The sequence below is a fragment of the Streptomyces sp. NPDC020362 genome (assembly GCF_040642095.1).
Lineage (GTDB): Bacteria > Actinomycetota > Actinomycetes > Streptomycetales > Streptomycetaceae > Streptomyces.
In genome coordinates this window covers 1-57671 of sequence record NZ_JBFAET010000035.1, presented here as the reverse complement: position 1 = coordinate 57671, position 57671 = coordinate 1, and the positions used below count along the sequence as shown (strand labels likewise).

Annotated in this window: 41 protein-coding genes (1 of these 41 running past the window's edge); 8 read left to right on the top strand and 33 right to left on the bottom strand. The window is 72.1% G+C overall.

Features of this window, described 5'->3' with window-relative positions:
• From rpsE to AB0H32_RS16090, 25 genes are all read right to left on the bottom strand, one after another.
• Positions 1–44: the start of a 30S ribosomal protein S5 gene (rpsE, locus tag AB0H32_RS16210; protein WP_361119948.1), read on the bottom strand. Its footprint begins 562 nt before the window's first position; only the first 44 of its 606 coding nucleotides appear in the window; the start codon lies at positions 42–44; the stop codon falls past the left edge of the window.
• Between the two features lie 39 nt (positions 45–83).
• A complete protein-coding gene (rplR, locus tag AB0H32_RS16205; protein WP_361119945.1) occupies positions 84–467 on the bottom strand; it encodes a 50S ribosomal protein L18 in 384 nt (127 codons plus the stop codon).
• Positions 468–470: 3 nt separating this feature from the next.
• Entirely contained in the window at positions 471–1010 is a 540-nt protein-coding gene (gene rplF / locus AB0H32_RS16200) for a 50S ribosomal protein L6 (protein ID WP_067299853.1), read from the bottom strand.
• 24 nt (positions 1011–1034) lie between these two features.
• On the bottom strand, positions 1035–1433 hold the full coding sequence (gene rpsH / locus AB0H32_RS16195; RefSeq protein ID WP_007384075.1) for a 30S ribosomal protein S8: 399 nt from the start codon (positions 1431–1433) through the stop codon (positions 1035–1037).
• Positions 1434–1646: 213 nt separating this feature from the next.
• Positions 1647–1832 (bottom strand): type Z 30S ribosomal protein S14, encoded by a 186-nt coding sequence (locus AB0H32_RS16190; protein WP_003948630.1) that lies wholly within the window; start codon positions 1830–1832, stop codon positions 1647–1649.
• Between the two features lie 5 nt (positions 1833–1837).
• Positions 1838–2395 carry a 50S ribosomal protein L5 gene (gene rplE / locus AB0H32_RS16185; RefSeq protein WP_097252926.1) on the bottom strand — a complete coding sequence of 186 codons (558 nt, stop codon included), beginning with the start codon at positions 2393–2395 and terminating at the stop codon, positions 1838–1840.
• Positions 2395–2718, bottom strand: a complete 324-nt coding sequence (gene rplX / locus AB0H32_RS16180; protein WP_033272457.1) for a 50S ribosomal protein L24 — start codon at positions 2716–2718, stop codon at positions 2395–2397. Before rplX ends, rplE begins: the two co-directional genes overlap by 1 nt.
• A gap of 2 nt (positions 2719–2720) precedes the next feature.
• Entirely contained in the window at positions 2721–3089 is a 369-nt protein-coding gene (gene rplN / locus AB0H32_RS16175) for a 50S ribosomal protein L14 (protein ID WP_003998823.1), read from the bottom strand.
• Positions 3090–3184: 95 nt separating this feature from the next.
• The gene (gene rpsQ / locus AB0H32_RS16170; RefSeq protein ID WP_018543912.1) at positions 3185–3469 is read right to left on the bottom strand and encodes a 30S ribosomal protein S17; all 285 of its coding nucleotides are present in this window, start codon (positions 3467–3469) and stop codon (positions 3185–3187) included.
• Positions 3469–3693: a 50S ribosomal protein L29 gene (gene rpmC, locus AB0H32_RS16165; protein WP_007494763.1), complete on the bottom strand. Its 225-nt coding sequence runs from the start codon at positions 3691–3693 to the stop codon at positions 3469–3471. The genes rpsQ and rpmC overlap by 1 nt, the downstream gene beginning before the upstream one ends.
• The gene (rplP, locus tag AB0H32_RS16160; RefSeq protein WP_030967307.1) at positions 3693–4112 is read right to left on the bottom strand and encodes a 50S ribosomal protein L16; all 420 of its coding nucleotides are present in this window, start codon (positions 4110–4112) and stop codon (positions 3693–3695) included. Before rplP ends, rpmC begins: the two co-directional genes overlap by 1 nt.
• Before the next feature lie 5 nt (positions 4113–4117).
• Positions 4118–4936 carry a 30S ribosomal protein S3 gene (gene rpsC, locus AB0H32_RS16155; protein WP_055706471.1) on the bottom strand — a complete coding sequence of 273 codons (819 nt, stop codon included), beginning with the start codon at positions 4934–4936 and terminating at the stop codon, positions 4118–4120.
• The gene (gene rplV, locus AB0H32_RS16150) at positions 4936–5283 is read right to left on the bottom strand and encodes a 50S ribosomal protein L22 (RefSeq protein ID WP_003974262.1); all 348 of its coding nucleotides are present in this window, start codon (positions 5281–5283) and stop codon (positions 4936–4938) included. The genes rpsC and rplV overlap by 1 nt, the downstream gene beginning before the upstream one ends.
• Before the next feature lie 44 nt (positions 5284–5327).
• Complete coding sequence (gene rpsS, locus AB0H32_RS16145; RefSeq protein ID WP_003992359.1) at positions 5328–5609, bottom strand: 30S ribosomal protein S19; 282 nt, start codon at positions 5607–5609, stop codon at positions 5328–5330.
• A 12-nt stretch (positions 5610–5621) separates the two neighbouring features.
• Positions 5622–6458, bottom strand: a complete 837-nt coding sequence (gene rplB, locus AB0H32_RS16140; protein WP_353600330.1) for a 50S ribosomal protein L2 — start codon at positions 6456–6458, stop codon at positions 5622–5624.
• 40 nt (positions 6459–6498) lie between these two features.
• Complete coding sequence (gene rplW / locus AB0H32_RS16135; protein ID WP_071373347.1) at positions 6499–6918, bottom strand: 50S ribosomal protein L23; 420 nt, start codon at positions 6916–6918, stop codon at positions 6499–6501.
• Positions 6918–7574: a 50S ribosomal protein L4 gene (gene rplD / locus AB0H32_RS16130; protein WP_361119935.1), complete on the bottom strand. Its 657-nt coding sequence runs from the start codon at positions 7572–7574 to the stop codon at positions 6918–6920. The genes rplW and rplD overlap by 1 nt, the downstream gene beginning before the upstream one ends.
• Before the next feature lie 8 nt (positions 7575–7582).
• A complete protein-coding gene (gene rplC / locus AB0H32_RS16125) occupies positions 7583–8227 on the bottom strand; it encodes a 50S ribosomal protein L3 (RefSeq protein WP_020135811.1) in 645 nt (214 codons plus the stop codon).
• Positions 8228–8244: 17 nt separating this feature from the next.
• Positions 8245–8553, bottom strand: coding sequence for a 30S ribosomal protein S10 (gene rpsJ, locus AB0H32_RS16120; protein WP_003948644.1), 309 nt, complete (start codon positions 8551–8553; stop codon positions 8245–8247).
• Positions 8554–8959: 406 nt separating this feature from the next.
• A complete protein-coding gene (locus AB0H32_RS16115) occupies positions 8960–9733 on the bottom strand; it encodes an alpha/beta fold hydrolase (RefSeq protein WP_361119932.1) in 774 nt (257 codons plus the stop codon).
• Positions 9734–9747: 14 nt separating this feature from the next.
• On the bottom strand, positions 9748–14154 hold the full coding sequence (locus AB0H32_RS16110) for an amino acid adenylation domain-containing protein (protein WP_361119929.1): 4407 nt from the start codon (positions 14152–14154) through the stop codon (positions 9748–9750).
• Between the two features lie 6 nt (positions 14155–14160).
• A complete protein-coding gene (locus AB0H32_RS16105; protein ID WP_361119926.1) occupies positions 14161–15345 on the bottom strand; it encodes an acyl-CoA dehydrogenase family protein in 1185 nt (394 codons plus the stop codon).
• Positions 15345–16460, bottom strand: coding sequence for an acyl-CoA dehydrogenase (locus AB0H32_RS16100; protein ID WP_361119923.1), 1116 nt, complete (start codon positions 16458–16460; stop codon positions 15345–15347). The genes AB0H32_RS16105 and AB0H32_RS16100 overlap by 1 nt, the downstream gene beginning before the upstream one ends.
• 17 nt (positions 16461–16477) lie before the next feature.
• Positions 16478–16756, bottom strand: a complete 279-nt coding sequence (locus tag AB0H32_RS16095; protein WP_361119920.1) for a phosphopantetheine-binding protein — start codon at positions 16754–16756, stop codon at positions 16478–16480.
• Complete coding sequence (locus tag AB0H32_RS16090; RefSeq protein WP_361119918.1) at positions 16753–18279, bottom strand: amino acid adenylation domain-containing protein; 1527 nt, start codon at positions 18277–18279, stop codon at positions 16753–16755. Before AB0H32_RS16090 ends, AB0H32_RS16095 begins: the two co-directional genes overlap by 4 nt.
• A gap of 443 nt (positions 18280–18722) precedes the next feature.
• Between AB0H32_RS16090 and AB0H32_RS16085 the strand changes: the two genes are divergently transcribed.
• From AB0H32_RS16085 to AB0H32_RS16070, 4 genes are read left to right on the top strand one after another with little or no spacing between them, the layout of a single operon-like run.
• Positions 18723–20126: a cation:proton antiporter gene (locus AB0H32_RS16085; protein ID WP_361119915.1), complete on the top strand. Its 1404-nt coding sequence runs from the start codon at positions 18723–18725 to the stop codon at positions 20124–20126.
• On the top strand, positions 20123–21553 hold the full coding sequence (locus AB0H32_RS16080; RefSeq protein ID WP_361119912.1) for an FAD-dependent monooxygenase: 1431 nt from the start codon (positions 20123–20125) through the stop codon (positions 21551–21553). The genes AB0H32_RS16085 and AB0H32_RS16080 overlap by 4 nt, the downstream gene beginning before the upstream one ends.
• Positions 21550–23196: a tryptophan 7-halogenase gene (locus tag AB0H32_RS16075; protein ID WP_361119910.1), complete on the top strand. Its 1647-nt coding sequence runs from the start codon at positions 21550–21552 to the stop codon at positions 23194–23196. Before AB0H32_RS16080 ends, AB0H32_RS16075 begins: the two co-directional genes overlap by 4 nt.
• Before the next feature lie 9 nt (positions 23197–23205).
• Positions 23206–23712: a flavin reductase family protein gene (locus AB0H32_RS16070; protein WP_361119907.1), complete on the top strand. Its 507-nt coding sequence runs from the start codon at positions 23206–23208 to the stop codon at positions 23710–23712.
• 109 nt (positions 23713–23821) lie between these two features.
• Here AB0H32_RS16070 and AB0H32_RS16065 read toward each other — a convergent pair whose 3' ends face one another.
• The 8 genes from AB0H32_RS16065 to AB0H32_RS16030 all read right to left on the bottom strand — a co-directional run bounded on the left by AB0H32_RS16065 (position 23822) and on the right by AB0H32_RS16030 (position 53703).
• Entirely contained in the window at positions 23822–25132 is a 1311-nt protein-coding gene (locus AB0H32_RS16065) for a PLP-dependent aminotransferase family protein (RefSeq protein WP_361119904.1), read from the bottom strand.
• Positions 25129–26196, bottom strand: coding sequence for a 4-hydroxyphenylpyruvate dioxygenase (gene hppD / locus AB0H32_RS16060; RefSeq protein ID WP_361119901.1), 1068 nt, complete (start codon positions 26194–26196; stop codon positions 25129–25131). The genes AB0H32_RS16065 and hppD overlap by 4 nt, the downstream gene beginning before the upstream one ends.
• A 94-nt stretch (positions 26197–26290) precedes the next feature.
• Positions 26291–27304: a methyltransferase gene (locus AB0H32_RS16055; RefSeq protein ID WP_361119897.1), complete on the bottom strand. Its 1014-nt coding sequence runs from the start codon at positions 27302–27304 to the stop codon at positions 26291–26293.
• Complete coding sequence (locus AB0H32_RS16050) at positions 27297–27515, bottom strand: MbtH family protein (RefSeq protein ID WP_361119894.1); 219 nt, start codon at positions 27513–27515, stop codon at positions 27297–27299. Before AB0H32_RS16050 ends, AB0H32_RS16055 begins: the two co-directional genes overlap by 8 nt.
• Positions 27512–31495: an amino acid adenylation domain-containing protein gene (locus AB0H32_RS16045; protein ID WP_361119891.1), complete on the bottom strand. Its 3984-nt coding sequence runs from the start codon at positions 31493–31495 to the stop codon at positions 27512–27514. Before AB0H32_RS16045 ends, AB0H32_RS16050 begins: the two co-directional genes overlap by 4 nt.
• A 1-nt stretch (position 31496) precedes the next feature.
• Positions 31497–43523 (bottom strand): amino acid adenylation domain-containing protein, encoded by a 12027-nt coding sequence (locus tag AB0H32_RS16040; RefSeq protein WP_361119888.1) that lies wholly within the window; start codon positions 43521–43523, stop codon positions 31497–31499.
• Positions 43520–49819: an amino acid adenylation domain-containing protein gene (locus AB0H32_RS16035; RefSeq protein WP_361119886.1), complete on the bottom strand. Its 6300-nt coding sequence runs from the start codon at positions 49817–49819 to the stop codon at positions 43520–43522. The genes AB0H32_RS16040 and AB0H32_RS16035 overlap by 4 nt, the downstream gene beginning before the upstream one ends.
• Positions 49816–53703, bottom strand: coding sequence for an amino acid adenylation domain-containing protein (locus tag AB0H32_RS16030; protein ID WP_361119883.1), 3888 nt, complete (start codon positions 53701–53703; stop codon positions 49816–49818). The genes AB0H32_RS16035 and AB0H32_RS16030 overlap by 4 nt, the downstream gene beginning before the upstream one ends.
• Positions 53704–53994: 291 nt before the next feature.
• Between AB0H32_RS16030 and AB0H32_RS16025 the strand changes: the two genes are divergently transcribed.
• From AB0H32_RS16025 to AB0H32_RS16010, 4 genes are read left to right on the top strand one after another with little or no spacing between them, the layout of a single operon-like run.
• The gene (locus tag AB0H32_RS16025) at positions 53995–55191 is read left to right on the top strand and encodes a cytochrome P450 (RefSeq protein WP_361119880.1); all 1197 of its coding nucleotides are present in this window, start codon (positions 53995–53997) and stop codon (positions 55189–55191) included.
• On the top strand, positions 55188–56135 hold the full coding sequence (locus AB0H32_RS16020) for a beta-ketoacyl-ACP synthase III (protein WP_361119877.1): 948 nt from the start codon (positions 55188–55190) through the stop codon (positions 56133–56135). The genes AB0H32_RS16025 and AB0H32_RS16020 overlap by 4 nt, the downstream gene beginning before the upstream one ends.
• A gap of 23 nt (positions 56136–56158) precedes the next feature.
• Entirely contained in the window at positions 56159–56401 is a 243-nt protein-coding gene (locus tag AB0H32_RS16015) for a phosphopantetheine-binding protein (RefSeq protein ID WP_361119874.1), read from the top strand.
• The gene (locus AB0H32_RS16010; RefSeq protein ID WP_361119871.1) at positions 56398–57480 is read left to right on the top strand and encodes an alpha-hydroxy acid oxidase; all 1083 of its coding nucleotides are present in this window, start codon (positions 56398–56400) and stop codon (positions 57478–57480) included. Before AB0H32_RS16015 ends, AB0H32_RS16010 begins: the two co-directional genes overlap by 4 nt.
• Positions 57481–57671: the final 191 nt, after the last annotated feature.

Here is a 57671-nt window from a genome sequence, read left to right as displayed (position 1 = left end):
TCGCCGCCACCGGCACCGCCACCGCGGCGCTGGGGTCCAGCCATTGGAATTACCTCTCTCTGTTTCCGCTAGCTACGGCAGGCTCAGAACTTGAGCCCGGCTTCGCGGGCGGCGTCCGCCAGGGCGGCGATGCGCCCGGCGTACTGGTTGCCACCACGGTCGAACACGACAGCCTCGACACCGGCGGCCTTGGCACGCTCGGCGACCAGGGCGCCGACCTGCTTGGCCTGCGAGGACTTGTCGCCCTCGCCACCGCGGACGGACGCGTCCAGGGTGGACGCGGACGCCAGGGTGTGGCCCTTGAGGTCGTCGATCACCTGCGCCACGATGTGGCGGTTGGAGCGGGTCACGACCAGACGGGGACGCTCCGCCGTACCGGAAATGTTCTTGCGGATCCGGATGTGACGGCGCTTGATCGCGGCGCGCTTGTAGGCGTCGCCCTTGAGGATCTTCTGCCCGTATGCCATGGCTTACTTACCCGCCTTTCCGACCTTGCGGCGGATGACTTCGCCCTCGTACTTGACGCCCTTGGCCTTGTACGGGTCGGGCTTGCGCAGCTTGCGGATGTTGGCCGCAACCTCGCCGACCTTCTGCTTGTCGATGCCCTCGACCTGGAAGCGGGTCGGGGTCTCCACCTTGAAGGTGATGCCCTCGGGCGCCTCGACGACGATCGGGTGGCTGTAGCCGAGCGCGAACTCGAGGTTCGAGCCCTTGGCCGTGACGCGGTAACCGACACCGCTGATCTCGAGCTTCTTCACGTAACCCTGGGTCACGCCGGTGATCATGTTCGCCACCAGCGTGCGGGACAGGCCGTGCAGGGCCTTGTTCTGACGCTCGTCGTTCGGACGGGTGACGTTCAGAACGCCGTCCTCACCCTTGACGATGTCGATCGGCGCGACGACGGTGTGGGTCAGCGTGCCCTTGGGGCCCTTGACCGAGACCGTACGGCCGTCGATGGTGACGTCCACGCCGGCGGGAACCGTGATGGGGAGCTTGCCAATACGCGACATAGCTGTTTCCTCCGTTCCCTTCCGCTACCAGACGTAGGCGAGGACTTCCCCACCCACGCCCTTCTTGCCGGCCTGCTTGTCGGTGAGGAGCCCGTGCGACGTGGAGATGATCGCCACGCCGAGGCCGCCGAGCACCTTCGGCAGGTTGGTGGACTTCGCGTACACCCGGAGACCGGGCTTGGAGATCCGCTTGATGCCCGCGATGGAGCGCTCACGGTTCGGGCCGAACTTCAGCTCGAGGACGAGGTTCTTGCCGACCTCGGCGTCCTCGACCTTCCAGCCCGTGATGAAGCCCTCCTGCTGGAGGATCTCCGCGATGTGCGACTTGATCTTCGATGCCGGCATCGTCACGGAGTCGTGGTATGCCGAGTTCGCGTTCCGCAGACGCGTAAGCATGTCTGCGATCGGATCAGTCATGGTCATGAATTGGCCTTCGGCCTCTCTCGCCGGGGTTTCCTGGTGCGCCATCCCTCTCCCCGATCCGAGACGGGACGGGTGCGGCGCGGTGGACCTACGGCGTAGTAAGTCGTACGGGCGCGGCAGACGCCCAACCCCACAAGCCTACGGCATGCGGAGAAGGGCCCCTGCCGACCCAGATGCTTACCGAGAGCTTCAGGAATCCCTAAAAAGCGGGGATTACCAGGAGCTCTTGGTCACGCCCGGCAGCTCGCCACGGTGAGCCATCTCACGAAGGCACACGCGGCACAGGCCGAACTTGCGGTACACGGAGTGCGGACGGCCGCAGCGCTGGCAGCGGGTGTAGCCACGCACACCGAACTTGGGCTTGCGAGCAGCCTTAGCGATCAGAGCCTTCTTCGCCATCTCGCTCACGCCTCCTTGAACGGGAAGCCGAGGTGACGAAGGAGCGCGCGGCCCTCAGCGTCGTTGGTCGCCGTGGTGACCACGGTGATGTCCATACCCCGGACACGGTCGATCTTGTCCTGGTCGATCTCGTGGAACATGACCTGCTCCGTGAGACCGAAGGTGTAGTTGCCACGGCCGTCGAACTGCTTGGGGGACAGACCACGGAAGTCGCGGATGCGCGGGAGCGCGAGCGACAGGGTGCGGTCCAGGAACTCCCACATGCGGTCGCCACGGAGCGTGACGTGGGCACCGATCGGCTGACCCTCACGCAGCTTGAACTGCGCGATGGACTTGCGGGCCTTGGTGACCTGCGGCTTCTGACCGGTGATCGTGGTGAGGTCGCGGATGGCGCCCTCGATCAGCTTGGAGTCGCGGGCGGCGTCGCCCACACCCATGTTGACCACGATCTTGACGAGACCGGGGATCTGCATGACGTTCTCGTACTTGAACTCGTCACGCAGCTTGCCCGCGATCTCCTCGCGGTACTTCTGCTTCAGACGCGGAGTGGTGGTGGTAGCCATCAGATGTCCTCACCCGTCCGCTTGGCAACGCGGATCTTGTTGCCCTCGTCGTCGAAGCGGTAACCGACACGCGTCACGACCTTGTTGCCGTCCTTCTCAACGACCAGCTGGACGTTGGAGACGTGGATCGGCGCCTCGGTCGTGACGATGCCGCCCGCCTGCGAACCGCTGGCGGTCGGGCCGGCCTTGGTGTGCTTCTTGACCCGGTTGACACCCTCGACCAGGACACGGTCCTCGCGGGGGAAGGCCGCGATGACCTTGCCCTGCTTGCCCTTGTCCTTACCGGTGATGACCTGGACCAGGTCGCCCTTCTTGATCTTCATGCTTACAGCACCTCCGGCGCGAGCGAGATGATCTTCATGAACTTCTTCTCGCGCAGCTCACGGCCGACCGGGCCGAAGATACGGGTGCCGCGAGGGTCGCCGTCGTTCTTCAGAATGACGGCGGCGTTCTCGTCGAAGCGGATGTACGAGCCGTCCGGACGGCGGCGCTCCTTGACGGTGCGAACGATGACGGCCTTGACGACGTCACCCTTCTTCACGTTGCCGCCGGGGATCGCGTCCTTGACGGTGGCGACGATGACGTCACCGATGCCCGCGTAGCGGCGACCGGAGCCACCGAGCACACGGATGCAAAGGATCTCCTTCGCACCAGTGTTGTCGGCGACGCGCAGTCGCGACTCCTGCTGGATCACGTCTATCTCCTGTTTGTCTGCCGGTTCCCCGGGAGCCGCTCAGTGAGCGGCTCCCGGAGCCTGGCGGAACTGTCCTGCGGGAATGCCCGCAGGAATTACTTGGCCTTCTCGAGGATCTCGACGACGCGCCAGCGCTTCGTCGCGGACAGCGGCCGGGTCTCCATGAGGAGGACGCGGTCGCCGACACCCGCGGCGTTCTGCTCGTCGTGCGCCTTGAGCTTGTTCGTACGGCGGATGACCTTGCCGTACAGCGCGTGCTTGACGCGGTCCTCGACGGCGACGACGACGGTCTTGTCCATCTTGTCGCTGACGACGAGACCCTCACGGGTCTTGCGGAAACCGCGCGCCTCTGCGTTCTCAGTCACGTTCTTCTCGCTCATCAGGCGTTCTCCACCGTTTCGATGCCCAGCTCACGCTCGCGCATCAGGGTGTAGATCCGCGCGATGTCCTTGCGGACCGCCTTCAGACGGCCATGGTTCTCGAGCTGGCCCGTCGCCGCCTGGAAGCGGAGGTTGAACAGCTCTTCCTTGGCCTCGCGGAGCTTCGCCAGAAGCTCCTCGTTGCCCAGCTCGCGCAGCTCGGACGCCTTGGTACCGGCCGACATCACGCTTCACCTGCCTCGCGCTTGACGATCCGGCACTTCATCGGCAGCTTGTGAGCCGCACGAGTCAGAGCCTCACGCGCAATCTTCTCGTTGGGGTACGACAGCTCGAACATCACGCGTCCGGGCTTGACGTTGGCAATCCACCACTCCGGAGAACCCTTACCGGAACCCATGCGGGTCTCGGCGGGCTTCTTGGTGAGCGGACGGTCCGGGTAGATGTTGATCCAGACCTTGCCACCACGCTTGATGTGACGCGTCATGGCGATACGAGCGGCCTCGATCTGACGGTTCGTCACATACGCCGGGGTGAGCGCCTGGATGCCGTACTCGCCGAACGCAACCGTCGTGCCACCCTTGGCAGCGCCGCTGCGCTTCGGGTGGTGCTGCTTGCGGTGCTTGACCCTACGGGGGATCAGCATTTCGGTCAGGCCTCCGTTCCGGTGCTCTCAGCCGGAGCGGCGGGAGCCTCGGCCTTGGGGGCCTCGGCGCCGGCAGCCTGCTGCGGCTTGCGACCGCGCCGCTCGCCACCGCGGCCACCACGGGCCGGGCGGTCGGCACCACCGCGGGCCGGGCGGTTACCCGCACGGGCCGCAGCGTTCTCGGCGCGGACCTCGGCGATGTTCTTGACGTCGCCCTTGTAGATCCAGACCTTCACACCGATGCGGCCGAAGGTCGTCTTGGCCTCGAAGAAGCCGTAGTCCACGTTCGCACGGAGCGTGTGCAGGGGCACGCGGCCCTCGCGGTAGAACTCCGAGCGGGACATCTCGGCGCCGCCGAGGCGGCCACCGCACTGGATCTTGATGCCCTTGGCGCCGGCCTTCATCGCCGACTGCATGCTCTTACGCATGGCGCGGCGGAAGGAGACGCGGGAGGAGAGCTGCTCGGCAACGGCCTGGGCCACCAGCTGAGCGTCGGTCTCGGGGTTCTTGACCTCGAGGATGTTCAGCTGGACCTGCTTGCCCGTGAGCTTCTCGAGGTCGCCGCGGATGCGGTCGGCCTCGGCGCCACGGCGGCCGATGACGATGCCCGGACGAGCGGTGTGGATGTCCACCCGCACGCGGTCACGGGTGCGCTCGATCTCAACCTTCGAGATACCGGCGCGCTCCATGCCGGACGTCATCATCCGACGGATGGCGACGTCTTCCTTGACGTAGTCCTTGTACAGCTTGTCGGCGTACCAACGCGACTTGAAGTCGGTCGTGACACCGAGCCGGAACCCATGCGGGTTTACCTTCTGGCCCATTACCGGGTTCCTTCCTTGCTGCTGACGACCACGGTGATGTGGCTGGTCCGCTTGCGGATCCGGTAGGCACGGCCCTGGGCACGCGGACGGAACCGCTTCAGGGTCGGACCCTCGTCGACGTACGCCTCGGAGATGAAGAGGCTGTCGGCGTCGGTGTGGTCGTAGTTGTGCGCGGCGTTGGCGATGGCGCTGTCGAGCACCTTGCCGACCGGCACGGAGGCTGCCTGCGGAGCGAATCGCAGAACAGCCTGAGCCTCCGTGGCATCCATGCCACGGATAAGGTCCACCACGCGGCGGGCCTTCATGGGCGTAACGCGGATGTACCGCGCCTGGGCCCTGGCTTCCATGGTTGTCCCTCTCAGTTACTTACGTGTCTGAATGCGATCCGCTACTAGCGGCGCTTCGACTTCCGGTCGTCCTTGACGTGGCCCCGGAAGGTGCGGGTCGGCGAGAACTCGCCGAGCTTGTGGCCGACCATCGACTCGGTGACGAACACCGGGATGTGGGTCTTGCCGTTGTGCACCGCGAGCGTGTGGCCCAGCATGGCCGGGACGATCATCGAGCGGCGGGACCAGGTCTTGATGACGTTCTTGGTGCCGGCTTCGTTCTGGGCGTCCACCTTCTTGATCAGGTGGTCGTCGACGAAGGGCCCCTTCTTCAGGCTACGAGGCATCTCAACCCGTCCTTAGCGCTTCTTGTTCGTCTTGCGGCGGCGGACGATGTACTTGTTCGACGCCTTCTTGGGCGAACGAGTACGGCCTTCCTTCTTGCCCCACGGGGACACAGGGTGGCGACCACCGGAGGTCCGGCCCTCACCACCACCGTGCGGGTGGTCAACCGGGTTCATGACGACACCACGGACGGTCGGGCGAACGCCCAGCCACCGCTTACGGCCGGCCTTACCCCAGTTGATGTTGCTCTGCTCGGCGTTGCCGACCTCACCGATGGTGGCGCGGCAGCGGACGTCGACCAGGCGGATCTCACCGGACGGCATGCGCAGGTGGGCCATCGAGCCCTCCTTCGCGAGCAGCTGCACGGAGGCACCGGCGGAGCGGGCGAACTTGGCACCGCCACCGGGACGGAGCTCGATCGCGTGGATCGTGGTACCGACCGGGATGTTGCGGATGGCCAGGTTGTTGCCCGGCTTGATGTCGGCCCCGGGACCGTTCTCGACGCGGTCACCCTGCTGCAGGTTGCGCGGGGCGAGGATGTAGCGCTTCTCGCCGTCGGCGTAGTGCAGCAGCGCGATGCGCGCGGTGCGGTTGGGGTCGTACTCGATGTGCGCGACCTTCGCCGGCACGCCGTCCTTGTCGTGACGACGGAAGTCGATCACGCGGTAGGCGCGCTTGTGTCCGCCACCCTGGTGGCGAACGGTCACACGACCGGCGTTGTTACGGCCGCCCTTGCTGTGCAGGGGGCGGACCAGCGACTTCTCCGGCGTGGACCGCGTGACCTCGACGAAGTCGGCGACGCTGGCGCCACGACGGCCCGGCGTAGTCGGCTTGTACTTGCGGATTCCCATTTCTCAGTCCTCGTCCGATATCGGACGATCCGGACCGCCCTTAGGCGGTCGGACCGCCGAAGATGTCGATACGGTCGCCCTCGGCGAGGGTCACGATCGCGCGCTTGCTGCCGGCACGCTGACCGAAGCCGGTCTTCGTGCGCTTGCGCTTGCCCTGGCGGTTGATCGTGTTGACCCCGGTGACCTTGACCGAGAAGACCGCCTGGACGGCCTGCTTGATCTGGGTCTTGTTGGCGTTCGGGTCGACGATGAACGTGTACTTGTTCTCGTCGAGGAGCGCGTAGCTCTTCTCGGAGACGACCGGCTTCAGCAGGACGTCACGGGGGTCCGTGTACGACTTGCTCAGCGGGGTCTCGACGGTGTTCTTGCCCTCGGTGGCGTGGCGCTTCGCCTTGGCGACGCGCGCGGCCTTGGCGGCCTTGGCGGCCTTCGAGGCAATGCTCGGGTGACGCGTAGCCATCAGGCCTCGCTCCCTTCGGTGTCAGCGGCCTTGGGGCCAGACACGAAGGACTCGAAAGCGGCCTGGGTGAAGACCACGTCGTCCGAGACGAGAACGTCGTACGTGTTCAGCTGGCCCGGCTCCAGGATGTGGACCTGGGGCAGGTTGCGGGCGGACAGCCACGCGGCCTCGTCGGCGCGATCGACGACCAGGAGCAGGTTCTTGCGCTCCGAGATCTTGCCGAACAGGCTCTTCGCGGCCTTCGTGGACGGGTTGCCGCCCTCGACCACGCCGGAGACGACGTGGATGCGGTTGTGGCGGGCCCGGTCGGTGAGGGCGTGGCGCAGGGCCGCGGCCTTCATCTTCTTCGGGGTCCGCTGCGAGTAGTCACGCGGCTGCGGGCCGTGGACGACGCCACCACCGGCGAACTGCGGCGCGCGGGTCGAGCCCTGACGGGCGCGGCCGGTGCCCTTCTGGCGGTACGGCTTCTTGCCGCCACCACGGACCTCGCCACGGGTCTTCGTCTTGTGGGTGCCCTGACGGGCAGCAGCCAGCTGCGCGACGACGACCTGGTGAAGCAGCGGAACGCTGATCTTCTCTACGTCGAAGATCTCCGCGGGGAGCTCGACGGTACCGGCCTTGTCGCCCGCCGGCGAAAGGATGTCAACAGTGCTCATCGGTTACCTCAGGCCCCCTTGGCCGCGGTGCGGACCAGGACGAGGCCGCCGTTCGGACCGGGAACCGCGCCCTTGATGAGCAGCAGACCCTTCTCCGCGTCAACGGCGTGGACGGTCAGGTTCTGGGTGGTGACCCGCTCGTTGCCCATGCGACCCGCCATGCGGAGGCCCTTGAACACGCGGCCCGGGGTGGCGCAGCCACCGATGGAACCGGGCGAGCGGTGCTTGCGCTGGGTGCCGTGTCCGGCGCCGAGGCCCTTGAAGTTGTGACGCTTCATGACACCGGCGAAGCCCTTGCCCTTGCTCTTGCCGGTCACGTCGACCTTGATGCCGGCCTCGAACACCTCGGCGGTGATCTCCTGGCCGAGGGTGTACTCGCTGGCGTCAGCGGTACGGATCTCGACGAGGTGGCGGCGCGGGGTGACGTCGGCCTTGGCGAAGTGGCCCTTGAGGGGCTTGTTCACCTTGCGCGGGTCGATCTCGCCGAAGGCGATCTGGACCGACTCGTAGCCGTCGACATCGTTCGTACGGACCTGGGTGACGACGTTGGGGCCGGCCTTGACGACGGTGACCGGAACAACGCGGTTGTTCTCGTCCCACACCTGCGTCATGCCGAGCTTCTCGCCCAGGATGCCCTTGATCTGCTTAGCCATTCTCAGCTCACCGACCCTCAGAGCTTGATCTCGATGTCGACACCGGCCGGGAGGTCGAGTCGCATCAGAGAGTCAACGGTCTTGGGGGTGGGGTCGAGAATGTCGATCAGGCGCTTGTGCGTGCGCATCTCGAAGTGCTCGCGCGAGTCCTTGTACTTGTGCGGCGACTTGATGACGCAGTACACGTTCTTCTCAGTGGGCAGCGGCACCGGGCCCGCGACCGACGCACCAGTGCGGGTCACCGTCTCGACGATCTTCTTCGCCGAGGAGTCGATGACCTCGTGGTCGTAGGCCTTGAGCCGGATGCGGATCTTCTGTCCCGCCATGGCTACTCAGTAGTCCTGTCTCTTCAACGCTCTGGAACCCGGTGTTCCGTCTTTCCGTCCTCCGACCCACGCGGTCGGGCGTGTCGCGCTCCCGCTGACACAGATGCCCCTTGTTCGAACATCCCTGCGGGGAATGCACACGGCCCTTCCGGAACCGCAAGCCGAGGGCGGAAGGCCCACCGGGCGCCTGGTCGGTGCCGCACTCCACTTCCCGAAAGATTCCCGTACGTCCGCCCCAGTGCTGCCCGCAGGCAGTTAGGGCGACGAGTACTGTGGGACTCGCTTCCGGTCCTCCCGGCGGGAGGCGCGCAGCATCAACACTCGACCGAGCAACTCGGACAGTCTGCCATATGGGGCGGGGGCTCCGCCAATCGAGCCGGAGAGAATACCCCGGGGGTGACGTGGGTCAAACCGGAGCGCCGGGGCCCCGGGCTCCCGCTCCTGCGCGCGACGGTGTCTCGCGGGCCAGGACATCGGCGACCAGGTCCTGTACGCGGTCCGCCAGGTAGAAGTGGCCGCCGGGGAAGACGCGCAGGGTGAAGCCCGAGCGGGTCACGGCCTGCCAGGCACGGACGGACTCTTCCGGGACGGCCGCGTCCGTCGTTCCGCAGTAGGCGGCGACCGGGCAGGGCAGGGTCATGACCCTGGGCTCGTACGTGCTGAGCAGCCGGTAGTCGGACCGGATGGCCGGCAGGACCAGAGGCCGCAGCTCCGGATGGTCGAAGGCCTGGGCATGGGTGCCGCCGAGGGCGCGCACCTCGGCGATGAGCCTGTCGTCATCCAGGTGGGCCAGTGACCGGGTGGGTTGAGACCGTCCAGGGCCCTGGCGGGCGGAGACGCACAGCAGCGCCGGGGGCCGGTCCTGGGCTGCCAGCCGTGCCGCGGTCTCGTAGGCGACAGAGGCGCCCATGCTGTGGCCGAAGAACACCAGGGGCCGGTCGGAGAGGGGGGCGCACGCGCGGGCGATCGCCTCGGCGAGCTGCTCGATCGACTCGGCGAAGGGTTCGGCCAGCCGGTCCTCACGGCCGGGATAGCGCACCGAGAGCAGCTCCATGTCGCCGGGCACCGCCTGCGCCCACGGTACGAAGTAGCTCGCCGCTCCTCCGGCGTGCGGGAAGCAGACGAGCCGCAGCCGCGGCCGGGAGCAGGGCTTCAGGGTCCGCAGCCAGCGGCCGGTCATCTCGTGTGCCTCCTTCACTGCGTCCGCCCGGCGGCGCGGGAGGGGAACATACGGCGTTCGGCGTCGGTCAGGATGTCGACGGATCCGATACGGCGCGCCGGATCGGCGACCACGGCCGCGAGGAAGCGGGTGAACCGCTCTGTCAGTGCGCGCGCGGTCTCCTCCTCGAACAGGTCGGTGCGGTACTGGAGCCTGCCCTCGATCGGACCGGCCCCGGTCTCGGCCAGCTGGAACGTGAGATCGAACTTCACCGACGGCAGGGCCACGGGAAGCGGTGTGGCCCGGACGCCGGGCAGCCGGAGGGTGGCAGGAGGCGTGTTGCGCAGCGAGAGCATCGTCTGGAACAGGGGGTGGTGTGCGGGACTGCGTGCCGGCCGTGTCGCCTCGACCACCTGGTCGAACCCGATGTCCTGCTGGGCGTAGTCGGCGAGGTCGGCGTCCCGCACGGAGGCGAGCAGATCGCCGAAGGCAGGGTTGCCCGAGGTGTCGGTGCGCAGCACCAGAGTGTTCACGAAACAGCCGATGGTGTCCTCGTACGACGGATGGGTACGCCCGGCCACCACGGCTCCGATCGGTACGTCGGTGCCGGCGCCGAGCCGGGTGAGCAGGGCGGCCAGCGCGGCGTGAAGCACCATGAACAGGCTGGCGCCGGCCCCTGCCGCGACCGTTCGGGCGCGGGAGACGGTCTCGGCGTCCAGGGTGAAGCGGGCCTCGGCCCCCTCCGCGTTCGCCAGCGCCGGCCGCGGCCGGTCCACGGGCAGGTCGACGCAGTCCGGGAGTCCCTTCAGACGCTCCCGCCAGTAGCTGATCTGCCCCGTGAGGTCTCTGGCGCGCTCGCGCATCGCGTACTCGCTGTACGGCGTGACCGGCTCCCAGTCGGGTGCCCGGCCCCCGCCGCGGGCGTCGTAAGCCGTGCTCAGGTCCCGGGCGAGCAGGCCGAGCGACCACCCGTCCAGTGCGATGTGGTGGGCCGCCACGAGCAGCACGGCGTCGTCGGGGCCGGTCTCGAACAACACCACGCGTACGGGCGGGCGTTCGGCCAGCTGCCAGCCGGTGCCGAGCTCCGCATGGACGGCCTCGTCGAGTGCGGCCGGCTCGATCCTGCGGACCAGCAGGTCCGGCACCCGGTCGGTGATCCGCTGGCGCGGCTCGCCGTCGGTCTCTGGATAGACGGTGCGCAGCGCCTCGTGTCGTGCGGCCGTGTCGGCGAGGGCCTCGCGCAGGAGGCCGTGGTCGACGTGTCCGGTGAGCCGGACCGCCCACGGCACCGTGTAGCTCGGGCCCGCCAGCTGGTCGATGAACCACAGCCTGCGCTGGCCCGGAGAGAGCGGGATCGTGTCCCGGTCGAGGGCGGCGGGGGCCGGAGCCGGGACCGTCCCGGAGGGCAGCGCCGCCGCGAGAGCGGACACCGTCGGGTGATCGAACAGAATGCGCAGCGAGACGTCGGCGCCGAGCGCCACACGTACCCGGGCGATCACCTGGGTCGCGGACAGGGAGTGCCCGCCGAGCTCGAAGAAGTCGTCGTCCAGGCCCACGTCGGTGAGGCCCAGGGCGTCCCGGAACGCTTGCTGTACGGCAGCCTCGCGCTCGTCGCGCGGGGTGCTGGAACCCGCCGGGCCCGCCGGGCCGTGGAAGTCGGGTGCGGGCAGCGCCGCCCGATCGAGTTTGCCGTTCGGGCTGAGCGGCAGCTCGTCGAGGGTCACGAAGGCGGCGGGGACCAGGTGCCGGGGCAGCGCACCGGTGGCGTGGGCCCGGACCTCACTGCCGGAGGCCGTGCCCACCAGGTAGGCGACGAGCTGTTTGTGGCCCGTGGCGTCCTCACGAGCCACGACGGCGACGGCGGTAACGCCGGGGCAGCATGCCAGCGCGGCCTCGACCTCGCCCGGTTCGATACGGAAGCCGCGGATCTTCACCTGGTCGTCCAAGCGGCCCAGGTAGTCGAGGTCACCGTCCGCGTTGCGGCGTACGAGGTCGCCGGTGCGGTACATACGCTCGCCGGGTCGGCCGAAGGGGTCGGCGAGGAACCGTTGGGCGGTCAGCGCGGGCCGGCCCAGATAGCCGTCGGCGACGCCCGCTCCGGCCAGGTACAGCTCGCCCTCGGTGCCCGGCGGGACCGGCCGCAGCACGGAGTCGAGGACGTAGGCCCGGCGGGCGGCGAGCGGCCGTCCGATCAGGGGTCTGGCCCCCGGGTCGTCCGGGGCGCGCCAGGCCGTGGCATAGACGGTGGCCTCCGTCGGCCCGTAGAGGTTGAGGATCTCGCACTCCGGGAGGCGCTCGCGGAGTCCGGCGACCAGGGCGGCCGGCAATGCCTCGCCGGCGAGGACGACCGTCTCGGCGTCGAACGGCGTGGCGGTCTGCTGCAGCAGTCCGGCCACGGCGGAGGGCACTCCGCTGAGCAGGCTGCCCTTCCAGGGGCGTTCCGCCAGAGCCAGCAGGTTGGGTACCAGTTCCACCGTGCCGCCCGCTGCGAGCGGGGCGAACAGCTCGAACACGGACACGTCGAAGTTCAACGAGGTCGCGGCGAGGACGTGGCGCAGCCGGCGGGTGCCGAGCTCGGTGACGGCCCAGTGCACGAACTCGGCCATCGCGGCGGCGGAGACCACGACGCCCTTGGGGGTGCCGGTGGAGCCGGAGGTGTAGATGACGTAGGCGGCGGCTCCGGGAGGGGTGGGAGTGACGGCGGTGGCCGCGGCCTGACCGTCGTGCCCGTCGTGCCCGTCGTGCTCGTCGTGCTCGTCCAGGGAGAGTGTGGGAACCGGTGTCTCCAGCCGTCCGGTGTCGTCCGTCAGCAGCAGGACGGGGGCGGCGTCCCGCAGCATGAAGCGGATGCGGTCGGCGGGGTAGGCGGGGTCCACGGGCAGGTAGGCGGCGCCGGTCTTCAGCACGGCCAGCAGGGCGACCGGCAGTCGGGTCGTACGGGCCAGCGAGAGGGCCACGAGGGTGCCCGGCCGGGCGCCGCGAGCCCGCAGCCGGTCCGCGAGCCGCCCGGCCCGCTCGTCCAGCTCGCGGTAGGTCAGGCTGCCGTCGCTGCTGATGACGGCGACGGCGTCGGGTGTCTCGGCGACATGCGCGGCGATCAGGGCGTGCACCCCGGGCACCTGCCCGCGCTCCTCGGCCGGTGGCACCGGCGCCAGGAGCACAGCCTCGCCGGAGGTACCCAGCGGGGCGGTGGCGATGGGGGTGCCCTGGGCGAGGGAGGCCAGAAAAGCCGGGAAGCGCCGGCTGTGGCCGACCAGGTCCGACGGCGTGTACAACGCAGGGTTGGCATCGAGGTCGATCCGGACCCGGTCCCGGACCGCCCGGTCGGTCACGCACGAGAAGGACAGGTCGAAGACCGGCCCGTGCGCGAGGCCGTGCACGGTCGCGGGATGCTCCCCGAAGCGCAGATCGCGGTGGAACGGCAGGACGTTGACCAGGGGGCCGAAGACGGCATCGCCGGTGCGCAGGTCGCGGCGCAGGTGCTCGAACCGGTACCGCTGGCGACGCAGCGAGCGCCACACCGCGCCGGAGACCTCGGCCGTCAGCTCCGGCAGGGTCTGGGACCCGTCCACCCGCACCCGCAGCGGCACGATGTTCGACGCCGTGCCGGCGAAGGCCTGGGCCGACGCGCCGGCCCGGCCCGGGGTCGGCAGACCGAGCACCACGTCGCGCGCCCCGGTGGTACGGGAGAGGTAGGCGGCGACACCCGCGATCAGGGCCGGGGAGAAGTGGGCGGCGCTGTCCCCGGCGGCCCTGACCAGGCCGTCCGCGGCGTCGGAGGGCAGCACCAGGGTGCGGCGGTGGAAGTTGCCGGGCACGGATGCCGTCCGGCCGGCGATCGTCGGCGGCGGCGCGGGCAGGCCGCGCAGATGCTCCAGCCAGTAGGCGCGGTCCGCGTCCTGGGCCGGAGAGCCGGCGTATCCGGCGTCCGCCTCGAGCATGGCCCCCTGGCCGGTGAACGGCCGGGCGGGCAGGTCCGGTCGTGCGTACAGCTCAGCCACCCGCCGGGTGACCAGGGCGTGCCCGTAGCCGTCCATCACGATGTGGTGCGCCCGCTGGTACCAAAGGAACCGGCGCGGCCCCAGGACGTACAGCGCCTGGGTGAACAGCGGGCCGTGGGAGAGATCGACCGGACGGGCGAGGTCGGCGGCCATGCGGGCGTGTGCCGCGGCACGGGGGTCGTCGGCGCCCTGCAGGTCGGTGACCTCCACGCGCCACGCGGAGGTGTCGGCGGTCAGCACGGGGCCGTGCGGACCGTCGGCGAAGGTCACCCGCAGGGTGCCGGTCTCCTCGACCGCCCGGTGTACGGCGGCCACAAAGGCCGGCACCTCCACGGGTCCGTCGATGTCGACGTACTGGGCACCCTGGTACCCCGTTCCCGACGGATCGAGTTGGTGCGCGTACCAGATGCCGAGCTGGGCGTCGGTCAGCGGCTGCGTCATGCTCCCCTACCAGTCGAAGGCGCGGGCGTCGGCCAGGTTGACGCCGAGCGCGGTCTTGCCGACGTATTCGAGGCACTCGTCGGGCTTGGCGGGCATCACGGAGCAGAACGGCGCCTCGCGCAGATACCGCTGCAACGGTCGGCGCCGGTCGAGCGCGGCGGTGCCGGCCAGCTGCGGCGCGCTCGCCGCCAGGTCCGCGAGCAGCTCCCCCACGGCGTACTTCGCCGCGTGCACACCGGCGTTGGCCGGTTGCGTCCCACGGGCCGTGTCCACCTCGGCACAGGCCGCGTAGGTGAGGGCGCGGGCCGCGGCCAGCCGGATCGACAGCCTGCCCAGTTCCCGGACGGCCACGGGCGAGGTGGCGCGGGCCGGGCTGGTGCGCACACTCTCCGTCAGTTCGCGCAGGATCGCCCCGGCGAGCCCCAGGTAGGCACCGGTGTAGCCGGACACCATCCAGTGCGGCTCGCGGACCAGCTTGAACAGGGACATGCCCTCGACGCCGAGGAAGAGCCGCTCGCGCCCGACGCGGACCCCGTCCAGCGCCATACCGGCCGTGTGGGTGCCGGCCAGGGCTTGGCCCGGCCAGGGAGTGCCGAAGGCGACGCCCTCGTCGGTGGCGGCCACGACGAAGTGGGACACCTCGTTCTCGGCGTCCTCGGCGGCGTCCCGTGCGGCGACGACGTAGTAGTCGGCCACGCCGGCGAGGGACACGAAGGACTTCTGCCCCTCGAGCACGTATCCGCCGTCGTCGCGCCGGTAGGTGGTGCGAACTCCGCGCAGCTTGGCACCGCTGCCCGCCTCGGACGTGGCCGAGGCGAACATGCGGTCGTATGCGGTGATCTCCCGGAAGGCCCAGTCGGCGAAGGACCGCCCTGCCGTGCCGAGCCGCCCTCCGGCGGCTTCGCAGAGCGCCCCGATCGACACGTTGTGCATGTTCAGGGCGAGCGCGGAGGCCGCGTCCCGGGCGCCGAGGACCTCCAGGATCCGGGTGTACTGCGCGAACGACAGGCCGTCGCCGCCGGAGTCCCGTGGAACGAGCAGGCGCAGCAGCCCGGCGTCCTTGAGCAGCTTCAGGCCGGCCGTGCCGTCCGTGGCTCCCGTGTCCACGTCGGCCGCCATCGGAGCCAGGGCCTCGGCGAGCGCGGTTGCCCGGTCGAGGAGTTCGGCGGGGACGGAGGGTTCCGCTGCCATCAGTGGTTCCCCACCGGCAGGCCGAGGCCGCGGGCCACGGAGACGCGCAGCAGATCGTTCGGGCCTGCGTACACCGACCCGGCGAGTGCGCTGGCCAGGTCCGCGAAGCCGTCCCGGTCCCGGATGAAGGCCCGTACCCCGGCGAGCATGCCGGCGGTCTCGGCGAGGTACAGATGGTCCTCGGTGACGGAGATCTTGACCATGGCCGCCTCGTTCGCCAAGTGCCGGACGGCGGTCCCCTCGTCGATCCGGCGGGCCATCCCGTAGATCAGCTCACGGGACCGGTGCACCCGGATCGCCATGTCGGCGACCCGGCCGGCGACCTGGTGGCTGGCGCCCATCGGGCGGTCGAACTGGCGGCGGGTGGCGGCCCACTGGACCGTCTCCTCCAGCAGCCGGCGCATGGGGCCGAGCGCATACGACAGCAGCAGCGCCCGCTCGCAGGTGGTCGTGGCGGCCATCACCATGAGGCCCGCGCCCTCGCGCAGCACCAGCCGGTCGGCCGGCACGGTGACGTCGTCGAAGGTGAGCGAGCCCATCGGGACGCCGGGCAGGGCGCTCTTGTCCTCCGGTGCGCCCCGGGTGACGCCGGGTGAGTCGAGGTCCACCAGGAACGCCGACAGGGCGAAGGGGGAACGTCCTTCGCCGGTCCTGGCGAAGACGAGCCCGCGATCGGCGACGGGGGCCGCGGTGATGAAGGACTTGCGGCCGGACAGACAGTAGGAGCCGTCGGGCAGCCGGGTCGCGGTGGTGGTACCGGACAGCGGGTCGCTGCCGCCGCCCTCCTCCGTCGACGCGTGGCACAGCAGCAGCTCACCGGTGGCGGTGCCGTCCAGCAGCCCGAGCTGCCCGGGCGACAGCAGCATGCGCAGCGGCATCTGGATGCCGAACAGCTGGGAGGCGGCGCCGTAGCACAGGCCCGGGTCGATGCCGCCGAGGCCGAGCCCCTCGAACCTGGCCACGGCCTCGGTGACCCAGCCGTCGCCGCCTTCGTGCAGCACCCCCAGCCCGGCGAGTTCCTGCCAGTGGGCACGGAAGCCGTCCCGTCCCGTGAACGTCGGCAGGGTGCCGGCCAGTTCACGGAACTTGCCGACGACCACTTCCTGTTCGTACATGTGCTCTCCCCCGGTGCTCAGACGGTCTGCGCGCGCAGCGACGAGACGAGCTCCCACAGATGGGCGGGCGTGCGGAAGTTCGCGGCGACGATCTCCTCTTCCGGGATGCTGATCCCGCACCGCTGCTCGATCTCCACCACGAGGGTGAGGACGCTCATCGAGTCGAGCAGGCCGCTGTCGAGCAGCCGCAGATCGGGGGTGACCTCGAAGCCGGCCTCCTGGACGGCGAGCGGGGAGAGCGGGGACGCGGCGTACTCCTGGATCAGGGCGCACAGGTCGGCGACGGATTGCATCATGCTCCTTCGGTGCTGGCGAGCTCGGCAAGCTCGCGTCGGTCGACCTTTCCGTGCCCGCTCACCGGCAGGCGGTCGGTCAGGACAATGCGGTCGGGCAGCATCCGGCGCGGCAGCACGCCGGCCAGTGCGGTCAGGACCTGGCGCTCGCTCGTGGCGCCGACCACGTACGCCCAGATCTCGCCCTCGTGCGCTCCCCGCTTGGCGACGACGGCGCAGGCCTCCGCGGCGACGGTCTCGCGCAGGGCGCTCTCGACGTCCTGCAGGTCGATGCGGTGGCCGCGGCGCTTGACCTGGTCGTCGGCGCGGCCGAGCAACAGGAGCCCGCCGTCGTCGGCGGTCTCGGCGAGGTCACCGGTGGGGTAGGCACGGCGCGTGACGCCGTCGTCGAAGCGGACCTCCCGGGCGGGGTCGCGCAGTTGGCCGTCCACCAGGTAGCCGCGCAGCACGGTCGGTCCGGCGACGTGCAGTTCGCCGCGCCGGGCGGGGTGGCCGTCCGGATCCAGGACCACGGTGTGCGCGCCGTCGATGGCCCGTCCGATCGGCACCGTGGCCCCGACCGTGCTGCCGGGCGGGAAGTGGGCGGCCGTGCACACGTTGGTCTCGGTGGGGCCGTACAGGTTGTGGCAGGAGGCGCCGGGGAACTCGGCGAGGTACCAGGCGAGCAGATCGGGCGACAGCGGCTCGCCGGCGAAGGCGAACAGCCTCAGCCGGGGCGCGCTGCGCGCGGTGAGCAGTCCCGTCTTGCGCAACAGCCGGTACAGCGTGGGCACCGCGTACAGGACGGAGATCTCGTGCTCGCGCAGCCAGCCCGCGACCTCGGCCGGAAACGCGGTGAGCCGCTCGGGCATGAGGTGCACGGCCGCACCCGCCAGAGCGGAGGAGTACAGGTCGAACGTGCTGAGGTCGAAGGTGAACGCGGCCTGGGCGCCGACCCGGTCCTGGGCGCGCAGCCCGAGGGTGCGGGCGGCCCAGTCGGCGAAGTGCAGGACGTTCTCGTGGGACAGCAGGACGCCCTTGGGCGTACCGGTGCTGCCGGAGGTGGAGAAGATGTAGCCGCCGTCGAGTGCCAGGTCACCGGCGGTCTCGTCGGCGACCGGCAGCAGCACGAGGCCGTCCAGTTCGCTGCCCTGGTCGGCGCGGCCCAGCAGGGCGGCGGCCTCGGCCGCCCGAGCGGGGACCGTGGTGGCCAGGAAGTGCAGCCCGCTGCCGCGCACGGTGCGGGCCAGCCGGGCGGGCGGGTCGGCGGGATCGAGCGGGGCGGCGACGGCGCCGGCACGCAGCACCGCGTAGAGCGTCGCGACCGCGGTGCTCCCGCGGGGCGCGTGCACCCCGACCCGGGAGCCCGGGCCGACTCCGTGCCGAGTCAACTCGTGCGCGAGTGCGGTGACGCGTTCGTCCAGTTGCCGGTAGGTGAGGGACGTCGTCTCCTCGACCAGCGCGGGCCGGTCACCGAAGTACTCGGCAGCGTCGGCCAGTACCTGATCCAGTCGACGCGCGGGCGCGTTCGACCGTGGCGGGTTCACCGTGGGACTCCTCGACGTGTACGACCCGTGTCAGCGACCGGCTCCGCGACGCGGGCCGGGCCCGGGCTCCCCGATTCGGGCTCTCACCACCGGATTTCAGGGACGCACCACCGGATTTCGAGGCCCACCCTAGGTTCCTGTGCCGCCCTGTCAGAACCCCAGCGACCCCCCTGTGTCGGGGCGGGGCGCGCTGGGGATGTGCTTGAGGCTGCCTAGGGGGGCTCGGGAATCAGGGGTTCTCGGCGCGGCCGGCCATGGCTATAGATGGAGTTCCCGACCGCGCCAGCCCGCGCACCCCGAAGATCGGGCGTGCCCTGCCGTGGTGTCCGGCCCCTGGGCGCCGCCTTCGGCGGCGGCGCGCACGGCGAGCGGGCCCTGCACATGTCCCCTTCTCCTTCCCCTTGGGACCCCTTGGGACACGAACCCTTAAGGACCCCTCTTTGGTGACGAACAGAAACAGAGCACGTCGTCTGCTCGGCTATCTCCTGCTCGTCGTGGCACCACTCGCCCTGGCGCTCGTGCTGCTGTCCGGGCTGGCCGAACCCCGGCACTCAGGCCACTCCGCCGCCACGTCGACCCCGTCCCGGCTGCTGCCGGCGCTGGCCGTCATCATGGTGGTGGTCCGGCTGGTGGGAGCCGCCCTCAAACGGCTGGGCCAGCCCGCGGTGGTCGGTGAGATCGTCGCCGGCATCGTTCTCGGCCCGTCCGTCCTCGGCTTCTTCCTGCCGGACGTGCAGCGGGCCGTTTTCCCTGCCTCGATCCTGCCGTCCCTGGACACCCTCGCCCAGCTGGGTGTGGTGCTGTTCATGTTCCTCGTCGGCCTGGAGCTGCCCTTGGACCTGCTGCGCCGCAGCGGCCCGGTGGCTGCGGCGCTCGCGCAGGCCAGCACGGCGGTGCCCTTCCTGTGCGGTGCGGCGCTCGCCGCGATGCTGCTCGACTCGTACCGGCCCGCCGGCGCCTCCCGGCTGGCGCTGGTCATGTTCGTGGGTGTCGCCTTCGCGATCACCGCGTTCCCCGTGCTGGCGCGGGTCCTCGGCGAACAGCGGCTGACCCACACCCCGCTCGGCACCCTCGGCATGGCCACGGCCGGGATCGGCGACGTCATCGCCTGGTGTCTGCTCGCCGCCGTGACGGCGGTGGCCACCAGTGCCTCGACCACGCCCGCCGTGCTCACGTGCGTGCTGATCGTGGTCTACGCGGCCGTCATGTTCCTGGTGGTCCGGCCGGCCCTCACCCGCGTCGCGCCCCGCTTCGAGGGGGCGGGGCAGCCTCTGGTGGCGGCAGCCGTGCTGACCACCACACTGATCTCGGCCTGGCTCACGGACAGCATCGGCGCGCACGCCATCTTCGGGGCGTTCCTGGCAGGCGTGGTGATGCCCCGCAACTCGGTGGCGATCCAGCGGATCGCGGACCGGGTGGAGGGTCTGACCAGCTGGGTGATGCTGCCCGTCTTCTTCGCCGTGGTCGGGCTGAAGCTCGACCTGCCCGCGGTGGGCGGTCCCCGGGACTGGGGGGTGCTCGCGCTGATCGTGCTCCTCGCCTCCGTGGCCAAGTTCGGCACAGTGGCACTGTTCGCCCGTCTGCTGGGCCGCAACCGGCAGGACGCGGCGGCGCTCGGCCTGATGATGAACTGCCGTGGCGTGACGGAGCTGATCGTGCTTCAGCTCGGGCTGACCCTCGGCGTCCTGTCCCAGCAGCTGTTCTCGATGCTCACGTGCATGGCCCTGGTGACCACGGCCACGACCGGACCACTTCTGCGCAGGCTGCGGCTGGACCGCAGCCGTTCCGAATCCACCCGCAACACCACGGAGGCCCCGTTGTTGACCAGCAGTGAGGGGACGACATGAGCGTCACATCCCACCACGACGTTCTCGTCCTCGGCTCCGGCCCCGGTGCCTCGGTGCTCGCCGCGGTGCTGGCCCGGGCCGGCTCGGACGTCCTCGTCGTCGGCGAGGACACCCACCCGCGCTACCGGCAGGGCGAGACGTCCACCCCCTTTCTGTCCTGGCTGCTGAGGCTGCTCTCCGCCCGGTACGACGTCCCGGAGTTCGCCCACCTCGCCACGTACGACACCGCCCGCGAGCAGGTGAGCCGACGCGTCGGGGTGGAACGCTCGATCGGCTTCGCCCAGGGCGGGCGCGAGCGCCGGACGGCGCTGCCGCGCTCCGCGGCCGGGGCCCTGCTGTACCGGCAGGACGTCGACGCATACCTCTTCCACACCGCCGCGCTGCACGGCGCCCGGGTCCGCCAGCAGGCCAAGTTCGTCAAGGCCGAGGTGACCGCGGACCGGGTGCTGGTGACGACGGCGCGCGGCGAGACGTTCTCGGCCCGCTTCCTGGTGGACACGAGCGGCCGCGACTCGGCCGCGCTGGCCGCGCTCGGCGCCGAGGTGCGCGAGGGGGCCGCGGCGGACGGACCGCGGACGCGTACGGTGCACACCCATCTGATCGAGACGGGCCTGCCCGCCTCGGACGGGACCACGCACCACCTGTTCGACGGCGGCTGGCTGACGGTCACCCCGTTCACCGGCGGCGGGGTCAATCCCGTGACCGGCGTGCGCTTCACGGTGGACGCCGACCGCTTCGAAGGGGGCGAGGATCCGGAGCGGGAGTTCCGGGCCCTGCTGGAGCGGGTGCCCGGGCTGCGGCCGGCCCGGATCGCGGCGGTGCAGCCCTGGTACTCCACCGGGGTGCAGCAGTACGTCCGCGAGCAGCGTGCGGGGGACCGCTGGTTCGCGCTCGGCGCGAGCGCCGGTTTCACCGATCCGTTCCTCGCCGGCGAGCTGGTCCACGAGTTGCAGGTGGTGAACGCGCTGGCGTGGCGGCTGATCAAGGCCCTCGCCGCGGACGACCTGCGCGGCACCTGCTTCGCCGAGGTGGCCGCGCTCGACGAACGCCTGCGCTCGGCGCACACCAGGACGGTCGCCGACTTCCTCGGAGCCTGCGCCGACCCGGCACGTCTGGACCGGTTCGTCGAGCGCTGGGAGCTGGCCGGTTTCTACGCGACGCTGCGGCTGCGGGACGCGGTCGTGTCCCTGCCCGGTTCCGACGGCCCGGCGCTGGCGTACGAGGGTCTCGTGCCCGACGACGACCTGGAGACGCTGCGAGAGATGACCCCGCCTGCGTTCCGGTCGGGTATGACCGCGTTGCGCGAACCGGGCCGCGGCATCACCGCCGTGGGCCGGCTGCGTGCGGCGGCCCGGACCAGCCCCTCCCCCGAGATCCAGCGGCTGCTGCTGGCCGCCACCCCCGACCTAGTGCGAGGCCGCCTGTGAACGCCACGACCGACCATGACGTCATCGTGCTGGGAGCCGGGATCGCCGGCTCCATGCTCGGCGCGATCCTCGCCCGGCACGGCGCGTCGGTCCTGCTCGTGGACGCGGGCTCGCACCCGAAGTTCGCGGTCGGCGAGTCGACGATCCCCGAGACGCTTGTCACGCTCCGGATGATCGCCGAGCGGTACGACGTGCCCGAGATCGCGACGCTGACGAACACCAAGTTCCTCATGGAACAGGTCAACACCTCGTTCGGGGTGAAGGACCACTTCGGCTTCCTGCTGCACCGCGAGGGCGAGGAGCCGGATTGGCGTGAGGCCGTCCAGCTGAGCACGGGCGGCGGGGTGTACAAGACCAGTCACCTGTTCCGGCAGGACACCGACACCCACCTGTTCCACGCCGCGGTCCGCCACGGCTGTGTGCCCAAGCTGAACCACCTGGTCTCCGACGTGGAGATCGAGGACGACCACGTCGCCGTGGTGGGCACCGACGGGAGCCGGATCACCGGTCGCTACCTGGTGGACGCGAGCGGCTTCCGCTCGCCGCTCGCCGCGAAACTGGGGCTGCGCGAGGAGCCGTCCCGGCTCAAGCACCACTCCCGGTCGCTGTTCAGCCACATGATCAACGTGCGGCAGGACGAGGTGCTGGGCCACACCGGCGACCAGTGCCCGCCGACGCGCTGGTACGACGGCACGATGCACCACACCTTCGACCGCGGCTGGTTCTGGGTCATCCCGTTCGACAACAACCCCGCGTCCCGCAACCCGCTGGTCAGCGTGGGGGTGACCCTGGACGAGCGCAAGTACCCGAAGAACCGGGACCTCACGCCCGAGCAGGAGTTCTTCGAGCTGGCCTCGCGGTTCCCGGCGGTGAAGCGGCAGTTCGAGAACGCCGTCTCGGTGCGGGAGTGGGTGTCCACCGAGCGGCTGCAGTACTCCGCGACCCGCTCGGTGGGGGCCCGCTGGTGCCTGATGTCGCACGCGGCGGGCTTCATCGACCCGCTGTACTCACGGGGCATCTCCAACACCGCGAACGTGGTGAACGTCCTGGCCCACCGGCTGCTGGGGGCGCTGCGCGAGGACGACTTCACCGAGGAGCGCTTCGAGTACGTGGAGCGGGTGGAGCAGGGACTTCTCGACTACAACGACGCCCTGGTGAACGCCTCGTTCATCTCCTTCGGCCACTATCCGCTGTTCAGCGCGGTGTTCCGGGCCTGGACGCTGGGCACCGTGTTCAGCGCCAACCGGCTGCAGGCCGCCATGATGCGGTTCCGGCGCACGGGCGACCCGGAACACCTGGCGGCCCTGGAGGACAACGACTATCCCGGCCTGTGGTGGCCCGACGCCCGCTACCTCGAGCTGCTGGACGCGGTCGTCGAGCAGACCTCGCGCTACGAGCGGGGCGAGGTGACCGGCGACGAGGCGGCCCGGCATCTCTTCCGCCGGCTGTCCTCGGCCGACTTCGTCCCGAAGCCGTTCGGTTTCGCCGACATCGAGCACCGCTTCCTGCGGCCCACGCCCGGGCGGATGGTCTCGCTGCTGAAGTGGGCCCTCACCGAGGCACCGGATGACGTGCGCGATCTGTATCTCGGCCCGGTGAAGGAGTCGCTGAAGGGCCTCGTCGCCGGACGACGGCCGGCGTAGGGGCGGCCGATGACCACCGTGGACAGCGATCCGAGGTATGTGGACGCCTCCGAATACCGCACGCTGATGGGCGGGTTCCCAACCGGAGTCGTGGTCGTCACCACGACCGGCGACGACGGGACACCGTACGGCCTGACCTGTTCTTCCCTGTCGAGCGTGACCGTGCAGCCGCCGACTCTGCAGGTGTGTCTGATGTCCACCAGCAAGGTGCTGGCGGCGATCCTGGGCAACCAGCGGTTCGCGGTGAACCTGCTGCATGCCCGGGCCCGTGAGGCGGCATCGGTGTTCGCCTCGCCCGTCGACCGGTTCGCCGTGGTGCCCTGGCGGCCGACCCCCCGGCTGGGCCTGCCGTGGCTGCACCGGGACGCGTTCGCCGTGGCGGAGTGCAGGCTGACCCGGACGCTGGAGATCGGCGACCACACCATGCTGTTCGGCGAGGTGGCGGCCGTGGACCACGCCGACGACGTACCGCTCCTGTACGGCAGGCGGCAGTACTCGGTCTGGCCCGGGGACTAGGGGCAGACGGTCCGGAAACGGACACAGGAGACAGAAGGTGGGGGTGCCGGCGAAGGGAACTTCGCCGACACCCCCACCTTCTGTCGTGGGACGCCCTGTGCCGGCCGGATCAGCGGCGGGACGCGACGAACGCCGCCAGGCGGTCCAGGGCCTCATCGATCTCGGCCGGACCGACGGCGCTGCACGACAGGCGCAGCCGCCGGTCGGCGTCCGGATGGTCGTAGAAGTGCCGCATCGGTACCCAGAGCACGCCGTGCTCCTCGGCGGAGTGCTCCAGCGCCGCATCGTCCGCGACGAACGGCACGTCCATCACGACGAAGAAGCCGCCGCCCGGGGTGTTCCAGCGCACTGCGCCGCCGGCGGGGAAGCGTGCCGCCAGTCCGTCGAGCAGATGGTGGAGATTGCGCTGGTACACCGCGCGTTCCGCGGTGTTGGCGGCGACCAGGCTGCACCCGTGGGTCACCAGGTGCCCGCCGACGACGGCCTGCGCGACCGGGGATGTGTTCACCGTGAGCATGCCCTTGATCTTGGCGAGTTCGTCGGCGAACAGGCCCAGGCCGCCGTCGGCGGCCTCGACCGGGGTGTCGGCCACGACATAGCCGACGCGGGCGCCGGGCAGGCACGTCTTGGCGAACGAACCGAAGTAGACCACCCGGCGGCCGGTGTCGAGTGCCTTCAGGGTCGGCAGGTGCTCCCCGCCGTGGAACAGCCCGTAAGGGTTGTCCTCCAGAAGCAGCAGGTCGAGCGCCGCCGCCGCGTCCAGCAGGGCGTGCCGGGTGGTGAGGTCCATGCTCAGCCCGGACGGGTTGGCGAAGTCCGGCATGACATAGCAGGCGCGCGGGCGCCGCCCCTCGGCGCGCAGCCGGGTCACCGTACGGGCGAGCGCGTCGAGGTCGACTCCGTCCGTGCCTCCGGGTACCGGCACCACGGGCATGTCGACCAGGGCGGCCGCCCCGGTCAGGCCCACATAGGTCGGGGCGACGGCGAGCAGCACGTCCCGCGGGTCCGCGCGCAGCGCCCGCAGGGTCAGCACCATCGCCTCCTGGCAGCCGACAGTGACCACCACGGACTCCGGGTCCACGTCGATCCCCTCGTCGACGTGAAGCATCCGGGCGACCAGGTCGTGGATGACGCCCTTGGTACGCCCGTACTGGAACAGGGTCCTGCGCACCTGATCGGGGGTGAACCCGCGGTCGGCGGCGAGGTGGTGCCGGTACGCGGCGAGGTACCGCTCCGGCGCGCGTGCGTCGAAGAGGTCCTCGTGCGGCCGGCCGGCAGCCAGCGAGATGGCGTCGGGGTAGCGGTGCGACACCTCGTTGAGGAAGTTCATCGACTCCAGCACCGGCTCGGCCAGCGCGGGATGCAGTTCCCCGGCCCGCAGCAGGGCGGAGCGGACCGGGGCGGCCGCGGCCTCGCTCATCGGTTCTGCCCGGTGAGCGAGGCTTCCTCCACCGCCTCGTAGAGCGCCCTGATGTTGCCGCTGCCGAAGTTGCGGGCGCCGAAGCGCTCGATGACCTCGTAGAACAGCGTGCCGCTCGGGTGCGTGGAGCGGGTGAAGATCTGGTACAGCTGACCGTCGTGGTCCTCGTCGACCAGGATGTCGAGATCCTGGAGTTCGGCGACCGGGTGCCGGGCCGGCGTGAGGCGCTCGGTGAGCCGGTCGTAGTAGGTGTCCGGGGTGTCCAGGAAGCCGACGCCGCGCTCGCCGAGGACGGCGACGGAGCGGACGATGTTGTGGGTGGAGAACGCCACGTGCTGGACGCCGGCCCCGCCGTTGTCCCGCAGGAAGCGGTCTATCTGCCCGGCGTCGGCGCCGGTGTCCGGCTCGATCAGGGTGAGGGTGACGTCACCGGACGGGCTCTGCACCACCTTGGAGTCCATCGCCTGGGTGCCCACCGCGATGCGCTCCGCGAAGGTCATCCGGAAGCCGAGGGTGCGCTCGTAACGCTCCACGGTGGGGCCGAGGTCACCGGCATCCAGGCAGACGGCGAAGTGGTCGACCCGCTCCAGGCAGGTGGACGAGGCCGGCTGCGGGGTGAGTGCGCCGAACCCCGGCAGCCACATCCCCTCGGTGCCGACGGGCGGTTGCACCAGGGTGTGCACCACGTCGCCGAAGGCGGCGACGGCCGCGAGCGTCGCTCCGCCGGCGTCGGCCGGGGCCTGTGTGGAACGGGCGCCGGCCGCCACCGCCGCCCGGTGGGCACCGGCCGCGTCGGCGGTGCGCAGCGCGATGTCCGCCACGCCGAATCCGTGCCGCTCGGTGAACTCCCGGGTGTGCGGGCCCTCGGTGACCAAGGCGGCGATGTCGTTCACGCCCACGGCGACCGTGCGTCCCCCGCCGGGCAGCGCCCTGTCACCCCGCACCACGAAGCCGTAGCGCTCCACCAGTTCGGCCACGGCCTCGTCGGCGTCGGGGGCATAGAACTCGAGGTGGTTGAGTGTGACGTCGGTGGCGTGCTCCGTCACGTCGGTCGGTGACTGCATCGGAATCCTTTTGTTAGAGACTTACGAGTTCTTTGAGGCGTACGCGGCTCTTCGCGAGCCGCACAGCGACAGGGCGAGGGAAGTCACCGCGCCGCTACTTCGCCTCCAGCACGGAGAAGGCGGAGTCCGGCACGGCACGCACGGCGGAGAGGGTGTAGCCCGCCTCGGCGAGCAGCGCCTCGAACTCCCGGGCCGTACGCTCCCGGCCGCCGGTGAGCACCATCATCCCGATGTCGCTCCACTTGCTCGGGTGCCACGAACCGTCCTCGGGCACCAGCATCTCGACGATCATCAGTCGGCCGCCGGGTTCGAGCGCGGCGCGCGAGGCCCTCAGGATCGACACGCACTGTTCGTCGGTCCAGTCGTGCAGCACGCTGCAGATCAGATGGGTGTCGGCGCCTTCCGGGACGCGTTCGAAGAAGTCGCCGGCCGCCAGCTCGCAGTCCCGTCCGTCGAAGGTGCCGGCGGCGCGGACGCTCGCCACCACGGCGGGCCGGTCGAACAGCACGCCCCGCAGCTGCGGTGCGCGGCGCAGGATCGCGTCGAGCTGGTAGCCGTCCCCGCCGCCGAGGTCCATCACCGTGCCGCACTCGCTCCAGTCGGTGTCGGTGGCGAACCGCGGATACAGCCGCGCGGCCCGCTCCCTCATCCGTTGCAGGAACGCCTGGTCGGAGGCGCCGTCGGCGTCCTTGTGAGCGAAGAAGCCGCCGTGCTGGTCGTCGAAGACCGACCTGCCGGAGCGGAACGTGTCGATGCCCTGCAGCCAGGCGCGCTGGCTCTCCACGTTCAGCAGCGACGTACGGACGCTGCCCTCGACCCCGGCGCGCAGCCGGTGCCCGGCCGGGGTGAGCCGGAAGACGCCGGCGCCTTCCTCGGTGAGCACGCCGACGGAGGCCAGAGCGCGCAGCAGCCGGTGGAGGGCATCGGGGTGGGCGCCGACGGCGTCGGCGATCCCGTCGGCGGCACGCGGGCCGTCGGCGAGGACGTCGGCCACGCCGAGTTCGGCGGCGATGCGCAGGACGTGCGGGAGGATCGCCACGCAGCTGTCGTCGATCAGGCCGAGATAGTCGTCGAGCAGCAGTGCGGGCTGCGGCGCCGGCTCAGGCACTCGCGTCCTCCATGGCGCGGACCAGGCTGCGCGGGCGCAGGTCGGTCCAGTGGGCGTCGATGTAGTCGAGGCACGCCTGGCGCGAGTCCTTGTCGTGCGCGACGCTCCAGCCGGCGGGCACATCGGCGAAGGCCGGCCACAGCGAGTGCTGGCCCTCCTCGTTGACGAGCACGAGGTAGCTGGCGTCGTTGTCCTCGAACGGGTTGGTCATCGTTCCGTTTCCTTTCCTGTCGGATTCTGGGCCGGGTTCTCGGTGAGGTTCGGGGTGGGGTGGGCGCGGGCGCGGTGCGCGAGGTCGCGCAGCCGGTCGGAGACGCAGCGGCCGATGGCGGCCAACGCTCCCGGGTCGGTCAGCATCAGGCCGTGGTCGACGTCGACCTGGTGGCGGCGGATGGCGCCGGTGACGTACGGCTGCCAGTCGCCGGCGGTCGGCCAGTCCGCGCCACGTCCGCCGGTGGCGGCGACGAACAGCAGGTCGCCGTCGAACACCTCCGGGGCGAAGTTCTGCTGCGCGAGGAAGTTGCGCCGGAACACCTCGACGGCCAAGGCCAGTTGGCGCTCGTCGAGGGTGGCCAGCGCGCTGCCGCCGCGCTCCAGCACGGCGCGGGCGGCGGGCACGGTCAGCGGCTCGGTACGGTCCCAGGTGTGCCCGGCGTAGTGCAACAGGCCGGTCAGGACGGCGTGCGTGTCCGGGGTGTAGTCGCGCGCTCCGTCGAAGCGCGGGTAGGCGTCGAGGATCGCGAGCAGGGCGACCTCCTCTCCCCGGGACTGCAGCCGGGTGGCGAGCCGGTGGGCGAGCACACCGCCGAAGGACCAGCCGAGCAGATGGACCGGGCCGTGCGGCTGCACCTGGCGGATCTGTGCGGCGTAGTCGTCCGCGATGTCCTCCAGCGTGGCGCCGGGTACGGGGGTGCCGGACGCTCCGTCCAGGCCGCGGGACTGCAGGGCGTACACCGGGTGTTCCCGGCCGAGATGGCGCAGCAGACCGCTGTAGCACCAGCCGAGTCCGGCGGCCGGGTGCACGCAGAACAGCGGTGCGCGCCGGCCCGTCGGACGCAACGGCAGCACGACGTCGAGTCCGCCGCCGGGTGCCTCGCCGAGGCGCTCGGCGAAGGCGGCGACGGTGGGCGCGGTGAACAGCGTACGGATGCCCGTCTCCACACCGAGCACCTCCCGCACCCGTCCGATCAGCCGGGCCGCGAGCAGCGAGTGGCCGCCCAGATCGAAGAAGTCGTCGTGGACACCGATCCGGTCCAGGCCGAGGATGTCGGCGAAGAGCCCGCACAGCACCTCCTCCCGGGGCGAACGCGGGGCGCCGGCCGGGTCGGTGCTGGGCGGCGCGGGCGCGGGAAGCGCCCGCCGGTCGAGCTTGCCGTTCGGGGTGAGCGGGAGCCGGTCGAGCACGACGACGGCCGACGGGACCATGGCGTCGGGCAGATGTGCGGCGGTGTGCTTGCGCAGGGCCTGCGGGTCGGTGTCCTCGCCCGGAGCGGGTACGACGTAGCCGACGAGCCGGTTCTCGCGCAGCACGACCTCCGCGTGGCGTACGGCGGGGTGGCGTTCCAGTACGGCGGCCACCTCGCCCGGTTCGATCCGCTGTCCGCGCAGTTTCACCTGGTCGTCGGTGCGGCCCGCGTACTCCAGCGCCCCGTCGTGGCGCAGCCGGGCCAGGTCGCCGGTGCGGTACAGGCGGGCGCCGGGCGGGCCGTAGGGGTCGGCGACGAACCGCTCGGCCGTGCGGCCGGGCTGGGCGAGGTAGCCGCGAGCCAGCTGGCGGCCCCCGAGGTACAGCTCACCGGTGACGCCGATCGGCACCGGCCGCAGCGCGCTGTCCAGGACGTAGGTGCGCGTGTTCCACACCGGCCGGCCGATGGGCACCGTGTCGCCTCCGTCGCACCGCCAGGCGGTGACGTCGACGGATGCCTCGGTAGGTCCGTACAGGTTGTGCAGGCCGGCGTCCAGGGTGGCCAGGCAGCGGGCGGCCAGCTCGGCGGGCAGGGCCTCGCCGCTGCAGATCACCCGGGTCAGGCTGGTGCAGGCGGCTGCGGCGGGCTCGTCGAGGAAGGTCCGCAGCATCGACGGCACGAAGTGGACGGTGGTGACACGTTCGGCGGCGATCAGCGCGGCGAGGTAGGCGGGGTCACGGTGGCCGTCGGGGCGGGCCACCACCAGGGTGGCGCCCTGGAGCAGCGGCCAGAGGAACTCCCAGACGGAGACGTCGAAGCCGGCCGGGGTCTTCTGGAGCACCCGGTCCTCGGGGGTCAGACGGTACGCGTCCTGCATCCAGGCGAGCCGGTTGACGATGCCCTCGTGCGGGACGACGACGCCCTTGGGCCGGCCCGTCGATCCGGAGGTGTACAGCACATACGCCGGGTGCCCGGGACGCAGCCCGCGATCGCCGAGGTCGTCGCCGGCGCCCGGGTCCGGCGTACCGGACGGCTCGGCGCGCAGGGCGATCCGGGGGAACCCGCCGGGCAGCTCGGTGGTGCCGTCGAGGGTGAGGACGACGTCCGGGGCGGACTCCTCGGTCATGAGGCGCAGCCGCTCCGCCGGCTGGCCCGGGTCCAGCGGCAGGTAGGCGCCGCCCGCCTTGAGCACGGCAAGGACGGCGACGACGAGTTCGACGGAGCGGGGCAGGGCGAGCCCCACCAGCCGCTCGGGGCCGACGCCGTGATCCACCAGGCGGCGGGCCAGCCGGTTGGCGCGGGCGTTGAGTTCGCCGTACGTCACCTGCTCGCCCTCGAAGACGACCGCCGTGCGGGCGGCCGAGCGGGCCGCCTGGTCCTCGAACAGCCGGGGCAGGCACAGGTTCGGCACGGCGTGGCCGGTGTCGTTCCAGTCGTGGACGACGCGCCGTTCCTCGGCGGGGTCGAGCAGCCGTACGGCGGAGACCGGCGCGTCCGCGGCGGCGGCGAACCGGGTGAGCACCTGTCCGAGCCGGGCCACCAGGTCACGAGCCGTGTCCGCCGGGAAGAGGTCGGCGCGATGGGCGATGCGCAGCCGCAGCCGTTCGCCGGGCACCACCACCAGGGTCAGCGGGTAGTGGGTGGCGTCCTCGACGCTCATCGACGTCGCCAGCATGTCGTCGGCGCCGGCCTTCAGGCCGTCCCGGTCGACCGGGTAGCTCTCGAAGACAACCAGTGTGTCGAACAGTCGGTCGAGGCCGGACCAGCGGGTCACCTCGGCGAGCGAACGGTGCTGGTGGCCGGTGAGTGCCGCCTGCTCCCGCTGCACGCGCGCCAGCAGGGCCGACAGGGGCTCCGCCGGGTTGAACCGGATACGGACCGGCAGGGCGTTGATGAACAGCCCGACCATCTGGTCCGCCGCGGGAATCTCGGGCGGCCGGCCGGCGACGATCGCGCCGAAGACGACGTCGTCCTGGCCGGTGGCGTGCCGCAGCAGGGTGCCCCAGGCGCACTGCACGACCGTGTTGAGCGTCGTGCCGTTGCGCCGGGCGAGCGCCGCCAGGTCGGTGGTGACGTCGGTGGGCAGCAGGCATTCGGCGGCCTCCGGAAGCACCGCCCCGCGGGCCGGGTCGGGCGGGGCCATGAACGTCCCGGCGGCAAGTCCCTCCAGCGCCTGCCGCCATGCGTGTTCGGCGGCGGCCGCGTCCCGGTCGGCCAGCCAGGCCAGATAGTCCCGGTAGGGCGGCGCGGGCGGGAGCTGCCGGCCGGTGTAGAGGGCGAACAGCTCGCGCACCGCGATCGCCAGCGACCAACCGTCCAGCAGGATGTGGTGGTGCGTCAGGACAAGACGGTGTTCCCGCTCGCCGGTGCGCACCAGCGTGCAGCGCAGCAGCGGCCCCTTGGCGGGGTCGAACGGGCGCACCCGGTCCGCGGTGAGCAGCCGGTCGTACGCGTCCTCGCCGGCCTCGCGCAGGTCCGTCTCGGTCCACGGCACGGAGACCGCGCGCGGCACCACCTGCGCGGGCACGCCGGACTTGCCGAAGCGGAAGGAGCCACGCAGGTTCGGGTGCCGGCGCAGCAGGGCCTCGACCGCGCCGCGCAGCCGGCCGGCGTCGACGCCCCCGCTCAGGGTGAGCGTCAGCTGGACGTTGTAGACCTCCGTCCCGGACGGGTCGAACAGGGCGTGGAAGAGCAGCCCTTCCTGCAGCGGGGTCAGCGGGAGGACGTCCTCGATCCGTGACCCGGAGCGCGCCGCGGTACCTGTTCCGGTCTGTGATCCGCGCATGTCAGTGGCCCTCCTCGTCGAAGTCGAAGGAGTCGGGATCGTCTTCTTCGAGTTCACCCAGTTCGTCCTCGAACAGGTCCAGGTCGTCCTGGCTGAGGTCGGCCAGGCTGACGTCCGACGGTGTCGGCGCGGAGCGGACGGGGGACGCGGCGCAGACGGTGAGCCGGTCCAGTACGGCGAACCAGGTGTCCACCAGGTCGGCCGCGGCGTTGTCCGGCAGGAGCGCGCCGGCCCAGGCGAGACCCACGACGAGCCGGTCGTCCCGCACCATCGCCGTGATTTCCAGGCCGTGCGCCACGGGCAGCGCGGGGTCGGCCGCGCCTCCGAAGGCACCGGGCTCGGGTGCCACGGACCAGCCGGCCGCGGGGGCGTCAGCGCCTCCGAAGCGGCCCAGGTAGTTGAAGGCAGCCTCCGGTGTCACCGCGTCGGCCAGCAGGGACCGGCCCTGCGCCGAGAGGTGACGCAGCAGCCCGAACCCGGTGCCCTTCTCGGGGACCGCGCGCAGCTGGTCCTTGAGGTGCCCGAAGGCCCGGCCGAGGGCGACGTGGTCGTACGGCTCGGTGTTCCAGGTCCCCGGGCCGGTGTCCAGGCGGACGGGATACACGCTGGTGAACCAGCCGACAGTCCGTGTCAGGTCGATCGCGGGATCGGTCTCGTCGCGTCCGTGGCCCTCCAGGTCCAACCGCACCGCACCGGTGGTGGCACCGGTGCGCCGGGTGCGCCAGTCGGCGAGCGCGAGCGCGAGGGCGCCGAGCAGCACCTCGCCGGTGGTGGCGTTCAGCGCGGCCGGCACGGTCGTCAGCAGCGGTGCGGTCCGCTCGGCGGACAGGCGCCCGCTGTGATGCCGTACGGCGGACTCGGTGTCGCGTGCGGGGTCCACGGGGCCGTCCAGCAAGGGGGCGGCCGGGGCCGTCATGCCTGTCCAGAAAGGCAGTTCGTCCTCCCGCTCCCGGGCCTGTCCGGGCAGCAGGTGGGCCCACTGCCGCAGCGAGGTCCCGGTGTCCGGCAACTCGCCGGTGCGCCAGGCGGTGTCCAGGTCGGAGAGCAGGATCTGCCAGGACACGGCGTCCACGACCAGGTGGTGCAGGACGAGGACGAGCCGGCCGCTGCGGCCGGGGCGGTCGAGCCAGACCGCCTGCGCCATCACACCCTGCCGGGGGGCCAGCCGGTCGCGGGCCGCCTCGGTGAGCGCGGGCAGCTCGGCGAGCTCGCCGTGCGCGTACCGCAGCAGATCGGCGGCCCGGACCGTGCCCGCCGGGCGGATGGTCGTCGTCCACGTCTGCCCGGCGCGCTCGTCGTGCCCCTCGGTGGTGAGGACGGTCCTGAGCGCGGCGTGCTGATCGAGGAGTTGTTGCAGCAGCCGCTCCACGGTGTCCCGGTCCAGACCGCGCGGGGTGCGGATCCACAGCGACTGGCTGAACCGGTCGACGGGGCCGCCGCGTTCGGCGAGCCAGTGTGCCATCGGCGTCAGCGGCAGATCTCCGTCCTCCGCCATGGTGACGGCCGCCGTCGGGGTGCTGCCCGCCACCGCCGCGAGCGCGGCCACGGTCCGCCGGTCGAACACGTCACGCACCGTCAGGTTCACGCCCTCGGCGCGGGCCCGGCTGACCAGGCGTATGGAGGTGATGCTGTCGCCGCCCAGGTCGAAGAACCCGTCGTCGACGCCGACCTCGGGGACTCCGAGTACCTCGGCGAAGACTCGGCACAGCACAGCCTCGACCGCGTTCGACGCCGCACGCGCGGTTGTGACGGTGGTCTGCGGTTCGGGCAGGGCCGCGTGGTCGAGCTTGCCGTTCACGGTCAGCGGCAGCCGCTCAAGGACGACCACGGCCGACGGGACCATGTAGTCCGGCAGCGCCGCGGCCAGCATGCGCCGCAGGTCGCCTCCGTCGACGCCGGCCTCGGCCGGCACGGCGTAGCCGACCAGTCGGCCCGATTCCCTCTGGACGACGACGGCGTGGGCGACCTCGGGCAGCGCGGTCAACGCGGCCTCCACCTCGCCGAGCTCGATGCGGTGGCCGCGCACCTTCACCTGGCCGTCGCCGCGCCCGAGGAACTCCAGGCCCTCGGCGCCCCAGCGGGCCAGGTCGCCGGTGCGGTACATGCGGCTGCCCGGCGGACCGTAGGGGTCGGCCACGAACCGGGACGCGGTCAGACCGGGCCGGTCATGGTATCCGCGTGCCAGACCCGCGCCGGCCACGTACATCTCTCCCGGTACACCGGGCGGGACCGGACGCAGCCGTTCGTCGAGGACGCGGACGGTCAGGTCGGCCAGCGGGGTGCCGATCGGGCTGCCGAGCCGGGCGCGGACGTCGGCAGGGCTCAGGGCCCGGGCGGTGACGTGCACGGTGGTCTCGGTGATGCCGTACATGTTGATCAGCAGCGGCGCGTCGGCGGGGCGGGCGGCATACCAGGCGTCCAGGCGCCGGGTGTCGAGCGCCTCACCACCGAACACGACTGCCCTTACGGGCAGTTCGCCCCCGGAAGGCACGGCGGACAGCAGATGGAACGCCGACGGCGTCTGGCTGAGCACCGTGACCCGCTCCTGGGTCAGCAGGCGCAGGAAGTCCTCCGGGGAGCGGCTGACCTCGAACGGTACGACGACCAGGCGCCCGCCGTGCAGCAGAGCCCCCCACAGCTCCCACACGGAGAAGTCGAACGCGTAGGAGTGGAACAGCGTCCACACGTCCGACGCGGTGGGCCGCAGGTGCCCTTCGGTGGCCGCGAACAGGCGCAGCACGTTCCGGTGGGTCACCACGACGCCCTTGGGGCGTCCGGTGGAGCCGGAGGTGTAGATCAGGTAGGCGGCGTTGTCCGGGTGGGTGCCGGGATCGGGCAGCGGGGCATCGGAGTGGGCCGCAGCGTCGCCGACGGTGACCGCGGGCTGCCCCGCGGCCAGCCGGTCCGCGCACTCGGCGGCGACGACGGTGACTGCCGGCCGGGTGTCCTCGGCGACGAGGGCGATCCGCCGGGCGGGGTGTGCCGGGTCCAGCGGCACATAGGCGGCGCCGGTCTTCAGCACCGCGAGCACCGCGACGACCAGGTCCGCCGAGCGCGGCAACAGCAGGGCCACATGGCGCTCGGGTCCGGCTCCGTGCTCGCGCAGCAGCCGGGCCAGGCGGTTGGAGCGCCCGTCCAGCTCCCGGTAGCTCAGCCGCTCAGTACCACAGGTCACCGCCGTGGCGTCCGGTGTGCGGGCCGCCTGGGCCGCGAACCGGGCGGCGAGTGTGCCGTCCCCGGGCAGCGGCTGCGGGACGGGCATGAGCGCACCGCGCTCGCTGTCGTCGAGCAGGTCGAGGTCACCGATCGGGCACCGCGGGTCGGCCGCGACGCCCTCCAGCAGCCGGACGAAACGCCGGGCGATCGCCTGTGCCGTGGTGGCGTCGAACAGGTCGGTGCGGTACTCGACGACGCCGTCGAGTCCGGCGGGTTCGCCCTCGCCGTCCCGCGACTCCTGGACGTGCACGGTCAGGTCGAAGCGGGCGACCTCCACCGGCACCTGGGCGGCGGCGATCTCCAGCCCGGGCATGCGCAGTTCGGCACCGGGTGTGTTCTGCAGGGCCAGCATCACCTGGAACAGCGGCTGCCGGGAGCGCGACCGCTCGGGGTTGAGCACCTCGACCAGCCGCTCGAAGGGCACGTCCTGGTGGGCGTAGGCAGCCAGGTCGGTCTCCCGGACCCGGTCGAGGAGCGTGGCGAAGTCCGGGTCGCCGGAGGTGTCCGTGCGCAGCACCAGCGTGTTGACGAAGAACCCGACCAGATCGTCCAGGGCTACGTCGGTGCGGCCGGCGACGGGGGCACCGACCGGGACGTCGGTGCCGGCGCCGAGCCGGGTCAGCAGCGCCGCCAGGCCCGCGTGCAGGGCCATGAACACCGTTGCCTGGCGGTCCTGGGCCAGTTCCGTGAGCCGGCGGTGGGTGCCGGCACCGACGGAGAACGCGATACGGGCACCTTGGTGGTCCGGAACCGGTGGCCTGGGACGGTCCAGCGGCAGCGGCAGCTCCTCGGGCACGCCCGCGAGCGTCCGGCGCCAGAAGTCGACCTGGCGGGCGGCCGCGCTGTGTTCGTCGGACTCGTCGCCGAGCAGCTCGCGCTGCCACAGCGTGTAGTCGGCGTACTGCACGGGCAGCGGCGCCCAGTCCGGGGCCCGGCCCTCGCGCCGGGCCGCGTAGGCGGCGGCCAGGTCGCGGGCCAGCGGCGCGAGCGACCAGCCGTCGCCGGCCACGTGGTGCAGCAGCAGGAGCAGCACGTGCTCCTCCCGGCCGAGCCGGAACAGTGTGGCACGCAGCGGTGGTTCAGTGCTCAGGTCGAAGGCGTACCCGGCCGCTCGGGCCAGGTCGTCGGCGAGCCTGGACTCGCTGCTGTCCGCGGTCTCGAAGGGGGCGGGGCCGGCGACGAGGATCCGCTGGCGGGCGGATCCGCCGTCCTCGGCGAACACGGTGCGCAGGGTCTCGTGCCGGGCCACCACGTCGGTGAGCGCGGCGGACAGCGCGGCGGTGTCCAGCCGGCCGCGCAGCCGCAGCGCGAGCGGGAAGTTGTAGACGGCGCTGGAGCCGTCGAGCCGGGCCAGGAACCACAGGCGCTGCTGGGCGAAGGACAGCGGCACGACGTCCGGACGCGGGTACGGGGCGAGCCGGGGCCGGTCGCCGGCGGCACTCTCGATCAGCCGGGCCAGCTCCGCGACGGTCGGTGCCTCGAACAGGTGCCGTACCTCGATGTCGACGTCGAACACCTCCCGGATCCGGCTGATGAGCCGTACCGCGAGCAGCGAATGCCCGCCCAGGGCGAAGAAGGCGTCGTCGACGCCGACCCTTGGCAGCCCCAGGACCTCGGCGAACAGACCGCACAGCAGTTCCTCGCGCGGGGTGCGCGGGGACCGCCCGCCGCCCTGCGTCAGATACTCGGGGGCGGGCAGGGCCGCACGATCGAGCTTGCCGTTCGGCGTCAGGGGGAAGGCGTCGAGGGGAACGATGGCCGCCGGGACCAGATGCGCCGGCAGCTTGTCCCGCAGATGGCCGGCGAGCCGTACCACCAGCGCCCCGGCGTCGGCGAAACGGGCCGGATTGTTGGCCAACGGGTTGCGTCCCGGTCCGGGCTCGTACAGCTCCCCGCAGCGCAGCGGCCGTGCGGGGTCGGTGAACAGCACGTCCAGGTCGCCGTCGGTGCCCTGCCCGGACCAGGTCGACTCGGCGCTCAGGCCCAGCCGGCCTGCGAGGGCGGCGAACTCCTCCGGGTGCGGTGCGGTGCCGACGTCCACCGGCCCCGGTGCCGTACCCGCGGGGTGGTCGTCCGCGGCCAGCGCCCGGACGGCGGCCGTCGTGTCACCGGCGGCGAGCAGATCGCGGGCGGCGTTCTCGGCGGCGAGTCGTGCGTTGGGCACCGAGGTGACCCGGACCCGGGCGGTCCCGGCCCGCCCGAGGGCCGCGGACAGGCCGTCGAGGTCGCGCACGTCGCGCCCCCACAGCAGCCGGACCGGGGCCTCGTCCGGACGGACCGGGGCGACGGCCAGGGTGCTCAGGACGACGTCGTAGCGGTGGACGGTCAGTTCGTCGCGCTGAGCGCCCCGCTTGAGCCACACGTCGGCGTGCCTGAACGCGGGCAGGGTCGCCGGGAGTGCGGCGAAGTAGTCGGGGTCGACGAGGAGTTCTTCCTCGGCGCGTACGCCGGAGTCGATCCGGCGGCGCAGTTCGGCCGCGTCCGCGGAACCGCCGCGCAGGAGTTCCACCGCGGTGCGCAGCGTGGGCAGCGTCCGCACGTTGCGGACATCGCCGAGGAACACGGCACCGCCGGGCCGGAGCAGCCGGGCGAGTGCGCGCAGGACGTCCTGGAGGTAGTCGGCGTCGGGGAAGTACTGGACGACGGAGTTGAGCACGATCGTGTCGAAGTACCCCTCGGGCAGCCCCGTGACGTCGTGGGCGGGCTGGGCGCGCAGGGTGATCCGGTCGGCGAAAGGCTGCCCGGCGAGCCGTTCGCGCAGCTTCTCCACGGCCGACTCGGACAGGTCGGTGCCCCAGTATTCGGCGCACTGAGGGGCGACCTTGGCAAGGATCAGTCCGGAGCCGACGCCGATCTCCAGGACCCGCTCGGGCGCCAGGCCGAGGATGCGGTCGACGGCGTCGGCGCGCCACTGCCGCATGTGCTCCAGTGGGATCGGTGCACCGTCGTAGGTGCTGTTCCAGCCCGCGAAGTCCTCGCCGAGGGCGGCGTCACCGTCCGTGCCGTACTGCGCCTCGAAGGCGGCGTGCCACTGGTCGACCTGGCGGGTTCCGGCGGCGGGGTCGCCCGCCGCGTCGGCGTGGTCCTCGACCACGTAGGCGACGAGCCGGTCCCCGTCGGCGACGACGACGGCACCGGCCACCGAGGGGTGCTCGGTGAGCGCGGCCTCGACCTCGCCCGGCTCGACGCGGAAGCCGCGCACCTTGATCTGGTGGTCGACACGCCCGGCGAACTCCAGGGTGCCGTCGGTGCGGCGGCGCGCCAGGTCGCCGGTGCGGTACATCCGGGAGCCGGGGGCGCCGAAGGGGTCGGCGACGAATCGTTCGGCGGTCAGCGCGTGCCGGTTCAGATAGCCGCGCGCGAGTCCGGCGCCGGCGAGGTACAGCTCGCCGACGACTCCGTGCGGGACGGGCCGCAGACGTGCGTCGAGCACGTACACCCGTGCGTCGACCACCGGTGTGCCCAGCGGGGGCACGCCGGCGCCGGACAGCGGGGCGCTCGTGGTGGCGCACACGGTCGTCTCGGTGGGCCCGTAGGCGTTGATCATGCGGCGCCCGGCGGACCAGCGTGCGGTCAGGTCCGGCGGGCAGGCCTCGCCGGCGACGACGAGGGTGACGCCGGGCAGCGCGTCCTCGGGCAGCACCGCGAGCGCGGACGGGGGCAGGGTGACGTGGGTGACACCGTGCTCGGCCACGACGGAGGCGAGGGCGAGTCCCGGGAGCAGCCGCTCGGCCGGCGCCAGCACCAGGGTGGCGCCGGAGAGCAGGCCCATGCAGATCTCCCAGAAGGCCGCGTCGAAGCTGGGCGAGGCGAACTGCAGGACCCGGCTGCCCGGCCCCACCCCGAGCCGTTCGCGCTGGGTGGTCAGCAGGCTGTGCACGCCCCGGTGGGAGGCGACGACGCCCTTGGGCCGGCCGGTCGAGCCGGAGGTGTAGATGAGGTAGGCGGGCGAGTCCGGGTGCGGGCGCACTCCAGGGTCGGTCCCGGGCAGGCCGGTGAGGTCGGGCAACTCGTCGAGCACACAGGTCGGCCGGGCGTCGTCGAGCATGTACGCGATGCGCTCGGCCGGGTAGTCGGGATCAACGGGCAGATAGGCGGCCCCGGCCTTCCAGATGCCGAGCACGGCTGTCACCAGCTCGGGCGAGCGCTTCATGCGCACGGCGACGACGGACTCGGCACCGACCCCGGCCGCGCGCAGCCAGTGGGCCAGCCGGTCGGCCCGCTCGGCCAGTTCGCCGTAGCGGACGACCTGGTCCTCGTGGACGAGGGCGACGGCATCGGGATTCTGGCGGGCCGCCCGGGTGAACAGGGTGACCGTGTCCATCGGTTCGAGGTCGCGACGGCTGTCGTTGTAGCCGTCGAGCAGCTGGTGCCGCTCCGCCGGGCCGACGAGTTCCAACCCGCTCAGCGGGGTGCCGGGTGCGGTGGCGACGGCGTCGAGGAGCCGGACCAGACGGGCGACGACCGACTCCACGGTGGCCGCCTCGAACAGGTCGGTGCTGTATTCGACGACGCCCGTGATGCCGTTCGGCTCCCGGTCGCCGTCGCGCAGCTCCCGCAGGGCGAACGAGAGATCGAACTTGGCGACTCCGGCGCCCGGCGCGACCACCTCGGCGCGCACACCGGGCAGGCCGATCACGGAGCGCTCCATGTTCTGCAGCGCCAGCAGCACCTGGAACATCGGCTGCCGGGCCAGCGACCGCTCGGGGTTGAGCACCTCGACCAGCCGCTCGAAGGGCACGTCCTGGTGGGCGTAGGCAGCCAGGTCGGTCTCCCGGACCCGGTCGAGGAGCGTGGCGAAGTCCGGGTCGCCGGAGGTGTCCGTGCGCAGCACCAGCGTGTTGACGAAGAACCCGACCAGGTCCTCCAGGGCCTCGTCGGTGCGGCCGGCGATCGGGCTGCCCATGGGGATGTCGGTGCCGGCGCCGAGCCGGGTCAGCAGTGCCGCCAGGCCCGCCTGGAGCACCATGAACAAGCTCACGCCGCGCTCGGCGGCCAGTGCGGCCAGGCGCCGGTGCAGGTCGGCGCCGATCTCGACGGGCACCTCGGCGCCCCGGAAGCTCAGCTGCTCGGGGCGGGGCCGGTCGGCGGGCAGCGGGATCTGCTCCGGCAGGCCGTCGAGCGTCTCGCGCCAGAAGTCGAGCTGCCGGCTGATCAGGCTGTCCTCGTCGGACTCGTCGCCGAGCAGTTCGCGCTGCCACAGCGTGTAGTCGGCGTACTGCACGGCCGGCGGCGCCCAGTCGGGGTCCCGGCCCTCGCGCCGGGCCGCGTAGGCGGCGGCCAGATCGCGCTCCAGCGGCCGGATCGACCAGCCGTCGCCCGCGACATGGTGCAGCAGGAACAGCAGCAGGTGGTCGTCGGGGCCGAGGGTGAACAGGGTGGGCCGCAGCGGCGGTTCGGTGTCGAGGTCGAAGGCATGCCGTACGGCGGACTCGACGGCCGCGTCGAGCTCCTGGGGAGCGAGGCGCACCTCGGGCAGCTCCGGCCGGTACGGCGGGAGGATCCGCTGGTACGGCTCACCCGTGGTCTCGGGCAGCACCGTGCGCAGCACTTCGTGCCGGGCGATCACATCGGCGAGCGCGGCCCGCAGCGCGGGCACGTCCAGCTCCCCGGTGAGGCGCAGGCCACGGACGATGTTGTAGGTGGGGCTGGGGCCCTCCAGACGGTGGAGGAACCACAGCCGGCTCTGCGCGTACGACAGCGGGATCCGGTCGGGGCGGGTGCGGGGGCCGAGCGGCGTCCGCTCGGTGCCGGTGCCACCGATCCGGGCGGCGAGCGCGGCCACCGTCGGTGCCTCGAACAGGTCGCGCACGCCGAGTTCCGCGCCGAGCTGCGAGCGGATCCGGCTGACCAGCCGGGTGGCGAGCAGGGAGTGACCGCCGAGGTCGAAGAAGTCCGCGTCGATGCCGACCTCACCGACTCCGAGGACGGCGCAGAACAGGGCGCACAGCCGGGCCTCGGTATCGGTGCGCGGGGCGCGCAGGGCGCCCTCGTGCCGGCCGGGCTCGGGCAGGGCGCGACGGTCCACCTTGCCGTTGGTGGTCAGGGGCAGCTCGTCGAGGAGAACGAACGCCGAGGGCACCATGTACGCGGGCAGCTGCCGGGCGGTGTGCTCGCGCAGGGCGCTCACGTCGACACCCGCACGGTCCGGCACGACATAGGCGACCAGCCTGCCGTCCCGTACCACGACCGCGGCCCGGCCCACCCGGGCGTGGCGGCCGAGGCACGCCTCGACCTCGCCGGGCTCGATCCGGTGGCCGCGGATCTTGATCTGGTCGTCGGCCCGGCCGAGGAAGTACAGGGCGCCGTCGGCCCGGCGGCGGGCCAGGTCGCCGGTGCGGTACATCCGGGAGCCGGGCGGGCCGAACGGGTCGGCGACGAACCGCTCGGCCGTGGCCCTGGGCATGCCGAGGTAGCCGCGGGCCAGACCGGTGCCCGCCAGGTACAGCTCGCCGACGGCGCCGACCGGGACAGGCCGCAGGGCGCCGTCGAGGACGTAGGCGCGCATGTTGTCGAGCGGGGTGCCGATCGGCAGCGAGGACTCCACCGGCCGGGTGGCGTCCACCGCGTGGGCGGTGGCGCCGAGCGTGGTCTCGGTCGGGCCGTACAGATGGCGCAGCTGTGTGCCGGGGCACAGCTTGCGGACGCGTTCCAGGGCGGTGGTGGACACCAGGTCGCCGCCCGTCCAGATCTCGCGGACGCTGGCGAAGGCGTCCGGCTGCTCCTCGGCGAGCAGGGCGAACAGGCCGGCGGTCACCATGAAGCAGGTGATGCGCTGCTCGGTGAGGATCCGGCGGTAGGTGTGCGCGTCGAGGTCGCCCGGGGGCGCGACGACCAGCCGGGCGCCGGTGAGCAGCGGCATCCACAGCTCGTACGTGGAGATGTCGAAGGCGTACTGCGAGTGCAGGAGCACCCGCTCGCCGGGGCCGGAGCGCCAGCGGCGGTCGAGGGCGAGGCCGAGGACGTCGTCGTGGGTGATGCCGATGGCCTTGGGCGTTCCGGTCGAGCCCGAGGTGTACATGATGTACGCCAGCGCGTCCGGCCGCAGCGGCACGTCCGGGGCGTGGTCCGGCATACCGGAGGCGGCGTCGACCCGCAGGACGGTGGCGTTGTGCGCGAACTCGGGGGTGGTGTCGTCGGCGAACAGGACGGCCGCGGAGGTCTCCTTGAGCGTCAGCTGGAGGCGCTCCACGGGGTGCCCGGTGTGCAGGGGGACATAGCTGCCGCCCGCCTTCAGGACGGCGAGGGTCGCCACGACCTGTTCGACCGAGCGTTCCACGCACACGGCGACAGCGGTCTCGGGTCCGACGCCCGCGCCGAGCAGACGGTGTGCGAGCCGGTTGGCCCATGCGTCGAGTTCGGCGTACGTCAGCTCCCGTTCACCGTCGTCGACGGCTACGGCGCCGGGCGTCGCCTGCACCGTCTGCGCGAACCGCTGCGGCACGCCGTCCGCCGCAGGCCGGGCCACGACGGTGTCGTTGACCTCCTCGGTCAGGTGCCGGCGTTCCTCGGGCGACAGCAGGTCCAGCTCCGCCACCGGGCGGTCCAGCCCGTCGGCCGCGGCCCGCAGCAGCCGCAGGAGGCGGGCGCCGAGCGCCTCCGCTTCCTCGGCGGTGAACAGGTCGGGCCGGCAGTCGAGCCTCAGGTGCAGGCTCTCGCGCGGGATCGCGGCGAGCGTCACCGCGTAGTGCGAGGCGTCCCGGCTGCTCAGGCCCAGCATGCGCAGTCCGTCGACCTCGGGCAGCAGGCCACGGTCGACGGGGTAGTTCTCGAAGACCAGGGCGGTGTCGAACAGCTGCGGCACACCGATGGCACCCTGCACGTCGGCGAGCCCGATGTGCTGGTGCTCGATGAGGTCGGCCTGCCGGGCCTGCACCTCGGCACCGAGCTCGGCGAGGGTGGCGGTGGGCCGCAGGCGCACCCGCAACGGCAGTGTGTTGATGAACAGGCCGACCATCTCGTCGACGCCCGGCAGGTCGGCGGGCCGTCCGGAGACGGTGGCGCCGAACACCACGTCGTCACGGCCGGTCAGCGCGCCGAGCAGCACGCCCCAGGCGCACTGGACGACCGTGTTGAGGGTGAGGCCGTGCTCCCGCGCCCGGTCCCGCAGCCGTGCGGTGACATCGGCGGGCAGTTCCAGGGCACGGCGCACGGGCCGTACGGGCGTGTCGCCGTCGGCGGCGATCCGGGTCGGCTCGGTGATGCCGTCGAGGGCGGCTCGCCAGGCCCGCAGCGCGGCGTCGCGGTCGCGATGCGCGAGCCAGGCCAGGTAGGTGCGGTAGGGCCGCACGGCGGGCAGGGCGCGGTCGTCGCCGTGGGTGGCGTAGAGGGCGAACAGTTCGCGCAGTACGAGCGGCAGGGACCAGCCGTCGAAGAGCGCATGGTGGTGGGTGAGCAGGAACAGGTGGCGGCCGGGCGCCGTGCGCACGAGGGTGGCGCGCAGCAGCGGGGGCCGTGCCAGGTCGAAACGCCGGGCGTGGTCCTCGGCGAGCAGTCGCTCCAGTCGGGCCGCTCGCTCATCCTCGGGCAGGACGGTGAGGTCCACGACGGACCAGGGCACGTCCACCGCGCGCGGAATCACCTGCACGGGTTGCTCGACGTCCTGGTGCCAGAACCCGGCGCGCAGGTTGGGATGGCGCGCCAGCAGGGCGCACAGCGCCGCCCGCAGGGCGTCGGCGTCCAGCTCACCCTCGGCCTCGACGGCGAGCTGGACGTTGTAGACGTCGGCTCCGCGGTCGTCGTAGAGCGCGTGGAAGAGCAAGCCCTCCTGCAGCGGCGTCAGGGGCAGGATGTCGGCCAGCCCGGACGTCATCGTGCGTTCCTCCAAGCGGTTTCGAGGCGGTCGATGTCCGCCTGGCTCAGTGAGATCAAGGGCAGGTCGTCCTCGGTGAGGCCGCCTGCGTCCGCCGTCCGCGCATGGTCGGCGAGCGCTTCGAGCGCGGCGAACCAGAGGCCGGCCAGCCGGTCGACGGACTCCTCGTCCAGCAGCCCGGCCGGCCAGGACCAGGTCGCGGTCAGCTCGGGCCCGTCGGCGTGGTCACGGGTGAGGGCGTTGAGTTCGAGGACGTGCGGCGCGGGCATGGCGTCGTCGGCACCGCCGCCGTAGGCACCGGCCTCCGGGACCAGTTCCCAGTCCCGCGCGCCGACGGGTGCCGGGAAGCGGCCCAGGTAGTTGAAGGCCATCTGGGGGCGGCGGGCGTCCAGGCCGAGGAAGCCGAACCCGGCTCCCTGGTCGGGCCTGGCGCGCAGGGCCTCCTTGACCCGGCGCACCGCCTCGGCCAGCGCCGTCCCGTCCCAGGAGTCCGCCTGCGGGTCCAGCCGTACCGGGGCGATGGAGGTGAACCAGCCGACGGTACGGGTCAGGTCGGCGCCCTCGATCAGGTCCTCCCGGCCGTGGCCCTCCAGGTCGGCCAGCACCGGCCCGGGCCCCCGCCAGCGGGTCACGGCCAGAGCGAACGCGGTGAGCAGGATGTCGTTGACCGTGCCGTTGAAGGCGGCCGGTACGTCGCCGAGCAGCGGCCGGACCACCGCGGGGCCCAGCGAGCGGACGAGCCGCCGCAGGGTGCTCTGGGTGTCCCGGCGGGAATCGAGCGGGCGCGTGGCGAGCTGCGGGTCCTCGGTGGCGAGGATCTCGCGCCACACGGGGAGTTCCGCACTCCGGTCGGCCTTCTCGGTGAGCAGTGCCCAGCGGCGCAGTGAGGTGCCGACAGGGGCGAGGGGCTCGCCACGCCAGGCCGCCGCGAGGTCCGGCAGCAGGATCCGCCAGGACACGCCGTCGACCGCAAGGTGGTGCACGGCCAGCAGCAGTCGGCGGTCCTCGGGGAACCACACGGCGTGCAGCATCCCTCCGGTGTACGGGTCGAGCCGGTCGCCCAGCGCGGCCCGTTCGGCGGCGAGGTCCTTTTCGGCGCGGCGCACCAGCAGCTCGGGGCGGGCGTCGGGGAGGATCTCCCAGCTCCAGTCGCCGTCAGCGGCGGTGAGCCGCAGCCGGAGCGCGTCGTGGTGTGCCACCAGCGTGCGCAGGGCGGCCTCCAGCCGCTGGAGGTCCGCGTCGGCGGGCACCTGGATGAGCGCGGACTGGTGGAAGCTCCCCACCGGGCCGCCCAGGTCGCGCAGCCAGCGCACGATGGGCGTGAGCGGCAGCGGGCCGTGCGGAGCGACCACGTCGCCGCCCGACGGGCCGTCGGCGGCCGTGGCGGTGCGGGCCAGGTCGGCGAGGACCGGAGTGCGGAAGACGTCGCGCGGGGTGAACTCCAGTCCGGCCGCGCGGGCCCGGCCGACCAGTTGGATCGCCGAGATGCTGTCCCCGCCGAGCGTGAAGAACCCGGCGTCCGCGGGCACCTCGGGCACCCCCAGCACATCCGCGACAAGCCGGCACAGCAGCCGCTCGCGCTCGGTGCGCGGGGCGCGTCCGACGCCCGGGACGGTGTAGGAGGGCGCGGGCAGCGCGCGGCGGTCGAGCTTGCCGCTGGCGTTGAGCGGAATCCGCTCCAGCTCCACGAACGCGGCCGGCACCATGTACTCCGGCAGCCGCTCGCAGAGCGCGTCCCGCAGCGCCGCGGCGTCGAAGGGGTGACCCTGCGCGGGCACCACATAAGCGACGATCCGCTTGTCGCCCGGCCTGTCCTCCCGGACGACGGCCACCGCGCGGCCGACGCCGGACAGCGTGGCCAGGAAGGCCTCGATCTCGCCGAGTTCGATGCGGAAGCCACGGATCTTGACCTGGTCGTCGACCCGGCCGAGGAACTCGATCGCGCCGTCGGCGTTCCACCGCACCAGGTCGCCGGTGCGGTACATGCGGGAGCCGACGGGCCCGTGGGCGTCGGCCACGAACCGTTCCGCGGTCAGCGCGGGCCGGTCCAGGTAGCCGCGCGCCAGCCCCGCGCCGCCGAGGTACAGCTCGCCGGGTACGCCCACGGGGACGGGCTGGAGGCGGGCGTCGAGCACATGGGCCCGGGTACCGGCGAGGGGGCGGCCGATGGGGACGGTGTCCCGTCCGACGGCCGCGGGCTCGCTCAGCGGGAAGCAGGTGGCGAAAGTGGTGGTCTCGGTCGGGCCGTAGACGTGGACGACGGTCAGGCCCGGGCAGCGCTCCAGCACCCGGCGCATGGCCTCGGGTGAGACGAAGTCGCCGCCCGTCCAAACCTCGCTGACCGCGGCGAAGGCGTCCGGGCACTGCTCGACCATCAGGTTGAACAGTGCCGTGGTCAGGAACAGGCCGGTGATCCGCTCGCCCAGGACGATCCGCCGCAACTCGGTGACATCGAGCTCGCCCGCCGGGGCGACGACGACCTCGCCGCCGCTCAGCAGCGGCACCCACAGCTCGTAGGTGGAGGCGTCGAACGCGTGCGGCGAGCGCAGCAGCACGCGCCGGTGCGCTCCCCCGCACCACACCTCGTCCCCGGCCAGTTCGAGGATGTCCCGGTGAGTCACGGCAACGCCCTTGGGGGTGCCGGTGGAGCCCGAGGTGTACATCACGTAGGCCAGTTGATCGGTGTGCGCCGGCCCGTCGGGGCGGTGCTCGCAGGTGTCGGCGGTGTCGGCGCGCAGCGCCGGGACGCCGAGCTCCACGGCCGTCGGGTGAGTGCTCTCGTCGGTGAGGACGAGGGTGGCGCCCGCGTCCCGCACGACCAGTCGCATACGGGCGACCGGGTGGGTCTCGTGCAGCGGCACGTAGGCGGCACCGGCCTTGAGCACGGCGAGAGTGGCGACGACAAGATCGGTGGAGCGGCGCATGGCCAGGGCCACCGTCGTCTCGGGACCGACGCCCTGCCGGACGAGCGTCTGGGCGAGGCCGTTGGAGCGGGCGTCGAGGTCCCGGTAGGTGAGTGTGCGGCCGTTCTCGCGCACCGCCACCGCGTCGGGTGTGCGGGCGGCTTGCGCGGAGAAGCGGCTCACCACCGTCTCGCCGGGACCGGGGCAGACGGCGGGGCGGTGGCCCCACTGCTCCAGCAGGCGCGTCCGCTCGGCTGCGTCGAGGATCTCCAGGGAGCCGACCGGCCGCTCGGGCTCCGCGACGGCCGCTTCGAGCAACCGCACCCAGCGGGCCGCGAGGGCGGCGACCGTCTCCCGGTCGTACAGGTCGGCGCTGTACTCGACGTGTCCCTCGATGCCGTCCGGGCCGTCCTGCAGGCCGAAGGCCAGGTCGAACTTGGCGGTGCCGTTGTGCACGTGCTCGGTGGTGACGTCCAGTCCGGTGAGCCGGTGCTCGGCCGTGGGGACGTTGTTCAGCATCAGCACGACCTGGAACAGCGGCTGCCGGGACAGGGACCGCTCCGGGTTGAGTTCCTCGACCAGCCGCTCGAAGGGGATGCCGGAGTTCGCGTACGCGTCGAGGTCGGCCCGGCGGACCCGGTCGAGCAGTTCGGCGAACGTCAGGTCGCCCGATACGTCGGTGCGCAGCACCACGGTGTCGACGAAGTTGCCGACGAGCCCCGCCAGCGCGTCGTCCGTCCGCCCGGCGAGCGGCGAGCCGATCACGATGTCCTCGCCCGCGCCGAGACGGGAGAACAGCGCGGCCAGACCGGCGTGCAGCACCATGAACAGCGAGGCGTGACGGGTCGTGCCGAGCGCGGACAGCCGCGCGCGCAGCCCGGCCGGGAAGCGCAGCGGCACCTGACCGCCACGGTGACCGGTGACGGCCGGCCGCGGCCGGTCGGCGGGCAGCTCAAGGTACGGCACCCCGTCCAGTGCCTCACGCCAGTACGCCAGGAGTGCGGGTTCCTCGGTCTGCAGGGCCTCCCGCTGCCACAGGGTGTAGTCGGCGTACTGCACGGGCAGCGGCGCCCAGTCCGGGGCCCGGCCCTCGCGCCGGGCCGCGTAGGCGGCGGTGAGGTCCGTCGCGAACGGTGCCAGCGACCAGCCGTCACCGGCGATGTGATGGATGACGACCAGCAGCAGGTGGTCCTCCGGACCGGCCTCGAACAGCGTCGTGCGTACCGGTGTCTCGGTGCGCAGGTCGAAGGCGTGCGCGGCCGCCGCGGCGACCGCCTGCGGGGAGTGCGGCGCCGTGTGCAGTTCCGGCACCCGGTCGACGATCTCCTGGTGCGGGGTGCCACCGGTGGCCGGGAAGACGGTGCGCAGGCTCTCGTGCCGGTGCGACACGTCGGTCAGGGCCGCTGCCAGCGCCGCCCGGTCGAGCGGGCCGCGCAGGCGCAGCGCCAGCGGGATGTTGTAGGCGGGGTGGGGTCCGTCGAGTTCGCCGAGCGCCCACAGCCTGCGCTGCGCGAACGACAGCGGAAGCCGCTCCGGGCGCTCGTCCCGGGTGCGCGCCGTGAGGGCCGGCCGGGCGGGCCGGGCTCCGTCGGCCCGGTCGGCGGGACGGTCCTCGGCGGTGTCGCCGAGGCGCTGGGCGAGGGCCGCTACACCGGGGGTCTCGAACAGGTCCTGCACCGGGATCCCGGTGCCCGTCTCCTCCTCGATCCGGCGGGCCAGCCGGACCGCCAGCAACGAGTGCCCTCCCAGGGCGAAGAAGTCGTCGTCCGGACCCACCTCGGGCAGCCCGAGCACCTCGGCGAACAGCGAGCAGAGCAGGGCCTCTTGCGGGGAGCCCGGGACGCGGGCCGCCTGCGGCCCCTCGGGGGCGGGCAGCGCCGCCCGGTCGAGCTTGCCGTTGACGGTCAGCGGCAGCGCGGGCAGCACGACCACGGCCGCGGGCACCATGTAGCCGGGCAGGGTGCCCGCGAGTTCCTCACGGACCCGTGCCGGGTCCACCCCGTCCGGACCGCCGGGCACGGCGTACGCCACGATGCGCCGGTCCGCCTCCTCGCCCACGGTGTCCGGGCCGTCCTCGCGGACGATCACGGCCGCGTCGGCCACCTCGGGCAGCCGGAGCAACGCGGCCTCGATCTCGCCGAGTTCGATACGGAATCCACGGATCTTGACCTGCCGGTCCGCCCGCCCCAGGTACTCCAGCGTGCCGTCGGGCCGCCACCGGGCCCGGTCGCCGCTGCGGTACATGCGGGAGCCGTCGTCGGCGAACGGATCGGCGACGAACCGGGTGGCCGTCAGTTGCGGCCGGCCCAGATAGCCGCGGGCCAGCCCGGCACCGGAGACGTACACCTCGCCCGCGACACCCGGCGGAACCGGTGACAGCCACTCGTCGAGCACGTAGACGGTGAGGTCGTCCAGCGGCACGCCGATCGGGCTGCCCAGCCCGGCCCGCGTCTTGGCCGTCACCGTGCCGTGCGTGACGTGCACGGTGGTCTCGGTGATGCCATACATGTTGACCAGCTCGGGCCCGTCGGGATGCCGTGCGAACCAGTCCGCGAGCCGCCCCACGTCGAGCGCCTCACCGCCGAACACCACGTACCGCAGGGCGAGTTCGCCGTCGGCCTCGGTGTCGGCCCGCGACAGCGGGTAGAAGGCCGACGGCGTCTGGTTCAGCACGGTGACGCCCCGCTCGGCGAGCAGACGCCAGAAATCCCGCGGTGAGCGGGCGGTCTCCTGCGGGACGACCACCAGGGTGCCGCCGTACAGCAGGGCACCCCACAGCTCCCACACCGAGAAGTCGAAGGCGTACGAGTGGAACAGGGTCCACACGTCGTCGGGTCCGAACGCGAACTGCCGCCGGGCTGCGTCGAAGAGCCGCAGCACGTTGGCGTGGGTGACCTCGACGCCCTTGGGGGTGCCGGTGGAGCCGGAGGTGTAGATGACGTACGCCCGGTTCCCGGGCCGGACCGCCGCGCCCAGTGCGGTGTCCGCGGTGTTCTGGGCGCAGGTGCCGAGGAGCACCACGGGGACCGGTCCGCCGGGCCCGCCGGCTTCGGTCCGGGTGACGGTGTCGGCGTCGGTGAGGAGCAGGTCGGCCCCGGCGTCGGCCAGCGTGGCGGTGATCCGCCGGGCCGGCGAGGCGGGGTCGATCGGCAGATAGGCGGCCCCCGACTTCAGCACGCCCAGCAGCGCGGCCACCAGGTCGGCCGATCTCGGCAGCAGGACGCCGACCAGCGACTCCGGCCCGGCGCCGCGCTCGCGCAGCACCTGCGCGACCCGGTCGGCCCGGCGATCGAGTTCCGCATAGCTCAGGGCGGTGTCGCCGTGGACGACGGCGGTGGCGTCCGGGGTGCGCCGCACCACCTCGGCGAAGCGTGTGACGAGCGTGGCGGTCACGAACGGCCCTCCAGCTCGCGCAGTCGGGCCGCGACCAGCGTGCCGACCTCGGCCAGCGGCTCGGGCAGGGTCATGGTCTCGTGCCGGGTCTCCACGTCACGCACCTCGACGGACCCGCTCAGATACGGCAGCCACACCTCGTCCGGGGCAGTCTTGGGCGTGCCGTCCTTGGCCAGTGTCGGCCGGAAGAAGAGGGCGTTGCCCTCGAACGGCCGGGGCTTGTGCTCACCCATGATCCGCACGCTGTTCTTGTAGATCTCGATGAGCGCCAGCAGGTTGTACTCGCCGAACAGCGCGAACGGGCTGTTGCCCTCACGCAGCCTCTTCGCCACGAACGCGGCCTCCAGCGGCTTGCCCGGCTCCAGCTTGCTCATGTCGTAGCCCGTCGAGGCCACGGCGGCGGCGAAGAACTCCTGCTCGCTGGGGATGCGGTGGTTGGTGATGTCGTCCTCGGAGGGGTAGTCGGCCATGACGGTGAGCAGACCGACCTCGTCCCCGGCCTCGGCGAGCTGCGTCGCCATTGCCTGCGCGACGATCCCGCCGAAGGACCAGCCGAGCAGGTGGTACGGCCCCTCGGGGCGGACCGTCTTGATCTGCTCGATGTAGTCGGCGGCCATCTCCTCGATGCTGTCGGGCAGCGGCTCCGGCCGGGCCAGGCTGCGCGGCTGGAGACCGTAGATCGGGTGGTCGGCGTCGAGGTGCCGCATCAGTCCGGCGAAGACCCAGCTCGGTCCGCCCATGGGGTGCAGGCAGAACAGCGGCGGCCTGGTGCCGGACGCACGGATGGGCAGCAGCACGTCGAACGCGCTGTCCGTGGTGTCGACACCGAGGGACCGGGTGAGTTCGGAGACCGTGGGGGCGTCGACGAGACTGCGGAACGTCAGTTCGGCACCGAGGGTCTCCTTGATGCGCACCACCAGCTGATTGGCGAGCAGAGAGTGGCCGCCGAGTTCGAAGAAGTTCTCGTCGATGCCGACCCGGGGCAGTCCGAGCACCTCGGCGAACAGCCCGCACAGGATGTCCTCCTGCGGGGTGCGGTGGCCCCGGCCACGGACGACGGCGTCGGGCCGCGGGTCGGGCAGGGCCTTGCGGTCCACCTTTCCGTTGGCGGTCAGCGGCAGCGCGTCGAGCACCACGAAAGTGCTCGGCACCATGTAGCCGGGCAGCCGCTCGGCAAGGTACCGCCGCAGTTCCATCGGGTCCGCGGTGGTGCCGTCCACGGGCACCACGTAGGCGACGAGCCGGTGGTCGCCCGCAGCGGCCTCGCGCACGGTGGCCGCTGCCGCGGCGATGCCGGCCCGTCGGCCGAGGGCGGCCTCGACCTCGCCGAGTTCGACCCGGAACCCGCGGATCTTCACCTGGTCGTCGGCCCGCCCGAGGAACTCCAGGTCCCCGTCCGGCCGGTACCGCACCAGGTCACCGGTGCGGTACAGCCGGGAACCGGGCGCGCCGAACGGGTCGGCGACGAAGCGCTGCGCGGTCAGGCCGAACTGCCCGAGGTATCCGGCGGCGACGCCGTGTCCGCCGACGTACAGCTCCCCGGGCACCCCGTCCGGGACGGGCCGCAGCCCGGAGTCCAGGACGTGCACCTGGGTGTTGCCGATCGGACGGCCGATCGCCGTCGCGTCGCCGGTGACCGGCGCCGTGGTCGACCAGATGGTCGTCTCGGTCGGCCCGTACAGGTTGACGACCTCCCGGGCGTCGGCCGCGAGCCGGGCCGCCAGCGCGGAGTCGAGCGGTTCCCCGCCGACCAGGACCCGCTTGCCGCGTACCGCCTCCGGGTGCCGCCCGGCCACCTCACGCCACAGCGTCGGCGTGGCCTGCATGACGGTGCTGTCGGCGAGCAGCTCGGCGAGCGCGGCCGGGTCGCGGACCTGGTCGGTGCCGGCGAGGACGACGGCCGCCCCGGACACGAGCGGCAGCAGCAGCTCCAGCAGGGCGATGTCGAAGCCGACCGTGGTCACGGCCAGCAGGCGGTCGGCCTCGGTGAGCGGGACGATCCGCCGCATCGCGGCGAGGAAGTTGGCGAGGTTGCCGCGCGAGACGCACACGCCCTTGGGGCGACCGGTCGAACCCGAGGTGTACAGCACGTACGCGGGCGCCTCGGGCAGATACGGCGCCGGCGCTGCCGCGGCCGGCGCGGGAGCGGCGCCGGCCCGGTCGAGCACCAGCCGGGGGCAGGTGCCGGGCAGCCGCCCGGCGAGCTCCTCGGTGGTCAGCAGCAGCGCCGGGTCCGCCTCGGCCAGCACCGCGCTCAGCCGCTCGACGGGAAACTCAGGGTCCAGCGGCAGGAACGCGGCGCCTGTGCCGAGCACTGCGAGCAGCGCCGGTACGAGGTCGAGGTCGCGGGGCAGCGCCAGCGCGACCAGCCGGCCCGGTCCGGCGCCCTGCTCGGCCAGCAGACGGGCCAGCCGGCCCACGCGGTCCGTCAGTTCGCCGTAGGTCAGCGATCGCTTGCCGTGCACGACGGCGGGCGCGCCGGGGGTGCGCTCGGCCTGCGCGGCGACGAGCGAGACGACATCGGTGCCCGGAGCCTGGAGCGCGGCGTCGTTACGGGCGGCCAACGCGGCGAGCTCGGTGGTGTCGAGCAGGTCGACGGAGGCGATCGGGCACTCCGGCTCCGCGGCGGCGCAGGCGCGCAGGAACCGTACGAAGCGCACCGCGTGGCGGGCGACGTCCTCAGCGCTGTACGCCGCGGGGTTGCCGTCGACGTCGATGCGCAGACCGTCCGGCCACACGTGGACGTTGACCGCCAGGTCCTCCACGGGGCCGTTGGACAGGTTGTGCACGGACGCGGGGCGTCCGTCGAAGGTGAGGCTGTGGCCGAACTCCTGGATGTTCAGCACCGGGCCGAAGAACCGGGCGTCAGTGGCCGCGAGACCGAGGTCGCGGCGGAGTTCCTCGCCGCGGTAGCGGTGGTGGCGCAGCACCGACAGCAGTTCCCGGCCCAGGCGCGCGGCGGCCCCCGCGACCGGCTCGCCGGGCTGGAGCGTGGCCCGGACCGGCAGCATGTTGGTCACCATGCCGGGCGTGGACCGGGCCAGAGCGCTGCTGCGGCCATGCACGGGCAGGCTGAGCAGCACCTCCCGGCTCGCGGTGTGCCGTCCGACGTAGGCGGCGAAGGCGGCGGTGATCAGCCGGACCAGGGTGCTGCCGTGCCGGTCGGCATCCGAGCGCAGCGCGTCCGTCTGCGCCGCGGACAGCTCCACCCCGTGCCGCAGGAACCCGTGCGACACGGGCCGTGCGCCGCCCGCGAGCGCGGTCGGGGTGAATCCGCCGGCGAAGTAGCGTGCCCAGGCCGCACGGTCCTCCGCACGACGCGCCGACTGCTCGTACCGCGCCGACTCCGCCAGCAGCGGCTCTATCGGGGACCGCTGCGTGTCCGGGGCGGCCTCGGCCGACGGCTCCGTGTACTCGGCGGCGACCCGCCGGGCCATCAGGGAGACACCGTAGGCGTCGAGCAGGACGTGGTGGTAGAGGTGCGACCAGAGGTACCGGTCCTCGGCCAGCCGCACCAGGGTGAACCGGAACAGCGGGGCCTCGGCCAGGTCGAAGGGCCGGCCGGTCTGTTCGCGCAGCAGGTCCAGCGCGGCGGCGTGCGGATCGGCCTCGGCCGACACGTCGACCACCGGCATCGACCACTCCAGGTCCGCCACGGGAATCTGCCGGGGCCCCTCCAGGGTCGCGGCAACCCGGAAGTGCAGTGCCTCGGCCCAGTCCACGGCCCGTCGTACGGCGCGCCGGAACCGTTCGACGTCCAACGGCCCCTGGATGTCGACGTACTCCCCCGCCGTGTACACCGGGCTGTTCTCATCGAGCTGCTGGGCGAACCACACACCCTCTTGGGCAGCCGAAAGCGGCAGAGATCCATCGGAGGACAACACGCACTCCCAGGGTGTAGACAGCGGATTCCAGTCCGGCGATCACCCTAGGTAGCGCAGTGCGCCGAGACGAACCCCTGATGCCCCCCTGACCTGCGACGGGACGGATTCCGGGACTCCCCCAGGGTCCCTGGCCGGTGACACTGTGGTGCTCCGGCGGTCCTCTAGGGGGCCTGGGCGGTCCGGGGATCTAGGGGGCTTGCCCGGCGCAAAGGGCTGGGTTCAGATGGTGGCCGCTCTCCCCCGGTACGGCCGCCACCGGCCACGATGTGCGCTCACGAAGGGCCTTCCGCGATGACCGAACCCGCACCGAAGGTGCACCCCCTGTGCCCGCTGGACCGGCTCGACGCCTATCCGGCCTACGACGAGTTGCGCAGGGACGATCCGGTGCCGCAGATGCAGCTGCCCTTCGGCGAACCGGTGTGGATGGCCACCCGCCACGCCGACGTGCGCGCATTCCTGCTGGAATCCCGCTTCAGCCGCAAGGCGGCGCTCGGCAAGAACGCACCCGGCTTCAGCCCCGGCGGCTACGCTCACACCATCCCGTTCATGGACACGCCCGAGCACACCGAGGCCCGCCGCATGGTGGCGCGGGCGCTGACGAAGAAGCGGATCGAGGGCCTGCGCCCCCGCATCGAGTCCATCGCCGAGAACCTGATCGACGCCATGGTGGCCCAGGGCGACTCCGCCGACCTGGTCGAGGCGCTGGCGAAGCCGTTCCCGGTGGCCGTGAACTGCGAGATGTACGCGGTGCCCGAGGAGGACCGCGAGCAGTTCCACGCCTGGTCCTCGGCGCTGCTGGTCACCGCCGGCCTGGCGCCGCAGGAGTTCATGACGAACTTCATGGGTCTGATGGAGTACACCGCCTCCCTGGTCGCACGGCGCCGCAAGGAGCCCGGAGACGACCTGGTCAGCGCCCTGGTCGCGCAGTGGGACGCGCAGGACAGGTTCACCGAGGAGGACCTGTGCAAGGCGGTGATCTCACTGCTGCTGGGCGGTCACGACCCGGTGACCGCGCACATCTCCAACTCCGTCTACGTGCTGCTGAGCCAGCCGGAGAAGTACCGGGAGCTGTGCGAGCGGCCGGAGATCGTGCCGACGGCGGTCGAGGAGCTGCTGCGCTTCATCTCCATCGGTGACATCTTCGGCTTCGGCAGCTACGCCACGGAGGACATCGAGATCGGCGGGCACACGGTCCGCGAGGGCGAGCCCATGCTGGCCCTGCTGGCGTCCGCCAACCGGGACGCCGAGGTCTTCGAGAACCCGGACACCCTCGACCTCACCCGCGAGCACAATCCGCACGTCGCCTTCGGCCACGGCCCGCACTACTGCGCCGGCACCGCGCTCGCCCGTGTCGAGCTGCAGGTCGTCTTCGCGGCCCTGACCCGGCGGCTGCCGACGCTGCGCCTCGGCGCGGGCGACCCCGCCGAGTGGTGGCACCAGATGGTCACGGTCATCCGCACCCTGCGCACCCTCCCGGTGGAGTGGTGAGCGCGGTGTCCGGCTCGCGGATCAGTGGGCTGGGCGGATACCGGCCCCGGCGCACGGTCACCAACGAGGAGATCGCCGAGCGGGCTCCCGTCACCGTGGAATGGATCGAGACCCGCACCGGCATCCACACGCGAGGTCATGCCGGTGACGGGGAGAGCATCGTCGACATGGGCGAGCACGCCTCCCGCGCCGCACTGCGCGACGCGGGCGTGACCCCGGAGGAGATCGACCTCGTCATCCTGGCCACCCAGACCATGATGCGGCCGATCCCGTCCGGCGCGCCGGAGCTCGCCGCCCGCCTCGGCTGCGGCAACGCGGGCGCCTACGACCTCAACGCGGCCTGTGCGGGCCTCACCTACGGCATCGCCGTGGCCTCCGACGCGGTGCGGCTCGGCAACGCACGGCACGTCCTCGTCGTCGGTTCGGAACGGCTGACGGACTGGACCACACCGGACATCTCCGACGTCTACGCGCTGCTGGCCGACGGTGCCGGCGCCGTCGTCGTCTCGCCCTCGGACCAGCTGGACATCGGCCCGGCCGTGTGGGGCTCGGCCGGCGAGCACCGCGAGGCGCTGTGGGTACCCGAGGACGGCGAGCACATCGCGATGAAGGGCCGCCAGGTCTTCAAGTGGACGCTGGACAACATGCCGACCGCCGCCCGACGGGCGTGCGCGCTGGCCGGTGTGGAGCTGTCGGACGTGGCGTGGCTGGTGCTGCACCAGGCCAACCGCCGCATCATCGACGCGATCGCGACCGAGCTGAAGTTCGAGCCCGATCAGGTCGCGCGTGACGTGGTGGACAGCGGCAACACCTCGACCGCCTCCATCCCGCTGGCGCTGTGCCGACTGCGGGAGGAGGGCCGCGTACGTCCCGGCGACCGGGCTCTGTTCCTCGGTTTCGGCGCCGGCCTCACCTACGCCGGACAAGTCGTCACCCTGTATTGAGAGAGCCGGAGGTCATCATTCCGATGCCAGAGCAGGAAATCCTGGACAGGATCGCCGAACTGATCCGCGAACAGACCGAGTTCAAGGGCGCGGTCACCGCCGACACCGCGTTCCGGCTGGACCTCGAGATGGACTCGCTGTCCACGGTCGAGCTGATCTCGGCCACCGAGCAGGCCTTCGACGTGCTCATCCCCTACGAGGAACTGGACGAGTTCGACTCGGTGGGCGAGCTGGCCGACTACGTCGCGAAGCTCAGGACCGGATGAGCCGTCCGGTCCCGGTCTGTCTCGAGGACTTGTCCGCCGCCGCCGCCGCGCTTCTGCCCGCCGATGTATGGGGGTACGTGGCAGGCGGCGCCGGCGACGAGTCCACCGTTCATCTCAACACCGAGGCGCTGCGCGCGATACGACTGGTGCCCCGGGTACTCGCCGATGTGAGCCGACGCAGTACGCGGGGCGAGCTGCTGCGGGACGCCTGCGCGCTGCCCCTGGCGATCGCGCCGATGGCGTACCAGAAACTGCTGCACCCCGACGGTGAGAACGCGATGGCCCGCGCGGCCAAGCGGGCCGGGGTGCCCTTCGTCCTTCCGATGCTCAGCAGCGTCGCGCTGGAGGAGGTCGCGGCCGTCGGCGGCGCCCTGTGGCTCCAGCTGTACTGGCTGCGGGACCGCGGCCAGACCCGGGAGCTGATCCAGCGGGCCGAGGCTGCGGGCGTGGGCGCCCTCATGCTCACCGCCGACATGCCGGTGATGGGGCGCAGGCTGCGCGATCTCAGGTGCGGCTTCAGCCTGCCCGACCACATCCATGCCGCCAACTTCGGCGCCGAGCAGAACGCCGCGGCCCGGGAACGCCACGAGGGCAACTCGGCCATCGCCGGGCACACGGCGCTCACCTTCGATCCGTCGCTGAGCTGGTCCGACGTGGAGTGGCTGCGCTGCCAGACATCGCTCCCACTGGTCGTCAAGGGCATCCTGGACCCGCAGGACGCCACCCGCGCGGTGGCCGCCGGAGCCGACGCGGTGGTGGTGTCCAATCACGGCGGCCGCCAGCTCGACCGGTCGGTAGTCGGCACAGCCGTCCTTCCCCGGGTGCGCGATGCCGTGGGCGATCACTGCACCGTCCTGTTCGACGGCGGCATCCGCTCGGGCAGCGACATCCTGTGCGCCCTGGCGCTCGGCGCGGACTCCGTGCTGGTAGGCCGTCCGGCACTCTGGGCGCTCGCCGTCGGCGCGGAGGAGGCGGTGGCCGAAGCCCTGGAGCTGCTGCGGACCGAACTCGATACCGCCATGGCCATCACCGGGTGCCGCACCGTCGGTGACGCCCGCGCCCTGACCGTCCTCGACTGACAGCGAGGATCGGGCATCTGTGACTCCACAGGAGCCGGGCCGAAGGCCCCTCGCTGTCCTGTCCGTCTGCCCGGCCGGAAACCGCCGGCCGGCTGCTGACCAGCGCGGGCGGCACCCCCGACAGGCCGCGCTCTACGGAGAAGGGGGGCCGGACAGGGCGCGCCGGGAGAGCCCCCGGCTGACGGTGAAGT

Excerpts from the sequence above, each read along its gene's own strand:
- rplB (WP_353600330.1), bottom strand. The coding sequence starts at position 6,458 with ATGGGAATCCGCAAGTACAAGCCGACTACGCCGGGCCGTCGTGGCGCC.
- AB0H32_RS16065 (WP_361119904.1), bottom strand. The coding sequence starts at position 25,132 with ATGAGCGAGGCCGCGGCCGCCCCGGTCCGCTCCGCCCTGCTGCGGGCC.
- AB0H32_RS16110 (WP_361119929.1), bottom strand. The coding sequence starts at position 14,154 with ATGACGCAGCCGCTGACCGACGCCCAGCTCGGCATCTGGTACGCGCAC.
- AB0H32_RS16100 (WP_361119923.1), bottom strand. The coding sequence starts at position 16,460 with ATGTACGAACAGGAAGTGGTCGTCGGCAAGTTCCGTGAACTGGCCGGC.
- rplV (WP_003974262.1), bottom strand. The coding sequence starts at position 5,283 with ATGGAAGCCAGGGCCCAGGCGCGGTACATCCGCGTTACGCCCATGAAG.
- AB0H32_RS16015 (WP_361119874.1), top strand. The coding sequence starts at position 56,159 with ATGCCAGAGCAGGAAATCCTGGACAGGATCGCCGAACTGATCCGCGAA.
- rpsH (WP_007384075.1), bottom strand. The coding sequence starts at position 1,433 with ATGACCATGACTGATCCGATCGCAGACATGCTTACGCGTCTGCGGAAC.
- rplX (WP_033272457.1), bottom strand. The coding sequence starts at position 2,718 with ATGAAGATCAAGAAGGGCGACCTGGTCCAGGTCATCACCGGTAAGGAC.
- rplP (WP_030967307.1), bottom strand. The coding sequence starts at position 4,112 with ATGCTGATCCCCCGTAGGGTCAAGCACCGCAAGCAGCACCACCCGAAG.
- AB0H32_RS16040 (WP_361119888.1), bottom strand. The coding sequence starts at position 43,523 with ATGACGTCCGGGCTGGCCGACATCCTGCCCCTGACGCCGCTGCAGGAG.
- rpmC (WP_007494763.1), bottom strand. The coding sequence starts at position 3,693 with ATGTCGGCCGGTACCAAGGCGTCCGAGCTGCGCGAGCTGGGCAACGAG.
- AB0H32_RS16080 (WP_361119912.1), top strand. The coding sequence starts at position 20,123 with ATGAGCGTCACATCCCACCACGACGTTCTCGTCCTCGGCTCCGGCCCC.
- rplR (WP_361119945.1), bottom strand. The coding sequence starts at position 467 with ATGGCATACGGGCAGAAGATCCTCAAGGGCGACGCCTACAAGCGCGCC.
- rplF (WP_067299853.1), bottom strand. The coding sequence starts at position 1,010 with ATGTCGCGTATTGGCAAGCTCCCCATCACGGTTCCCGCCGGCGTGGAC.
- AB0H32_RS16095 (WP_361119920.1), bottom strand. The coding sequence starts at position 16,756 with ATGATGCAATCCGTCGCCGACCTGTGCGCCCTGATCCAGGAGTACGCC.
- rpsC (WP_055706471.1), bottom strand. The coding sequence starts at position 4,936 with ATGGGCCAGAAGGTAAACCCGCATGGGTTCCGGCTCGGTGTCACGACC.
- AB0H32_RS16115 (WP_361119932.1), bottom strand. The coding sequence starts at position 9,733 with ATGACCGGCCGCTGGCTGCGGACCCTGAAGCCCTGCTCCCGGCCGCGG.
- AB0H32_RS16105 (WP_361119926.1), bottom strand. The coding sequence starts at position 15,345 with ATGGCAGCGGAACCCTCCGTCCCCGCCGAACTCCTCGACCGGGCAACC.
- rplW (WP_071373347.1), bottom strand. The coding sequence starts at position 6,918 with ATGGCTACGCGTCACCCGAGCATTGCCTCGAAGGCCGCCAAGGCCGCC.
- AB0H32_RS16025 (WP_361119880.1), top strand. The coding sequence starts at position 53,995 with ATGACCGAACCCGCACCGAAGGTGCACCCCCTGTGCCCGCTGGACCGG.
- AB0H32_RS16010 (WP_361119871.1), top strand. The coding sequence starts at position 56,398 with ATGAGCCGTCCGGTCCCGGTCTGTCTCGAGGACTTGTCCGCCGCCGCC.
- AB0H32_RS16190 (WP_003948630.1), bottom strand. The coding sequence starts at position 1,832 with ATGGCGAAGAAGGCTCTGATCGCTAAGGCTGCTCGCAAGCCCAAGTTC.
- rpsQ (WP_018543912.1), bottom strand. The coding sequence starts at position 3,469 with ATGAGCGAGAAGAACGTGACTGAGAACGCAGAGGCGCGCGGTTTCCGC.
- rpsS (WP_003992359.1), bottom strand. The coding sequence starts at position 5,609 with ATGCCTCGTAGCCTGAAGAAGGGGCCCTTCGTCGACGACCACCTGATC.
- rplD (WP_361119935.1), bottom strand. The coding sequence starts at position 7,574 with ATGAGCACTGTTGACATCCTTTCGCCGGCGGGCGACAAGGCCGGTACC.
- AB0H32_RS16050 (WP_361119894.1), bottom strand. The coding sequence starts at position 27,515 with ATGACCAACCCGTTCGAGGACAACGACGCCAGCTACCTCGTGCTCGTC.
- AB0H32_RS16045 (WP_361119891.1), bottom strand. The coding sequence starts at position 31,495 with ATGCGCGGATCACAGACCGGAACAGGTACCGCGGCGCGCTCCGGGTCA.
- rpsJ (WP_003948644.1), bottom strand. The coding sequence starts at position 8,553 with ATGGCGGGACAGAAGATCCGCATCCGGCTCAAGGCCTACGACCACGAG.
- rplE (WP_097252926.1), bottom strand. The coding sequence starts at position 2,395 with ATGGCTACCACCACCACTCCGCGTCTGAAGCAGAAGTACCGCGAGGAG.
- hppD (WP_361119901.1), bottom strand. The coding sequence starts at position 26,196 with ATGCAGTCACCGACCGACGTGACGGAGCACGCCACCGACGTCACACTC.
- AB0H32_RS16070 (WP_361119907.1), top strand. The coding sequence starts at position 23,206 with ATGACCACCGTGGACAGCGATCCGAGGTATGTGGACGCCTCCGAATAC.
- rplC (WP_020135811.1), bottom strand. The coding sequence starts at position 8,227 with ATGGCTAAGCAGATCAAGGGCATCCTGGGCGAGAAGCTCGGCATGACG.